Raw genomic sequence first — 56535 nt, 5'->3', positions numbered from 1 at the left:
TGCGTCCGGGTCAGGCGCGGGCACGGGCGCGTGCGGCCTTGAGACGGTCGTTGGCGTCCAGGATCACCTTGCGGAGGCGGATGTGCTCCGGGGTGATCTCCACGCACTCGTCCTCGCGGGCGAACTCCAGGGACTCCTCCAGGGTGAGGAGGGTCGGCGGGGTCAGGCCCTCGAAGGAGTCGGCGGTGGCCGAGCGCATGTTGGTGAGCTTCTTCTCCTTGGTGATGTTCACGTCCATGTCCTCTGCACGCGAGTTCTCCCCCACGATCATGCCCTCGTACACCTCGGAGCCGGGCTTGATGAAGAAGGTGCCCCGCTCCTGCAGGTTGATCATGGCGAACGGCGTGGCCGAGCCGGCGCGGTCCGCCACCAGGGAGCCGTTGGTGCGGTACTCGATCTCCCCCGCCCACGGCTCGTAGCCGGCCGCATAGGAGGAGGCGATGCCCGCGCCGCGGGTCTCGGTGAGGAAGCGGGTGCGGAAGCCGATCAGGCCACGGGCCGGCACCAGGAACTCCATGCGGATCCAGCCGGTGCCGTTGTTGGACATCTCCTGCATGCGGCCCTTGCGGGCGGCCATCAGCTGGGTGACGGCGCCCATGAACTCCTCGGGGATGTCGATGGTCATGTGCTCCATCGGCTCGTGGACCTTGCCGTCCACGGTCCGGGTGACCACCTGCGGCTTGCCCACGGTCAGCTCGAAGCCCTCACGGCGCATCTGCTCCACCAGGATGGCCAGGGCGAGCTCGCCGCGGCCCTGGACCTCCCAGGCGTCCGGTCGCTCGGTCGGCAGGACCTTCAGGGACACGTTGCCGATGAGCTCCTTGTCCAGGCGGTCCTTCACCTGGCGTGCGGTGACCTTGGCCCCCTTGACGCGGCCGGCCAGCGGGGAGGTGTTGATGCCGACGGTCATGGAGATCGCCGGGTCGTCCACGGTGATCAGCGGCAGCGGCTTCGGGTTCTCCACGTCCGTGAGGGTCTCGCCGATCATGATGTCCTCGATGCCGGCGACGGCCACGATCTCCCCCGGACCGGCCTGCTCGGCGGGCACACGCTCCAGGCCCTTGGTGGCCAGCAGCTCGGTGATCTTCACGGTCTTGGTGGTGCCGTCCTGCCGGGCCCACGCCACCTGCTGGCCCTTCTTCAGGGTGCCGTTGAAGATGCGCAGCAGCGCCAGACGGCCGAGGAACGGGGAGGCGTCAAGGTTGGTGACGTGCGCCTGCAGGACCTCGCCGTCGTCGTAGGTCGGGGCCGGGACGCGTTCCATGATGACGTTGAACAGCGGCTCGAGGTCCTCAGACTCCGGCAGGGAGCCGTCGGCCGGCTGCTCGAGGGAGGCACGGCCGGCCTTGCCGGAGGCGTAGACCACCGGCACGTCCAGCACGGCGTCCAGGTCCAGATCCTCGACCTCCTCGGCCAGGTCCGAGGCCAGGCCCAGCAACAGGTCCATGGAGTCGGAGACCACGCCATCGATGCGGGCGTCCGGGCGGTCGGTCTTGTTCACCACCAGCACCACGGGGAGCTTGGCGGCCAGGGCCTTGCGGAGGACGAAGCGGGTCTGCGGCAGCGGGCCCTCGGAGGCGTCCACCAGCAGCACGACGCCGTCCACCATGGACAGGCCGCGCTCCACCTCGCCGCCGAAGTCGGCGTGGCCCGGGGTGTCGATGACGTTGATGGTCACGGTCTGGCCCTCCGGTGCTGACGGACCGGAGTAGAACACGGTGGTGTTCTTGGCCAGGATCGTGATGCCCTTCTCCTTCTCCAGGTCACCGGAGTCCATGACGCGCTCCTGGACCTCGCCGTGCGTGGAGAAGGCGCCAGTCTGGCGCAGCATCGCGTCCACCATCGTGGTCTTGCCGTGGTCCACGTGGGCCACGATGGCCACATTGCGCAGGTCGGTGCGGGCGGTCGGATTCGAGGTCATGAAGGTCCTGTCCGGGAGGGTGGAGGAATGCTCGGGGAACACGCCGACGGCGGCCCTGCGTGCGATTGTACGCGCGTGGGGCCGCCGTCGTGGTCGGGCGGTGCGGAACGTCACCGCTCGGTGAGACCCCCGCAGAGACGGCGACGACGGCCGGGCGGGTGCCCGACCGTCGTCGCCTGCCGCTGTGGTGCGGCCCGCTGTGGTGCGGCGTCAGGGGATCCGATGTGGATCAGTAGGCGTGTTCGCCGAAGGAGGCGAGCAGCTCGCGGCGCGCCTGGCGGCGCTCGGCCTGCTCGTCCGGGTCCGGCACCGGGGCCGCGGCCAGCAGACGCTGGGTGTACTCGGCCTGCGGGTTGTGCAGCACGTCGTCCGTGAGGCCCTTCTCGACCTCGCGGCCGTCCTTGAGCACGAGCACCTTGTGCGCCAGCATGTCGACGACCGCGAGGTCGTGCGAGACGAACAGGCAGGCGAACTCGTAGCGGGACTGCAGATCGGCGAACATGTCCAGCACGGCGGCCTGGACGGACACGTCGAGGGCCGAGGTCGGCTCGTCCGCGATGAGGACGTCCGGGTCCAGGGTCAGCGCGCGGGCGATCGAGATGCGCTGGCGCTGACCGCCGGAGAGCTCATGCGGGTACCGGTTCACCACGGAGCGCGGCAGCTTCACGGCGTCGAGCAGCTCGTAGGCCCGCTCGAGGCGTGCCTTCCTGTCCCCCACGCCGTGGACCACCATCGGCTCGGTGATGACGTCGCCGATCGGGAAGCGGGGATCCAGCGAGGCCGCCGGATCCTGGAACACCACGCCGATGCGCTTGCGCAGGGCACGCTGCTCCTTGACCGGCATGGAGGCCAGTTCCTGGCCGTAGATCTTCAGCGAGCCCGAGGCCACCGGCAGCAGGCCGAGGACCGAGCGGGCGATGGTGGACTTGCCGGAGCCCGACTCGCCCACCAGGCCCATGATCTCGCCCGGCGCCACGGAGAAGGACACGTCATGGACCACGCGGTTCTTCTTGCCGCGGTGGTCGTACTCCAGGCACAGGCCCTCCGCCTCGATCGCGTACTTCGCCTTGGTCTGGGTCGCGGTCACGGTCTCCGGCTCGGCCACCTCGAAGGAGGTGCCCAGGCGCGGGACGGCGGAGAGCAGGCGCTGGGTGTAGGGGTGCTGCGGGTGCTGCATCACCTGGTGCACCGGACCGGACTCCACCAGCTCGCCGTGCAGCATCACGCAGACGCGGTCGGCCATGTCCGCCACCACGCCCATGTTGTGCGTGATCAGCAGGATGCCGGTGTTCATCTTGTTCTTCAGCGACCGCAGCAGCTCGAGGATCTCGGCCTGCACGGTCACGTCGAGCGCCGTGGTCGGCTCGTCCGCGATGATCGCCTTCGGCGAGCAGCTGATGGCCATCGCGATGACGATGCGCTGGCGCTGGCCGCCGGAGAACTGGTGCGGGTACTGCTTCAGGCGGTTGTGGGCGTCCGGGATGCCCACCATGGTCAGCAGCTCGACGGCCATCTTGTCCGCCTCGGTGCCGTAGGCCAGGCCGTGCAGCTGGATGGACTCGGTCAGCTGGTCGCCGACCGTGAGCACCGGGTTCAGCGCGGTCATCGGCTCCTGGAACACCATGGCGATGTCCTTGCCGCGGACGCTGCGCAGCTTGGCGGGGCTCATCCTGAGCACCTCCTCGCCGGCGAGCTTCACCGAGCCGGTGATGTCCGCGTTGCCCGGCAGCAGGCCCATGGCGGTGGAGCTGGTCACGGACTTGCCGGAGCCGGACTCGCCCACCAGGGCGACGACCTCGCCGGGCTTCACGTCGAACGTGACGCCCTTGACGGCGTGGACCTGGCCGAACTCGGTGTCGAACTTGACGTCGACGTCCGTGAAGGACAGGACCGGCTGGCCGCCGAGGTCGTCGTGGCGCTTCACGATGCCCATGGCCGTGGTGGTCGGGCCGGCGACGGGGCCGCCCCCGCCCTGCGGGGCGTCGGCAGCGGTCGAGCCGGTCGGGGTGCCCTGGGCGGATGCGCCCTGCGCCGCCGCGGCGGCGTCGTTCTTCTTCTTTCCGAACATGGAATGCACTTCCTTCTCAGCTCGTGTCACTGACCACGCGGGGTGCCGGGATGGCCGCGGTCGGTGTTCTTGTCCACACGGGCGATCGGCCCCTCGGCGGACGCGGGGGCGTCGTTGGGGCCCTCACCGGCGGTCGTCGTGGCCGTGGGCTTGACGTCCGTGGCCACAGCACCGCCGGAGGCGGTGGCGGCAGCGGCCGGCGTGGTGGAGGCGGTGGCCTCGTCCAGGGCCTTCTTGCGGCCGGAGAAGCCAAGGAAGCCCTTCTTCTTGCGGGCACCGCCGCCCTGACGCGGGTCGAAGGCGTCACGGAGGCCGTCGCCGAGGAAGTTCACGGACAGGGCGATCGCCAGGATCAGCATGCCGGGCCACCAGAACAGCCAGGGGCGCGTGGTGAACGCGTTCTGGTACTGGGAGATCAGCAGGCCGAGCGAGGACTCCGGCGGCTGGACGCCGAAGCCCAGGAAGGACAGGGAGGTCTCCAGGAGCACCGCGCCGGCGATCGCGAAGGTCGCGTTCACCACGATCACGCCGATGGTGTTCGGCAGCAGGTGCTTGAAGATGACGCGGCCGGGCTTGGCGCCCATGGCCACGGCGGCGGAGACGAACTCCTTCTCCCGCAGCGAGAGGACCTCACCGCGGACCAGGCGGGCCAGGGAGGTCCAGGACACCAGGCCCAGGACGATGGCCAGCGGGATGATGCCGCCCGGCAGATTGTTGGACATCTTGCCGAGCACGGCGGCCAGCACGAGCAGCGGGATCACGATGATCAGGTCCGTCAGGCGCATCAGCAGCGAGTCCACCCAGCCGCGGAAGTAGCCGGAGAGGGCGCCGACCAGCGCACCGATGGCGGTGGACACCAGGCCCACGATCACGGCGATGATCAGCGACTGCTGGGTGCCGCGCATCACGAGGGCGAACCAGTCCTTGCCGGACGAGTCCTGGCCGAACGGGTGCTCGCCCCAGCGCAGGCCCTCCCCGCCCAGGAACTCCGGCACGACCGACAGGGTCGGCTTGCCGCCGTTGATCACGTTGCCGGCGGCCAGGTAGGACTTGTCCCACCAGCCCGGGATCGGGCCGAAGCCGATCGAGGTGAAGGCGAACACGGTGATCACGATCAGCACGACGGTGGAGATCATCGCCGCGCGGTGCTTGAAGAAGCGCTTCCGGACCAGCTGGCCCTGAGAGAAGGACTTCCCCGTCTTCTGACGGAGCTTGGCGTCCTCGGCCTCGGCGAGGTCGAACGCCTTCTGCGCCTCTGTGGGCGCGGTGGTGTTGTTCTGCGTCATCGCGATCACACTCGAATCCGGGGGTCGAGGATGGCGTACAGGACGTCCGCCACGAGGTTCATGAGCACGGCGGCGGTGCCGGTGACCAGGAAGAAGGCCATGACCGGGGCCGGGTCCACCTGGTCCAGGCCGGTGGCGAACAGCTCACCCATGCCCTTCCAGCCGAACACGCGCTCGGTGATCACGGCGCCGCCGATCAGGCCCGCGAAGTCGAAGGCCATGATGGTGGTGATCGGGATCAGCGAGTTGCGGAAGGCGTGCTTCAGGATCACCTGGCGCTCACCCAGGCCCTTGGCCCGGGCGGTGCGGATGTAGTCCTGACGCGAGACCTCCAGCATGGAGGAGCGGGTGTAGCGGGAGTAGGTGGCCACGGAGATGATGGTCAGCAGCACGGTCGGCAGCAGCAGCTGGGTGCCCTTGTCCATGAACTCCACCCAGAAGTGGGCGTCCATGCCGGGGGTCTCGGAGCCGATGGTGGCGACCGGACGCGGCTTGGCACGCAGCAGAGCGGGCCAGTAGTTCGTCATGTGCTCCATGACGATGAACACGCCCATGACCACGGCGGTGATCGCGGAGGCGGTTGCGGCGGTGCCCTTGGAGAAGCCGCCCATGAGGCGGCCGATCAGGATGCCGACCAGGACGGCGATGATGCCCAGGCCCAGCAGGAGCAGCCAGGACGGGTTGTTCATCAGCAGGCCGTAGGTGGCGTAGTAGCTGACCATGCCCACGGCGACGGTCACCAGCGCGGAGTAGAGCACCTTGCGGTTCTTCAGGCCGGCGATCAGGGCGGTCAACGCGACGGCGGCGGCGAGGCCGATGGCCAGCTGGACCAGCGGGCCCATGACCGGGCGGCGCCAGAAGTCCAGGGCGTGCAGGGTCGGGAAGATCACCAGGATGAAGCCGGCGACCACCGCGAAGGTGAGAAGACGGCGCTTGGCGTTCCCTGCCATCGCGGCCTGCACGACCAGACCGGCCAGGAGCGCCCCGATGATGATGTATGTCCAGTTCAGCGTGGGGTCGGCGATCCAGTTGTTGTAGCCGATGGCCATGTACTCCTTCAGGAGCACGGCGGCCCAGAAGACCGGCAGGGAGAAGAACAGGAAGATCAGCAGCGTCACGGCGTAGTCGAGGCCGGAGTACTGGCGGATCGCCGTGATGATGCCGACCGCGATGCCGATGATGATCGCGAGCACGGTGGCGAGGACCACGAGGCGGAGGGTGGACGAGGCCGCATTGGCCAGCAGATCGTTGACCTGCTGACCGCCGCGGTTGGTGCCGAGGTCGCAGGCGCCCCTGAGGCAGCCGGCGACGCCGCGCAGCCAGATGAAGTAGCGCGAGTACCAGGGCTCGTCCAGGTTCATGTAGTTGATGCGCGCCTGCATCAGCTGCTCGCGGTTCTCGCTCTGCGACTCGCGCAGGTCCTTGAGGGGGTCGCCCGAGTTCACGACGAGGACGAAGAGGAGGATCGATGCGCCGAACAGCACGAGGAACGAGCTGCCGAGGCGCTTGAGGATGAATTTCAGCACAACAGGGGGTGACCTTCCGTGCTCAGCGATGGGTGGGGAGGCCCGCGTTCAGCGGGTTCACGGGGAAGGGCCCGACCGCGGGGCGGTCGGGCCCTTCACACCGTGAGTGTCAAGGTGTCACAGCACACTACACGGTGAGAGCCGTGACACCTGCAATCAGGGGGTCCTCACTGGACGCGGACCCACTGCTCGACGTTCCACAGGGCACCGGACTGGGTCGCGGTGTCGCGGACGTTGGCGAGGTCAGCGGCCTGGCCGAGGATGCCCGGGTGGGCGAACAGCGGGATGGCCTGGTAGTCCTCCCACAGGAGCTTCTCGATCTCCTTGACCTGCTCCAGCTGCACCTTCTCGTCCAGCGAGCCGGCCAGCTTGTCCCAGGCGGCGTCGACGTCCGGGTTGGAGTACTGCATGTCGTTCTGGGCACCGGTCGAGTGGTAGATGTTGCGACCGGAGGCCTTCTGGCCGGAGCCGGCCCAGGCGAACAGGGCGACGTCGAAGTCGCCGGCCGGCAGCACCTCGGTGAAGAAGTTCGCGTTGCCGGCGTCGACGATCTCGAAGCCCGCCTCGTCACAGGAGGACTTGATCATGGAGACGATCTCGGTGCGGCGCGGGTTCGGCGAGTTGTAGCCGATGCGGACCTTCGGCTTGGACTCGCCGGACTTCGCGACCAGCTCCTTGGCCTTGTCGATGTTCGGCTCGTCCATCTCCTTCGGGTAGGCGGCCTCGACGACCTCGTCGTAGTTCTCCTGGAACGGGAACACCTCGCGGAGGTTCATGACCTCGGCGTCCTCGTTGATCGGCTTGATGAGGTTGTCCACGATCTGCTGACGGGGCACGCAGAGGGCGAACGCCTCGCGCAGCTCGGCGGAGTCGGCGAAGACCGAGCCCTCGCCGCGGTTGAAGTCGAGGTGCTCCCAGGTGAGCTGGTCGCCGGTCTGCACGACGACCTGGTCGCCCAGGCCCTCGAGCTGCTGCAGGGTGTCCACGGTGGCCTGCGGCTCGATGACGTCGAGCTCCTTGTTCTGGAGCGCCTGCACGTGGGTGTCGGCCGCGGCGAAGCGGATGACGAGCTCCTTGGTGGCCGGCTTCTCGCCCCAGTAGTCCTCGTTGACCTCGAGGGTGATGAACTGGCCGGCGGTCCAGCCGCCCTGCTTCAGCTTGTAGGGGCCCATGGACGGGATGAGGTCCTCGTCCTCCGGCAGCTCGCCCGGCTTGAAGTCCCAGCCGTCGTTCCAGAACTCGGCGGCCGGCTTCAGGGCCTTGGCGTCCTTCTCCTCGATGGCCTTGGCCAGGTCCTCGGTGGACATGCCGGCCTCGCGGGCCACAACGTGGGCCGGGAGCGCGGTGGAGACCATGATCTCCCAGTCGGCGTACGGCTCGTTGTAGGTGACGGTGAACTCCTTGCCGGCAGGGTCGCCCTCCGGCATGTCGTCCACGTAGTCGCCCATGGAGGAGGAGACGGAGTCGAAGAGCTGACCGTCGTCCTCGTTCTTGATGTTGCCGTTGTCCGCGGCCCACTGGAGCTGGAAGTCCAGGGCGGTGACGTCGGTGCCGTCGGACCACTTCGCGTCGTCCGCGATGGTGTACTTCACCTGCAGCGGCTCGTCGGAGACCTTCTCGTAGGTGCCGAAGGTCTCGTCGCGGATGATCTCGCCGTCGGTGCCGAAGTAGAAGAAGCCGGAGAACAGGCGGTCCACCACGGCGGAGTTGTAGGTGCTGTAGGTGTTCGACTGCACACCGTTGTAGGAGGAGAACTCGTCCTCGCCCACGGAGTACGCCACGGAGCCGTCCTTGGGCTCGACCTCGCCCAGGTCGGCCTTGCCGGAGTCGCTCGGCTCGACGGTGTACTTCTCACCGTTCTCGCCGGTGAAGACCTCCTGGCCGCCGCCGTTCTCGCCGGAGCCGTTGCCGTCGCCGTTCTCGTCGGCCGGGCCGGCCGGGGCGCAGGCGGAGAGGAACAGAGCGGAACCTGCGGCGAGAGCCGCAGCCGCAGAGAGCTTGGTGTACTTCATGGAAGTCACTCCAATCATCAAAGGTGCAAAGTGCATCTCAGTGGGGTGAGATCCTCCGGGCTGACCCCGGCTGATCTCGGTGGACGAATCACTGCGAGAGCGAACCCCCTCAGGTTCCACTCCGTGAGATGGACCACACATTAGCCCGCCGAGGGGTACTTGCAAAAGCGTGACGTGGGAAACATCCCGCACCGAGGGTGATCGTTACCTTTTCGTAACCTCGATGTCACACGTGCGCCGCCGACGGTGCGCGAAGGCCGGTTCAGGCGGCGTCGCGCAGCAGCGTTCGCACGGCCCATGCCCCGGACATGCCGTGGACACCGGCACCCGGGGCCGCCGCCGAGGACGCCAGGTACAGGCCCGGGACTCCGCTGCCCCGGACGGCGGCGCGGAGCCGGTGCGGCGAGAGAAGCCGAGGCCGGGCCAGAAGCTGGGTGCCGTCCAACGCACCACCGGCGATGTCCCCGCCGACCAGGTTGGGGTTCCAGGCCTGAAGAGCGGACGGCCCCGTCTCCACCGCTCGCAGGATCCGGTCGCGGAACCCCGGGGCATGCTCCTCGATCACCGCCTCGACGACGGGCCGCACCGCTGCCTCCCAGCCGTGCGGGACGTGGGCGTAGGCCCACACCACCGTGCTCCCCGCCGCCGGGGCGGCCGCCCGCGACGGGTCTGCGCCCTGCTGCTGGCACAGCATCACGAAGGGCCGCTCGGGCATCCGCCCGGCGGCCACGGCGGCCTCCGCCGCGGTGAGCTGCTCCGGCGTGCCGCCCAGGTGCACGGTGCCGGCCCCGCCGACGCGCGGGTCCCGCCACGGGATCGGGCCGTCCAGGAGGAAGTCGACCTTCGCCGACGCCGGGCCGTGCCGCCACCGGCGCAGCCGCCGCAGAGGCCGCGCCTCCATGCCGGTGCCGCCCAACGCGGCGACGGCCGCAGGCATCAGGTCGAGGATGGCGGCGTCCACGTCTGCCACCTCGGCCAGGTGGGTGATGCGCCGGCCGGTGTGCAGCCGGCCGCCGTGCGCGGCCAGCACGCTCAGCAGCGCGTCCACCACCGACTGGGACCCGCCCCGGGCGACGGGCCAGCCGGTGGTCATGCCGAGCCCGCCGAAGAGCGTGCCCATCGCCGCCGTGAGCGGCCGGGTGGGAGGAAGGATCGTGTGCGCCGCCGAGCCGAGGAACAGGGCACGGGCCCGGTCGCCGCGGAAGGCGGCTCGGGCGGCCGCCGCGGCCGGCCAGGGCGAGCGGAGCCCGAGGCGGGCCATCGTCAGCGGATGGGGCCACCGGCGCACCAGCGGACCCAGGACGTCCGCCGCCGCCGCGGCGGGCGCGTCGAGGACGGGACGATGCCATGCCAACCAGGCGCGGCCGTCGTCGTGAAGGCCCGAGGCGGTGGCCTCCGGCTCCCGATGGAGGAGGACGGCGTCCTGCCCGGGCAGCGGGTGCGCCATCGGCACCTCGGGGTGGACCCACTGAAGTCCGTGGGCGGTCAGGTCCAGCTCGGCGAAGGCGGGGCTGACGACCCCCAGCGGGTGGCCGGCGGCGCCGAGGTCCACGACCGTCCCCTCCCCGAGCACGGGTGCGGAGGCGCACGCTCCGCCCGGACGGTCGGCCGCCTCGTACACGTCGACCTCCCAGCCGGCACGGGCCAGCAGGGCAGCGGCGGTCAGGCCGTTCGGACCGGACCCGACGACGGCGACGCGCCCGGGCTCGACGCCCTCCGGGAGCGGGAAGCCGGAGACGGGACGCATCGACTGCTCGTGGCTCACCGGCCGGTGCGGATCATCGGGCGGTCGGGCCCGGGTCCTGGGCGAGGTCCTGCGGCACGGTCGCCTCGTCCACGTGCGCACCGGAGCGGTAGATGCCGCGGGCGAGCACGTTCGAGGCGAGCGAGGAGACGATCACCAGGGAGATCGCGGTCAGCAGGAACAGCACCAGGGACCACAGCGCGAAGCCGTCCCGGGCGGTGAGGCACAGGAAGACGCCGAAGCAGATCAGCGGCAGGCCCATGCCGGTCGCGGGGCTGAAGACGTTCATCATCTGCAGGCCGTCCCGGGCGCGCAGCATGGACACGGCAGACAGCAGCACCAGGACGGCGCCGCCCACCATGCAGAGGATGCCGAACAGGGCGAGGACGATCATGGGTCAGCGCTCCCCTCGGGTCAGGATGCGACTCAGGGCGACCGTCGCGAGGATGCCGAGGAACGCCGCCAGCAGGGCCACGTCCTGGACGACCGCCGAGTGGAAGACCAGGCCCGCCGCGGCGAGCATGCCGATCGACGCGAAGTACACGAGGTCGCCCACCACGGCCCGCTCGGCATTGGTCTCGGAGCGCAGGATGCGCAGGATGCCGAGGCCGAACGCGACGGCCAGCACGGCGATCGTGGCGACGACGCCCACGGTGATCACGGTGTCGACGCTCATGAGGCCTCCTCCCAACGCGGTCCGCGCAGCATGCGCAGCAGCCGGTCCTCCATCTCACGCAGGCCGGCGACGACCTCCTCGCGGTCCTGGTCGAAGACGCAGTGGACGAACAGGGTCACCGGCTCGGTGTCGGTGCCGTGCGCGGTGCCCACCACGAGCGTGCCCGGGGTGATGGTGATGGAGCTGGCCATCCACGTCACCTCGAGGTCGCGCTCGCAGCGCAGGTCGTACCGGATGATCGACGGCGTGGCGAAGGGGCCGGCAGTCACGGCCTTGCGCGCCACCTGGAACGAACCGGCGATGACCTCCTTCACCAGCCACAGCACATAGGAGACGGCGTGGCCCAGATGGAAGCGCCACCGCCGTCCGCCCTGCGGCGGGCGGGTCTGACGGATGTCGGTCACGGGAGCACCGCCTTCACGTAGTCGGTCGGATCGAACAGCCCGGCCACGCCCTGCTCGACGAACGGCATCACCAGGCCAGCGGCCACGAAGAGCGCCACGGACAGGCCGATCATGAGCAGGCCGGGGGCCATCAGGCGGGGGGCCACGCGCACGTCGGCCGGCAGGACCGTGTCCGGGCCGCGGCCGCCGGTGACGACGTCCGGGCGCATGTGGGTCAGCTCGTCGCCGCCGAAGGCCCCGGTCCAGAGGCGCTGCAGGGCCATCAGGGTGGCCACGGAGGCGAGCAGGATGCCCGCCATCATGACCCAGCCCCACGCGGCCTGGCCATGCTGCCCGGCCTCGGCGGTCGCGGAGATCAGGCCCCACTTGCCCCAGAGGCCGGACGTCGGCGGCAGGCCTGCCAGGGACAGCAGGCCCAGGGCCATCCCGACGGCGATCACGGGCTCGCGCCTGACGAGGCCGCCGAGGCGGTCGATGCGCGACTGGCCGTAGGTGAGCTCGACCGAGCCGGTGAGGGTGAGCAGGCCGGACATCGTGACCACGTGGTGCACCAGGTAGAACACGCCGGCGCCCACGGCGGCCGGGAAGGCCAGGACCACCCCGATGAGGATGTGGCCCACACCGGCGGTCATCTGGAACGCCATGACCCCGCGGACGCGGTTCTCACCGAGCGAGCCCACGGCGCCCACCAGCATGGTGGCGACGACCAGCACGCCGAGCACCCAGGTGAGGGGGTGGGTGGCGAGGTCGTACGGTCGGTGCTGCGGGGCGAAGACGACGTAGACGATGCGCAGCACCGCGTAGACGGCGACCTTCGTGTATAGGCCGGCGAACAGGGCCATCATCCCGGCCGAGGTGCCCGGGTAGGCGCGCGGCAGCCAGCCGTAGGCGGGCACCACGCCGGCCTTGACCAGCAGGGCGACCAGCACGACGGACACGCCCAGGGCCACGCGCGGGTCCTGCGCCGCGGCGCCCTGGAGCACCGCGAGGTTCACCGCACCGGCCGAGGCGTAGACCAGGCCCACGCCGGAGACGAGGACGGCCGAGGTGACCAGGTTGACGATCACGAACATGCGGCCGATGCCGAGGCGACGCCACGAGCCGGTGACGGCGAGCAGCGCGTAGGACGGCAGCAGCATCACCTCGACGAACACGAAAAGGTTGAACAGGTCGCCCGTGAGCAGGGCGCCGTTCACGCCGGCGAACGTCATGAGCGTCAGGGCAGGCACGAAGCGGTAGCGGTACTCCCGCGTGAGGATCAGGAACCAGGCGGCCACCGCGGTGGACAGCGAGGTCACGACGATCATCAGCGCGGACAGGGTGTCCGAGACGAACGGGATGGCCACGCCGGGGACGAAGGCGCCCACGCTGACGGCCATCGGCGGATGGGACCCGTGGTGGACCAGCAGGGCGATCGCGGCGGCCATGGACACCAGCGGGACGGCCACGGACAGCACCGCGTCCAGGGCACGGCTGCGCACCACCACGGACAGGCCCGAGGTGAGCAGCGGCACCGCCACGAACAGCGGCAGGAGTTCGGCGACGGCCATCAGTGGTCCTCTCCGGTCTCGGGCGGCACGGTCTGGTCGTCGTCACGGCCGATGACGGCCAGGGCCAGCATCAGGATGGACGAGGCCATGGAGATCACGATCGCCGTGAGCACGAACGCCTGGGGCAGCGCGTCGGCCACCTGGCCGATGTCCGCCCCGTCGGTCAGGGGCTCCTGGCGCCAGGCGGGTACGCCCGTGGTCAGCAGGAGCAGGTTCACGCCGTGGGAGATGAGCGTCAGGCCGAAGATGGCGCGCACCATCTCCCGCTGCAGCACCATCCACGCGCCGGTGCCGATCAGCAGGCCCACGGTCAGGGCGAGGATCATCATGCGTCATGCCCCCATTCCGGCGGTCGGGTGCCCGAGGAGATGTACTGCGAACGCGGGCTCACCACGTGCATCGAGGAGGTGGTCGGCGGGATCTCGTCCGGACGTTCGCCGTGGACGGTGTCCATGGGCCCGGACAGCTCGCCCTCGACGGCCTCGTCCAAACGCTCGCGCATGGTCTCCGCGCCCGTGGTCGACTGCCGGGCGACGCCGAGCACGTTCACGGCCACGAGGATCAGGCCGATCACCGCGAGGTACACGCCGGCGTCGAAGACCATGGCGGTGGACAGGTGCTGGCCGAGGATCTCGGCGCCCTGCGGCTGCATGTAGGTGCCGGTCGCCGCCATGTTCCACAGGCCGGTGGCGGTGGCCAGCATGACGCCGCCGCCGATGAAGTACAGCGGCATGCGCGGCGGGCCGATCTGGCGGTCCTTCGAGGTGGACAGGTACATCAGGCCGACCACGGCCGAGCCGACGAGCGCGGCGTTGAAGCCGCCGCCCGGCTCGTTGTGTCCACGCCAGAACAGCAGGGCCGAGACGCCGAGCATGATCACCAGGATCACCCGCAGCATCAGCTGCAGCTGAGCGGTGTTGGCCCAGGGGTTCAGGATCGCCCGGCGCGCGGTGTCGGAGCCGAGGACGGGCTCGCCGGAGTCGAAGGTGCTCGCCTCCACCGCGGACATCGTCCGCGTGGCCGGGTCCAGCTTCGCCGAGCGGAGGGTGGACAGGATGGCGACGATGGCCACACCCGCCATGCCGAGCACGGTGAGCTCGCCCAGGGTGTCGAGGGCACGGAACTCCACGAGGATCACGTTCACCACATTGAGGCCGTGGGAGAGCGGGTAGGTCTCCTCGAGCAGGTAGGTGCCCACCTCGGAGCGCTCGCGGCGGCCGTTGAGGGCCCACACCGCGGCGAACGCGGCCAGGCCGGTCGCCAGGCCGACGAGCACCGGCACGAGCTGGCGGGTGGGGCGGCGGCGGGAGGCCGCGGAGGAGCCCCAGGTCTTCGGCAGGCGCTGGAGCACCAGCATGATCACGATGATCGTGAGCGACTCGACGAGCAGCTGGGTCAGCGCGACGTCCGGGGCGCCGAGCGAGAGGATCTGCACGGTGATGAGGATGCCCACCGCCGAGAGGGACACGGTGGCTCCCAGGCGGGTGTGGCTGCGCACCACGGCGAACAGGGCGACGGCCAGCAGCACGAGCAGGACCGCGTCGATCGAGCGGTTGATGCCCTCGACGACCGGCGGGATGTGGCCGCCGGCGATGAGGCCGGCGACGCCGCCGAGCAGAACGGCGGACAGGAAGACGAGGATGGCCGCGACGTGCGGCCCCGCATGGTCGTGGGCGGTGCGGGCCATGAGCCAGGCCCCGGCGCGCTCCAGGCCGGCACGGGCGCCCTCCACCACGCCGGCGCCGGAGGCGGGCAGGCGCAGGCCCTCGAGGGCGGGCCAGAGGGTGCGGCGCATCGCGAGGGTGCCCAGACCCAGGGCCAGGACGATCACGGTGGTGACGAGCTCGGCGTTCACGCCGTGCCACAGGGACAGGTGCGGGTCCTGGACCTCGGCGGCCCCTTCGGCGGCGGTGCCGACGGCTCCGACCAGGGTGTTGATCGGGGCCAGGAAGAAGACCAGCACGGCGGTGGCGATCAGCGGGACGGCGGTGGAGCCGACCAGCAGGGCGGACGGGGCGTGCGGATGCAGCGGCTCGGGGGCCTGCTCGCGCGGCTCGTCGAAGAACACGCCGACCACGATCTTGGCGCAGTAGGCCACGGTGAGGACGGAGGCCAGGGCGGCCAGCACCAGGGCGACCGGGCCCGCCCAGGCGGGGGCCGCTCCCCCGGCGCCGCCCTCGCCGTACTCGAGCATGGCGGTGAGGACCTTCTCCTTGGACACGAAGCCGAGCAGCGGCGGGACGCCGGCCATGGCGGCGGCGCCGATCACGGTGAGCACCAGGGCGAAGGGGGCCTGGCCGCGCAGGGCCGGCATGTGCCGCAGGTCGCGGGTGCCGCCGGCGTGGTCGATCACGCCGACGGACATGAACAGGCCGGACTTGAACACGGCGTGCGCCAGCGTGTGCAGCGCGGCGGCGGCCAGGCCGACGGCGGTGCCGGTGCCGATCGCGGCGACGATGAGGCCGAGCTGGCTGACGGTCGAATAGGCCATCAGCTTCTTCAGGTCGGTCTGCTGCACGGCACGCAGTCCGCCGACGAGCGCGGTGGCCAGGCCGGCGGCCACCAGCAGGAAGGACCAGGCCGGGACGGCGTGGAAGAGGGGGGAGAAGCGCAGCAGCAGGAAGATGCCTGCCTTCACCACGGCCGCGGCGTGCAGGTAGGCGGAGACCGGGGTGGCGGCGGCCATGGCGTCCGGCAGCCAGGAGTGGAACGGGAACTGCGCGGACTTGGTCATCGCGGAGACGGCGAGCAGCACGGCCACCAGGGACGTCAGGCCCGGGCTGCCGGCCCAGACGTCCGCGGCGAGGATCTCGGAGACGCGCGTGGTGCCGGCGGCCACGGAGGCGATCGCCAGGCCGGCCAGCAGGCTGACCCCGCCGACGAAGGTGATCAGCAGGGTGCGCATGGACGGCGCCTCGGCCGCACGTCCGGAGCGGGCGATCAGCAGGAACGAGGCCAGCGAGGTCAGCTCCCAGCACAGGAACAGCACGACCGCGTCGTCGGTGGTCACCAGGCCCACCATGGCGAGGGTGAACATCGCCATGCCGAGGTAGAAGCCGAGGTGGCGTCCGGGGCCGAGGTAGGCCACCGCGTAGACGAGCACGATCGCACCGATCACGAGCGCGAGCAGCGTGAACAGGGCGCCGATGGGGTCCGTGCGCAGGGAAAGCTCCACTCCCCAGGCGGGGATCCACGGCATCGACCACGTGTACGCGGCGCCGGTCCCGGTGAGGGAGCCGAACGCCGGTGCGAAGACGACGGCGGCCACGGCGTAGACCGCGGCCAGGAACCACCCGGTGGCGCGGGGCGTCAGCCGTGCCACGACCGGGGTGAGCAGAAGGCCTCCCGCAAGCACGCAGAGCGTGAGGAGTGCGGGCATGGCTCCCAGCCTAGCCAAAGGCGACTGTGGCCCCCAAGACACGTCGGGTAGGGTGCCCTCGTGCGCGCGCGAAGGATGAAGCTGTCGCCAGGGCCCCACACAGCCACATAGCTGTGATGACAGTCACACATCCTCGGCTCCCCACCGCTCGCCGACGACCGCCGCCGCCGACCGCAGAAGGAGCCTGCCGTGCCACCGTCCGACCCCGTCCTGACGGCCCTCGGTCTCACCGTCTTCGCCGGCGTCGCCACCGTCCTGGGCGGCGTCCTTGCGGTCATGGGGCGCACACCCGGACCACGCGGACTGGCGCTCGGGCTCGGCCTGGCCGGCGGCGTCATGGTCTCCGTCTCCTTCATGGAGATCATCCCCGAGGCGACCGACGGCCTCGTGCCGGACTTCGGCACCTGGGCCGGCACCGTCATGCTGGTCGGATTCCTGGCCGGTGTGGGGTCGTTCCTTGCGATCGACCGGTTCCTGCCGGACCGGATCGACCTCGACGAGCGTGAGGACGGCGCCCCGGTCACCCGCCGCGACCGCCGCATGATGCGCCTGGGCCTGGTCACGGCGGTCGGCATCGGCCTGCACAACCTGCCGGAGGGTTTCGCCACCTTCGCCGCAACCCTGTCCGATCCCAAGGTGGGCCTGGCCCTGGCCGTCGCGATGGCCATCCACAACGTCCCGGAGGGCCTCGCCGTGGCCGTGCCCGTCCGCCAGGCGACCGGGTCGCGCCGCAAGGCCCTGGGCTGGGCGGCCCTGACCGGCATCGCCGAGCCGGTCGGCGCCCTGGTCGGATACCTGCTGCTCGCCCCGATCCTCACCGAGGCGCTGCTGTCCATGCTCTTCGCGGCGGTCGCCGGGATCATGGTGGTCATCAGCGTGGACAAGCTGCTGCCGGCCGCCCGCGAGGCCGGCGGCGCCCGGGTCGCGTTGGCGGGCATGCTCATCGGCATGGTCGCGATGATGGTCTCGCTGGACATGCTCCCCTGACCCGCGGCTCCGCGCGGCTCCTGCCCGACGACGGCGCCTCCCCCGAGCCGGCCGCCGTCACAGGGCCGCCGGGCAGGTCGCGCCCGACGATGGCCGGTCACCGCGGCAGAGCGGGCGTCAGTTGACGACGGCCTCCTGGAGGACGGTCTCCTCTTCGCGGACCTGCCCGTTGGCGGTGATCCACTTGACGGTGATGCGCTCGCCCACGTTGCGGTCGTTCACCATGCGGGACAGGCGCGAGGCGCTGGTGCCGACCGAGTGGCCGTCCACCGCCACGATCACATCGCCGGGACGCAGGCCGATCTCGTCCGCGGAGGAGCCTTCGTCCACGTCCACGACCACGACGCCGTCCTCGCCGGGTCTGATCATGATGCCCAGCGCGCCGTCGGCGCCGATGGAGACGGTGTCCGTCTCCTCGCCGGAGAGCACCTGCTGCACCACGCCCAGGGCCACGTCCAGGGGGATGCCGAAGCCGTCGACCTCGCTGGAGGTGGTCCCGGAGCTGGCGGCGACGGACACGGCGACCACCTGGCCGTCCGCGTCCACCATGGGGCCGCCGGAGTACCCGGGGACGACGTCCGCGTCCGTCTGGATCAGGCCGGTGAGCCGGGAGTAGTCCTCGCTCCCCTCGGGTGCGGCGTAGATGGAGCGGTCAAGGCCGAGGACCTCGCCGCGGACGCTGGTCAGGTAGCCCTGCCCGCGGGCGTTGCCGACGGCGGCCACCGCGTCCCCCGGCGTCGGGTCCCCGGCGGCGAGGCTGGCCGTCTCGAGTCCCTCGGCATCCTCCATCTGGAGGACGGCGATGTCGTTCTCGGCGTCACGGCCGAGCACGGTGGCGGTGTACTTCCGGCCCGTGTCCGAGACGGTGACGCGCACGCGGGAGGAGTCCTCCACGACGTGGTAGTTGGTCACGGCCAGTCCGTCCTCCGAGAGGACGATGCCGGTGCCGGTGCCCATCGCCCCGGACAGCTGGGTGTCCACGAGCAGGACGCCCGGTGCCTCCATGACGGTCTGGCCGCGGTCCAGGTCGCGGCCGCGGTGCGGCGGGGCTTCCCAGTCCACCACGACGCCCTCGTGCACCTCGGTGAGGGCCTGCACCCACTCCTCCGGGTCGCGGTCCTCGTAGGGAAGGCTGCGCTGCTCGGTGCCGCGCGGGGCGCCCTGGGACTGGTGCTGCTGTTGCTGCCGCTGCTCGGCCTCGATCCGGTCCGTGAGCTCGCTGACGGCGAAGCCCGCGCCGCCGCCGGCCAGGATCAGCGCGCCCACCACACCGGCGGCCGTGATGAGCATCCGGCCGCAGGACTTCTTCCGCCTCGGCGGCCTGCCGGGCGGATACCCGCCCATGGCGTACTGGGGGCCGCCGTACGGGCCGCCACTATAGGGACCGCCGTACGGGCTGCCACCAGAGGGGCCGCCGTACGCGCCGCCCTGCGGCGGTGCGCCGTAGGGGCCGCCACCAGAGGGACCGCCGTACGGGCCGCCTTGCGGCTGCGCACCGTACGGGCTGCCCTGCGGCTGCGCACCGAAGGAGCCGCCGCCGAAGCGGCCGTCGCCCTGCCAGGGCGAGCTGCCGTCGTCGTGCCTGCGATAGGCGTCCAGCGGCCCCTCGGGCCGTCCAGGGTCCCCGTCCGCGCGCGCAGACGACCCGTAACCCAGGTAGGCGTACGGGTCCTGCGGGGCTCGGCCGCGGCGGGACTCAGGACGACGGCGGGGCATGGGTCAGGCCTGCGCGGCGGCCAGGGCGGCCTCGTAGTCCGGCTCCTGGGCGATCTCCGGGACGAGCTCGGTGTGCTTCACGGTGCCGTCCGGGCCGATCACCACCACGGAACGGGCGAGCAGGCCGGCGAGGGGGCCGTCCTGCATGCGCACACCGTAGACGTCGCCGAAGTCGGAGCGGAAGGTCGAGCCCGGCAGCACGTTCTCGATGCCCTCGGCACCGCAGAAGCGGGCCGCGGCGAACGGCAGGTCCGCCGAGACGGCCAGGACCACGGTGTCCTCCAGTCCCGCGGCGTGCTGGTTGAAGGTGCGCACCGAGGTCGCGCAGACACCCGTGTCGACCGACGGGAAGATGTTCAGCACCACGGTCTTTCCGGCCAGGTCGGCCAGCCTGATCGCGGCGAGGTCCTGGCCCACGAGCTCGAAGGCGGGGGCGGACGCGCCCACGGCCGGCAGCTCGCCGACGGTGGTGACGGGGGTGGAGCGGAAGGTGATGTCAGCCATGGGTCCACCCTAGAATGTGGACGTGGCAGGGAACACCTCATCGCAGTCCGGCTCCCCCGAGGGCGAACAGGACCGCGCCCGCATCCGGAGCACCGTCACGGACACCGCCCTCGTCTTCGAAGGCGGCGGAATGCGGGCCTCCCTCACCTCGGCCGTCGTGTCCGGGCTGATCGAGGAGGGGATCTTCTGCGACTTCGTGTCCGGCATCTCCGCCGGCTCGTCCAACACGGCGAACTACCTGTCCCGGGACGCCCGCCGGGCACGGGCCTGCTTCGTGGACTTCGCGGATGACCCGCGCTTCGGTTCGTGGCGCACCTGGATCCGCGGCCAGGGGCTGTTCGCGGCCGAGTACATCTACCAGCACGCCGGCCGCCCCGGGCAGGCCCTCCCCTACGACTTCGGCACGTTCCGGGCGAACCCGGCCCGGTTCGCGATCGGCGGTTTCGACGCCGAGACCGGGCAGACCGTCTGGTGGGGCCGCGAGGACGTGCACACCCTGGACGACCTCATGGTCCGTGTCCGTGCATCCTCGACCATGCCGGTGCTCATGCCGCCGGTGAAGCTCGCCGGCTCCACCTGGGTGGACGGCGCGCTCGGCGTGGACGGGGGCATCCCGCTCACCCCCGGCGCGCAGGCCGGGTACGAGAAGCAGCTGGTCATCCTGACCCGCGAACGGTCCTATGTGAAGCGGCCCGAGCGGTTCCCCGGCTTCTACCGCACCTACTTCCGCCGCTACCCGGCCGTGGCCGAGGGGCTGACGACCCGCTGGAAGCGGTACAACGAGACCCGCGAGCGACTGTTCGAGATGGAGCGTGCGGGCACGGCCTACGTCTTCGCACCGGAGCACATGCCGGTGCAGAACGGCGAGCGCAACGTGGCCAAGCTGGCCGCCGCCCACGAGCTCGGCCGGCAGCAGTTCGCCAAGGAGCTGCCCGCCATCAAGGAGTTCCTCGGCCTGGACGGCTGAGTCCCGGCGCCGGTGACCTCAGACGCGGTCGATCGGGCCGGTGAGGACGTCCACGCCGGAGGCCGGGTGGGCGGTGGAGGTGCCCGCCGGCGGCTCGGAGGCGGAGTCCGGCAGGCCGAAGACGGAGTCGAAGCAGTACGCATAGACCGCGGTGTAGAGGAAGAAGAACACCAGCAGGCCGCCCTCGATCACGATCGCCTCCCCCAGGCTCACCTGCAGGATGAACGCGACGGTGGGCACAAGCATGCAGACCAGGCCCAACTGGAAGAGGACGGCGTGCGCCACCCGCACCCTCAGCGGTCGGCCGGTGGTCCCGGAGCGGCGCTCCCACGCCTCGAAGATCGTGTTGAACGCCAGGTTCCACAGCAGCGCGATGGTCGAGTTGGCGATCGCCAGCACCAGGGACGAGTTCGCCTCCTTGCCCACCAGGGTGAGCAGGACGGTCACGAACAGCACCGCCAGCACCTCGAACACCACGGCGTAGACGACGCGGCGGGTGCCTGGGCTGCGGAACACCCGCCGCCGCGCCCATGCAGGGCGGCCGCCGGGCCCCAGCGGCACGTCGTCGCGGGCCGCCGCACGGCAGGAGGGAGCGGAGTTCGGGTCGGTCACTGTGCTTCTCTCGAACAGGGGACGGGTCGCGGCGCGCAGGCCGACCCGCCATCCTAGCCTGCCGGGGACCGGGACGCAGCGGGCGACCCGGCTCAGGTGAGCCTCACCAGGCTTTCGGCCGCCGGCCGGCGGGTCTACTGTGGGCGTCATGAAGCTCACCGACGACCTGCTGAAGAAGTTCAACGACCAGATCACCCTCGAGCTCGAGGCGTCCATCGTGTACCGCCAGCTGGCGATCGCCGCGGACAACCTGGACCTCACCGGCATGGCCACCTGGCTGCGCCGCCAGGCGGACGAGGAGATCGTCCACGCCAACAAGTTCATCGACCACGTGACCGACCGCGACGCCTACGCGGAGATCGGCACCATCAATGCCCCGCAGGTGTCCCACGACGCCACCGCCCTGGACATCTTCGAGGCCGCCCTGGCCCACGAGCAGAAGGTCTCCGAGGCCATCCGCGAGCTCTACCGCGCCACCGACGCGGCCGGCGACCTCAACGCCCGCCCGCTGCTGAACTGGTTCGTGGACGAGCAGATCGAGGAGGAGGCCACCGTGTCCGAGATCATCGGCCAGCTCCGCCTGGTCGGCGAGGACGGCTCGGGCCTGCTGCGCATCGACCAGCGCCTCGGCGCCCGCCCGGTGGAGACCACCGAGGCCGAGTGACCCACCGTCGGCGGCCGGGCGACGAGCACCCCGGCCGACCACGCGGCGGCCGTCCGGGACCCTCCCGGGCGGCCGCTATGCTTTTCCCGGCGCGGCACCGGGCCCGCCCTGCGTCCCATCAGGAGGAACCATGAGCGGACTCGTCGCACTGCTGGACGACGTCGCAGCGCTCGCGCGCCTGGCCGCTGCCAGTGCGGACGACGTGGCCGCGGGCGTCGCCAGGGCCAGCACCAAGGCGGCGGGCGTGGTGATCGACGACGCCGCCGTGACCCCCCAATATGTGACCGGCGTGGACCCGAAGCGCGAGCTGCCCATGATCTGGAAGATCACCAAGGGCTCTCTGCGCAACAAGCTGCTCATCATCCTCCCCGCCCTGCTCCTGCTGTCCTGGCTGGCTCCGTGGATCCTGCCGTGGCTGCTGCTGGCCGGCGGCACCTTCCTGGCCTACGAGGGTGCCCACAAGGTCTGGAACAAGATCACCGGCCACCACTCGGCAGACAAGGAGCCCGCGGTCGAGCAGGGCGCCGACGCGGAGGACAAGGTGGTCCGGGGCGCCGTCACCACCGACTTCATCCTGTCCTGCGAGATCATGGTGATCTCCATGAACGAGGTGGCGGACCAGGAGATCTGGATGAAGGCGATCATCCTCTTCGTGGTCGCGATCGCCATCACCTTGGGCGTCTACGGCACCGTGGCACTGATCGTGAAGATGGACGACATCGGCCTGCACATGCTCCGCGACGGCCACACGGACGGCGGCCGCCGCTTCGGCGCCACCCTGGTGAAGGGCATGCCGCATGTGCTGCGCGTGATCACCGTGGTCGGCACCGTGGCGATGCTCTGGGTGGGCGGTCACATCGTGCTCGTCGAGCTCGACCTCTTGGGCCTGCACGCCCCCTACGAGCTCCTGCACCACCTCACCGAGCCGGTGGCGGAGGCCGCCGGCGCGTTCGTCGGCTGGGTCGCCGAGACCCTCGGCTCCGCGATCGTCGGGCTCCTCTGGGGCACCGTGGTCCTGGGCGTCGTGACGGCGGCCGGCAAGGTGTTCGGCACGAAGGACCAGGAGAACCAGACCGCCCACTGACACCGCCGGCCCGCCTCCCGGCAGGCCCACGACGACGGGCCCCCCACCTTCCGTGCACTCCTCGGCGGAGGTGAGGGGACCGTCGTCGTCCCGTCTCCTGGGACGGATGCCGTGTGGGGGACGGATGCCGTGTGCGAGCCGGTCCGCTTCGGCTCAGTCCTGGGTGAGGAAGTGCCGGACCGCGTCCACGAACGGGCCGGGCTGGTCCGCGTGGACCCAGTGCCCGGCCTCGCGGATGGTGACGCGCACGGCGCGCGGGAACAGCTCCTTCATGCGGGGCACGTCCGAGTCGAGGATGTAGTCCGAGTCGGCGCCGCCGATCCACAGGACCGGGCCGTCGTAGGTGCGGTCCGGGTCCGCCTCGACCATCGGCTCCGGGAAGGAGCCGATCACCTCCAGGTCTCGCAGCAGCATCTCCACGTTCGGCTGCCAGGCGAAGTGGCCGTGGTCCCGGCGCAGGTTCTGCAGCAGGAAGCCGCGGATGCGCTCGTCCGGGACCTTCTGCGCCATGGCCGCGTCCGCGTCCGAGCGGGTGCGGAAGGAGGCCAGGTCCATCTCCAGCATGGTGCCGAGCAGGTGGACGAACTCGTCCGTGGCAGCCGCCGCGGTGCGCGGGGAGATGTCCACCACCACGAGGCGATCCACGAGCTCCGGGTGGCGCAGGGCCAGCGCCATGACGACCTTTCCGCCCATCGAGTGGCCCACCAGGTGCACGGGCCCGTCGGCGGCCAGACCGGAGCGCAGGTGGTCGGCGAGCCGGTCGGCGATCCTGCGGTAGTCCACGCCGTCCGTCCACGGGGACTGGCCGTGGTCCGGCATGTCGATCATCTCGACCGTGAACTGGTCGGACAACGCCTGGGCGATGCCGTTGAAATTGCGGCCCCGGCCCATCAGGCCGTGGACGAAGGCGACGCGGCGGGGGCCGTCCCCCACCACGGTGGAGGCCAGCGGGGCGTCGGGGGCATCGGTGCGGGAGGTGTCTGCGGAGGTCACGGGGACAGGGTAGCGGCCGTGCTCGTCGGGACGGCACCGAAGACGTCTTATGGTCCTACTGACACATATGGCCTCGAATTCATATGGTCTGCGCGACATTATGGAGCCGACCGCGTCCTCGCACGCCCGCCGACCCAGGAAGACCACCACCCCATGACCGCCGACCGCGCCGCCGAGGCGGCCCTGATCCGGGCCGCCGTGTCCACGGCGGTGCTCAGCCTGCGCACGGACCGCTCCGGGCGCACCGCCCTGCACGTGGCCCTCGTCCCCCGCACCCGCGCCCCCTTCCTGGACCGCTGGGCCGTGCCGGGCCGCTGGCTCGAGGCCGACGCCGACGTGGACGAGACCGCCGAGGCCGTGGCGGCGGAGACCGTGGGCGTCTCCCCCGCCCATCTGGAACAGCTGGCCGTGTTCGGCGCCGTGGACCGCTCCCCCACCGGACGCGTCCTCACGCTCGCCCACTGGGCCCTGACCTCCGGAACGGACCGCGAGGGCTGGAACGTCCGCTGGTTCGACGTGGACCGCGTACCGGCCCTGGCCTTCGACCACGCGCAGATCGTGGCCGCCGCCCGCACCGCACTGGCCCGCCGCCTGGACGACCCCGCCGTGGCAGGCGCCCTTATGCCGACCGAGTTCACGCTCGGCGAGCTGCGCGCGGCGCACGAGGCCGTCACCGGCGAGCGGCTGGACGCCGCGAACTTTCGCCGCACCGCCCTGGGCGACCCGTCCGTGCAGGACACCGGCACCGTGCGCACCGGAACCCCCTACCGTCCGCCGCGGCTCTACCGCTTCGCCGCGCCCGAGGCGACGCGCGCGCTGAGGCGCCCGCCCACATCGACGACCCCCACCGCCGCCCCCGACGCGGCCCCGCGCCCTGACGAGAGGACCGACCGATGACCGCCGTGACCCCCAACACCGGACAGGCCGCCCCCGCGGCCCCCGCCGCTCCGACGACGCCGTCGGTGCCCGTGCAGCTGACCCTGCTGCCCTCCCGGCCTGCCGGAACCGCCTCCTGCACCGAGGACCTGCTGCTGCCGCCGTGGGAGGCCGGAGGAGGCTACGGCCCCGGCTCCTCCATGCAGGACCGTGCCCCGTCCGACATGCCCCGCCAGGGGGAGATCCCGGCCGAGTACCGCACCGCCTCCGACGACGAGCTGCAGGAGCGCATCGCCGCCGCCAAGGCCGAGCTCGCAGACCGCGTGGTCCTGCTGGGGCACTTCTACCAGCGCGACGAGGTGGTCCGGCACGCCGACTACGTGGGCGACTCCTTCCAGCTCGCCCGCGCCGCCACCGCCCACCCGGACGCCGAGGCCATCGTGTTCTGCGGCGTGCACTTCATGGCCGAGACCGCGGACATCCTCTCCGGGGACGGGCAGGCCGTGATCCTGCCCCATCTGGGCGCCGGCTGCTCCATGGCGGACATGGCGGACGTGGACTCCGTCACCGACTGCTGGGCCCAGCTCGAGGAGCTCTACGGCACCGAGCCGGATCAGCAGGGGCGCCAGCCGGTGCTGCCGGTGACCTATATGAACTCCTCCGCCGCGCTGAAGGCGTTCGTGGGCGCCCGCGGCGGCATCGTCTGCACCTCCTCGAACGCCGCCCAGGTGCTCGAGTGGGCGTTCGAGCGCGGGCAGCGGGTGCTGTTCTTCCCGGACCAGCACCTCGGCCGCAACACCGCCAAGGCCATGGGCATCGGCCTCGAGCAGATGCCGGTGTGGGACCCGCGGCAGACGCTCGGAGGCAGCACCGCCGAGCAGCTGCAGGACGCGAAGGTCATCCTCTGGCACGGCTTCTGCTCGGTGCACCGCCGCTTCACCGTGGCGCAGATCGAGAAGGCCCGCGCCGAGCACCCGGACGTGCAGGTGATCGTCCACCCGGAATGCCCCATGGAGGTCGTGGACGCCGCGGATGCCTCCGGCTCCACGGACGCGATCGTCAAGGCGATCCAGGCGGCGCCGGCCGGCTCGACCTTCGCGGTCGGCACCGAGATCAACCTGGTGCAGCGTCTGGCCGCGCAGCACCCGGAGCACACGATCTTCTGCCTGGACCCGGTGATCTGCCCCTGCTCCACCATGTACCGCATCCACCCCGGCTACCTCGCCTGGGTGCTCGAGGAGCTCGTTGCCTCACGCGTGGTCAACCGCATCGAGGTCCCCTCCGCAGTGCAGGCCCACTCGCGGACCGCCCTGGAGCGCATGCTCGCGGTCGTCCCGCCGGCGACTCCCGCGGGGGCCGGTCCCCGGAACGGGTCCGCCCCCGCCGGCACCGAGCCCTCCACCACGGGAGCCGCCCAGTGACCGCCGCCCTGCGCCGCGAGGTGCTGGCCCGTGCCCTGGCCGAGGACGCCCCCTGGGGCGACGTCACCGGCGAGGCCTTCGTGCCCGAGGACGCCGTCATGGACGTCCGTGTGGTGGCCCGGGAGGCCGGCGTGTTCTCCGGCGCCGCGGTGCTGGCCGAGGTCTTCATGCTCGTGGACCCGGCCGTGTCCGTGACGCTGAATGCCTGCGACGGCGGCCGCTTCGCCGCCGGGCAGGTGCTGGCCGAGGTCTCCGGCCCCGCCCGCGCGGTGCTGCGCGGCGAGCGCATCGCCCTGAACCTGCTGCAGCGCATGTGCGGGATCGCCACCGCCACGGCGCGGTACGTGGACGCCGTCCGTGCCGCCGGGGCGCACACCCGCATCGCGGACACGCGCAAGACCGCCCCGGGCCTGCGCGTCCTGGACCGCCAGGCGGTGCGGGACGGCGGCGGGCACAACCACCGCATGTCCCTGTCGGATGCCGTGATGGTCAAGGACAACCACTGGGCCGCCATGGGCATCGCGGAGGGCGCTTCGGACGAAGAGGTCACCGCCGTCCTGCGCGCCGGCATGGACCGCCTGCCGCACACCGTCCACGTGGAGGTCGAGGTGGACCGGTTCGAACAGATCGCCCCCGTGCTCGCCGCGGGCGCGGATACGATCATGCTGGACAACTTCAGCCTCGCGGACCTGCGGGCCGGGGTCGCCCTCGTCGACGGCCGGGCCGTGGTGGAGGCCTCCGGCGGGATCACCCTGGAGACCGTCGGCCCGGTGGCCGCCACCGGCGTGGACGTGGTCTCCGTGGGCGCCCTGACGCACTCGGTGCGGGCCCTGGACATCGGCTTCGACGCCGCCGTCTCCCCCGGAACGCCGCAGCGCCGCGCCACCGGCGGCCCGGAGGACGCCGCAGGCTGAGGACTTGTCCGCACCCGCATCATCACCGACGCGCGGCAACGGTGCCGCACACCTGGGAGGGGAACCGACGTGATCCTGCTCGACCATGCCGCCACCGCCCCCGTCCGCCGCGAGGCGGTGGAGGCCATGTGGCCCTATCTCACCGGCGACTTCGGCAACCCCTCGTCCGTGCACGAGCTCGGCCGTCGCGCCGGACTCGGCCTGGAGCAGGCCCGCGGCCAGGTGGCCGAGGTCCTCGGTGCCCGTCCTTCCGAGGTGGTCTTCACCTCCGGCGGCACCGAGGCGGACGTCCTCGCCCTGCAGGGGATCATCCTGCCGAAGCTGCTGCGCGCCCGCCGCCAGGGCACCCTGGACGCCCCGCTGCGCCTGGTCACCACCGCGATCGAGCACGGCGCCGTCCGCCAGACCGCCGCCTCCCTGAAGCGGATCCACGGCATCGAGGTGGACCTGCTCCCCGTGGACTCCACCGGCCGGGTGGACCCGGAGGACCTGCGCCGGATCCTGCGCCCGGAGACCGCCCTGGTGTCCGTCCACCTGGGCAACAACGAGATCGGCACCGTCCAGCCCATCGCCGAGCTCGCCGCCGTGGCACACGAGGCCGGCGTGCCGATCCACACGGACGCCGTGCAGGCGGCCGGCCAGCTGGACCTGGACGTCGCGGCCCTGGGAGTGGACGCCCTGTCCGTGTCCGGCCACAAGGTCGGCTCCCCCAAGGGCGTCGGCGCCCTCTGGATCCGACCGCGCCTGCCGCTGGAGCCGGTGCTCACCGGCGGCGGCCAGGAGTCCGGCCGCCGTTCCGGCACCCAGAACGTGGCCGGCGCGGTGGCCATGGGCACCGCCATGGCCCTGGCCGAGGCCGAGCGCACCGCACCGGGCGAGGTCGGCGCCGCCGCCCGTGCCGCCCGTCGGGACCGGTTCATCGCCCGCGTCCTGGAGGGCGTGGACGGCGTCCGCCTCTCCGGCCACCCGGAGCATCGCCTGCCGCAGCACGCCTCGTTCCTCATCGACGGGGTCACCGGCGAGGCCGTGCTCGTGGAGCTCGAGGCCCGCGGGGTGCTGTGCTCCGTGGCCTCCGCCTGCTCCGCGGGCCTGGCCGGCCCGTCCCCCGTCCTCGCCGCGCTCGGCTTGGACTCCGAGGCCGCCCAGTCCTCCCTGCGCTGCACCTTCGGCCCGCACACCACCGAGGCCGAGCTCGAGGAGGCCGCCGCCGCGGTGGTCGCCGGCATCCAGGCGGTCCGCCGCCTCGGCTGAGCGATGCGGCCGCCTGCACGACGACGGCCGCGCACCTGCCCAGGTGAGCGGCCGTCGTCGTGGGGCCGGGCCCGTCAGGGACGGATGTCGATCAGGTCCACGCAGGGATCGCCGATCATGCCGAGCCCCCGCAGCACGTGGAGGACTGCCATGACCGCGCAGGCGGCGACCATCGCCCACAGCGCCCAGCGCGGGGCCGTCCAGTTCGGGTTCTCCCGCATCCCATGGACCAGCCCCACCAGGCCGAGCACCGCGGTGGCGGCCGCCCAGAGCCACGCGGAGAAGTCCGTGTGGCGGCACACGGTGACCACGTCGTTGACGGAGCGCGTGGTCGTCGCGCTCACGGTGATCACGAAGCCGAGCAGGCCGACGCCGACGCCCAGAACAAGCGGGATCGGCAGGCCGAACCAGGCCTTCGCGTCCGGGCGGTGGCGGGCGGCGGCGCGGCGGCCCTCGTCGGTGCTGGTGTCGAAGTAGTCGGGAACGGACATGTGGCTTCCCCCTCCGGGATCAGTGGTCTGCGGTGCTGCGGCTCAGCCCCGCGAGGCTTCTACCGGCTCGCCGTCCGCGCCCAGGTCGAAGCGGGAGCTGCGGCCGAAGTACAGGTAGCCGGCCAGGATCGCCGCGATCAGCAGGACGCCCATGATGGCGAGCAACGGGTAGGGGCCGCCCTGGATGAGGAACGGGATCGCCAGCGCGGTCACCAGGCCGCCGCCGAAGAACGGTTCGAACACGAGCTGCTTGTAGCCGAAGCCCTGGTAGGCCGGGGTCTCCTTCTTCGGGTCCGCCATCCGCAGCAGCAGCAGACCGGTGGCGGTCACGCCCTGGGACTGGCCGTAGTCCGCGATGCCGCGCTCGAACCAGTAGGTGCGGATGAACTTCGGGGCGAAGACGAACAGCACCACAAGGTTCCAGACGATTCCGAGGGCCGCCAGGATGGCGAACGGTGCCAGGTTGTCCGCCACGGCCTGCAGGGACAGGGTCGCCAGGGCCGCGATGATCAGCAGGTCCAGGCTGACACCCTGGATGCGCTCCATCATGCCGCGGTTCACCAGGCCGTGGAGGGTCTCCGAACGGTCCAGGACCATCTGGACGAGCACGCCGCCGAGCATGGCCAGCGGGAACAGCGGCACGTGCCCGAAGATCTCGATGGTGTCGATCCAGAGCATCTCTTCCACCCACTGGAAGGCGGCCAGGCCGAGCCAGCCGATGAGCACCGCCAGGCCGACGACGCCGAGGTGGATGGTGAAGGACTCGACCGCGGAGTCGCGGAAGGTCAGGCGGCCGGCGGCCGGGCGGTCCTCGTCGCGGACGGCGGCGTAGTAGCCGATCCTCTCGTCCAGGGACAGCTCCTGGCCGGCGTCCAGGGAGGTGGAGACACCCTTGCGGGCGGCCCAGTTCACGGCTGCGACGCCGAAGAGGATGCCGGACACCAGGCCGACGGTGGCCATCGAGAGGGCGAGGTCGTAGCCCTCGTCGAAGCCCAGGGACTCGAACTGGCTCTGCAGGCCAGCCGCGGTGCCGTGGCCGCCTTCGAAGCCGATCTCCAGCAGCGCCGCGAACTCCGGCCCGACGTTGAACAGCGGGCCGAGGATCAGCAGGACGGCGAGGATGCCCACCACGTACTGGCCGGACGCGAAGGTGATGCCGAGCGACAGCTGCGGGCCGAGCAGGCGGACCGCGGACTTCGGCGATGGGATGCGCGAGCCCAGGAACATCGTGGCGAACACCACGGAGATCAGGATGCCCGGCAGCGTGGACCAGACCTCGATCACGGTCTCTCCGAAGAGACCGCCGGCCTCCAAGGACTCGACGCCCAGCGCGCCGGCGATGCGGCCGAGCACCTCGGGACCGAGCAGCAGCGCGAGCAGGCCGGCGATCAGCGCGACCGGCAGGAACAGCCGCTGGGTGAACCGGAGCTTCGCGCGCAGGTACATGCCGACCGCCGCCAGCATGCCGAGCATCAGCAGCGACATGCCGATGACGCCCGGGGTCATCTCGAGTTCCATGGGCACCCCTTGACTCATGGCCGGGTTCCTCATGCGGGACCGACGCCCCGGACCCGGCACACGGAGTGTCGCTCAGGTCACGCTACCAGGAAGCTCTCAGCCGAGAGACATCAGCCGCATGGGCACCGGCGCATGGCGTCCACGGCAGGCCAGGCCGCCCCGCAGGCGATGTGTTGAACAAAATATGGTGTTCCGGGTCACAGGTGAGTAGGGTGGCCGCCATGTCTGTTCTGCACCGCATCGGGCTGCTGCCCCGGGTCCTCATCGCCATCGTGCTCGGCGTGCTCGTCGGCCTCGTCGCACCGCACTGGCTCGTCGTCGTCTTCGCGACCTTCAACGGGGTCTTCTCCGCGTTCCTCGGCTTCATCGTCCCCGTCCTGATCCTGGCCCTCGTCGCCCCGGCCATCGGCGACCTCGGCCGCGGTGCCGGGAAGTGGCTCGCCCTCACCGGCGGCATCGCCTACGGCTCGACCCTGTTCGGCGGTGGGATGGCCCTGGCCGTCTGCCTGCTGGTGTTCCCGCTGATCCTCACCCCGGGATCCTTCACGGACATGGCCAACCCGGAGGACGCCCTCACCGGACCGGCGTTCGAGATCGCCATGACCCCGCCGTTCGACGTCATGGCGGCCCTGCTGCTGGCCTTCGTCCTGGGCGTCGGCATGACCCTGCTGCCCAAGGGCACCCTGCACGCCGGTTTCGTGGAGCTGCGCGCGATCATCGAGAAGCTCGTGGCCGCGGTGATCGTGCCGCTGCTGCCGATCTACATCTTCGGCGTGTTCCTGAACATGACCGTGGCCGGCGAGGTGTTCCAGGTGATCTCCACCTTCCTCGGCGTGATCCTGCTGGTGTTCGGCCTGACCGTCGTCCTGCTGCTCATCCAGTTCCTGGTTGCCGGGGCGGTGGCCGGGAAGAACCCGTTCAAGGCCCTGGCCACCATGCTCCCGGCCTACGCCACCGCGTTGGGCACCTCCTCCTCCGCCGCCACCATCCCGGTGACCCTGCGCCAGTCCATCAAGACCGGCGTGCGCCGCCCGATCGCCTCGTTCGTGATCCCGCTCTGCGCCACCATCCACCTGGCCGGCTCGACCGTGAAGATCGTCTCCTTCTCCCTGGCGGTGATCATCCTGTCCGGCGGCTCCGTGGACGTCCCGCTGATGATCGGCTTCATCTTCATGCTCGGCGTGACGATGGTGGCCGCCCCCGGCGTGCCCGGCGGCGCGATCGTGGCAGCCTCCGGCCTGCTGTCCTCCATGCTGGGCTTCACCGAGCCCCAGGTGGCGCTGATGGTGGCCACCTACATCGCCATCGACTCCTTCGGCACCGCCACCAACGTCACCGGCGACGGCGCGATCGCCCTGATCGTCGACCGCATCGCCGGAGACCGCCTCACCGGCGACTCCGAGGACGAGGTCGAGGACCTGGAGCGCCGCGGGGACGAGGAGGCCGAGGCGCGTGCGGCGGCCGACCCCGCCACGCACAACACGTCCCCCGCCTCGGGCCCCGACGACGGCCGCCCGGCCCCCGGAGACCGCCCCGGCTCCGCCTGAGCGGCCTCATCGGCCTGTGGCCGACCCGCCCCCGACGCACGGCGGCCCCCTCTTTCCCGGGAGGGGGCCGTCGTCGTGCAGGGGCCGGTCAGCCGCGCAGGTCCTGCTCCGCCTGGGCGCGCACCGCGCGCCGCTGCCCCGGGGAGCGCACGACGACGTCGCTCATCTCCTCGAGGGTCTTCCCCTTGGTCTCGGGGACGAAGGCCGCCACGAAGGCCAGGGACAGCGCCGCCATCACGGCGTAGAGGCCGTAGGCGAGGGTCAGGCCGATGTCCGCCAGCCACGGGAACGTGGTGGAGACGGCGAAGTTCGCTGCCCACTGTGCGGCGGCGGCCACGGCGAGCGCGCCGGCGCGGATGCGGTTCGGGAACATCTCGCCCAGCAGCACCCAGACCAGCGGCCCCCAGGTGGCGCCGAAGAACACCACGAAGGCGTTGGCGGCCACCAGCGCCACGGTGGCCCACGGCTCCGGAAGGGAGACGGACTCGGCACCGTCCGACTGGGCGAAGGAGAAGGCCAGCGCCATCAGACCGAGGCTGACCGTCATGCCGGCCGAACCTGCGAGCAGCATGGGGCGGCGGCCGACGCGGTCCACGAGGGCGATCGCGACGAAGGTGACGGCGATGTTCGTGACCGAGGTGATCACGGAGACCGTGAGGGCGTCCGACTCCCCGAAGCCCACCGACCGCCACAGGGTGGTGGAGTAGTAGAAGATCACGTTGATGCCCACGGCCTGCTGGAAGACCGAGAGCAGGATGCCGATCCACACGATCGGCTGCAGCCCCGCCAGCGGGCCGCGCAGGTCCGCCAGGGACTCGCGGCGCTCCGAGTCCAGTGAACGCCGGATGTCCTCGATCATCAGGTTCACGCGGTCCACGCCGGTGAACTCGTGCAGGACCTCGGCCGCCTCGTCCGTGCGCCCGCGGGCGACCAGATAACGCGGGGACTCCGGCAGCCTCAGGGCGAACACGCCGTACAGGATGGCCGGGACGGCCTCGGCCATGAACATCCAACGCCAGGAGGCGATGCCGAACCAGAACGGCTGCGCCGCCCCTCCGGCCATCGTCGCGAACAGTGCGTCGGACAGAAGCGCCGCGAAGATGCCGAGGACGATCGCCAGCTGCTGGAGCGAGCCGAGGCGGCCGCGCACATGGGCCGGGCTGACCTCCGCGATGTACGCCGGAGCGATCACGGACGCGGCGCCCACGCCCAGGCCGCCGACCACGCGCCAGATGATCAGGTCCACCACGCCGAACGCCAGGCCCGAGCGCGGCGGCGACCGAGATGCCGACCACCTTGGCGTTGAGACGAGACGTCGCGGCGCCGCCGGACCTGGTCGCTGTCATGGTGGGTCCTCTCAGGGTTGCGCCCGGCGGCCCGCTGCGCGCCGGTGCATCGGCACAGTGTGCTCTGCGCGTCCGCGGGCGTGCAAGCCGCCCGATTCCCCTCCCCCGCCCGGCTCCAGGGCAGAATGAGGCTCATGCTCGTCGTCCTGGGTCCCGCTCCCGCCTCCGCCGGCACACCCGGCACCTGGTGGGCCCTGGACGTGGACGGCAGGGACGCCGCTCCCCTGGACTCCTGCCCCGCCGGGGCCGTGGCCGGGCTCGTGGACGCTCTGCCCGGCCGCCTCCGTCTGCCTGCGGACCACATCCGCTGGGTGTTGGCGTCGGTCGGTGCCGAGTACGGCACCTGGCTCGACGCCGGACTGCGTGTGCGCCGTGCCTGGGACCTCTCCCTTTCCCAGCGGATCCTCAGGACCGCGGCCACGGCCGGCGGAGCGCAGGTCTCCTACGCCCCGGTGGTCGAGATTCCCGTGCACGTCCCAGCGGACCCCCTCGCCGCGCCCCCACGCCGTGGACCGGAGCAGGACGCGTTCTTCGACCTGACCGCGGATGCCTCGCCGGGGGTGCCGGACGCCCCGACGCTCGCTGCCGAGGCCCGCGGCCAGCGGGAGGCGATCGGCGGCTCGGCCCGCCCTGACCGGCTGTGGATGCTGGTCACCGCGGAGTCCCAGGGCGCGCTGATCGCCGAGGAGATGCACACAGCGGGCCTGCCCTGGGACGCGGAAGTGCACGACGCGCTGCTCACTGACATCCTCGGTCCCCGCCCGGCCGAGGGTGAGCGTCCCGCCCGACTGCAGGAGCTGGCCGAGCAGGTGGCGGAGGACCTCGGGGCCCCAGGCCTGAATCCGGACTCCCCACCGTCTCTGCTGCGGGCGCTGCAGAACGCCGGCGTCACCGTGGACTCCACACGTCAGTCGGACCTGAAGCAGTGGATCGATTCCGGCGGCACCCTCAGGCAAGAGCGCGCACGGATGCTCGAGGCCCTGGTGGAGTACAAGGCCCGCTCCCGACTGCACACCGCCAACGGCTGGCACTGGCTGGACAGCTGGGTGAAGGAGGGACGCTTCCATCCCCGCTACCTGGTGGGCGGAGTGGTCACCGGACGGTGGGCCGCCCACGGCGGCGGCGCCATGCAGGTGCCCGCCGTGGTGCGGGACGCCGTCCGCGCAGACCCCGGCCACGTGCTCACCGTGGCCGACGCCTCCCAGGTGGAGCCGCGCATCCTCGCCGCCATGTCCGCAGACCCGGCCCTCGCCGGGGCCGGCACCACCGAGGACCTCTACCGTGAGGTGGCCGAGCAGGGGCGGACCCGGGGAACCGCCCTGGACGACCGCTCTCGTGCGAAGATCGCCCTGCTCGGTGCCATGTACGGCTCCACCACCGGCGACTCTGCCGCCCTGCTCCCCCATCTGCGCCGGCTCTACCCGCAGGCGATCGGCCTGCTCGAGCGCGCCGCCGCCATGGGAGAGTCCGGCAACCAGGTGTGCACATGGCTCGGCCGGTGGTCCCCTCAGCCGGAGCAGCGTTGGCTGGACGCGGTGGCGGACAGACAGACCCGGGCCGCTGAGTCACGGGCACGCTCCCTGCGCCGCGCGGCCGGGCGTTTCACCCGCAACTTCGTGGTGCAGGGCACCGCGGCGGAGTGGGCCCTGTGCTGGATGGGCGAGCTTCGCCGGCGGCTACACAACGAGGCACCGGGCACGCAGCTGGTGTTCTTCGTCCACGATGAAGTGGTGCTGCACGGCCCGACGCACGAGGCGGACAGCGCCGGGAGACTGGCGACTGAGGCGGCAGAGGCCGCAGGCCGGCTGCTCTTCCCGGACGCACCGGTCACCTTTCCGCTGACCGTCGCGCAGGTGCGCTCCTACGCCGACGCCACGTAGCCCCGGGACGGGAGCACGGCAGACGAGATCGCCCCGGGACCATGGTCCCGGGGCGATCTCGTGTCAGGGCCAGTAAGGCCTGGCGGGGAGTCCGATCAGGAGTCCGAGTCGGAGTCGGAATCCGAGTCGGAGTCGGAGCCGGAGCCGAAGTCAGAGTCCGAGTCGAAGTCGGAACCGGAGCCCGAATCGAAGTCAGAGCCCGAGCCGGAGCCGTTCTGAGCGCCGAACACGTTCTCGAAGTCCTCCTCGGTCAGCTCCACGGCGTCCTTCGGGACCTCGAGGCTGTCGGCCTTGTCCGAGAGCTCCACGGAGATCGGCAGTTCGGCCTCCTTCATCTCCTCGAAGGTCTTGACCTCGTCCTCCTCGGCGTCGGCCGGAGGCTCGATGACGTCGAGGATGTCCATGACGTCCATCTCCACGGCCGTGACCTTGCCGTCCTTGACCGTGAAGGTCACCGGGAACGTGTTGTCGTTCAGGGAATCGAGGACCTCGTCCACGTCTGCGGAGGAGTCAGTGGACGGGGAGGACGACTCGGCGGAGTCGAACTCGGAGGTGGAGGCCAAGGCGGACTCCAGCATCTCCGGGTTGTCCTCGAACATCTCCTTGAGCTTGACGTTCATCACATAGGTCTCGTCGCCGTCCTTCTCGACGTCGGCGTAGTCCAGTGCGAAGTCGGCGGACTTCTGGTCCCCGGCCTCGTCCTCGATGCGCTTGGTCTCCTCAGAGACGGCCTTGTCGAACTCGGAGCCGAGGGCCTTGTCCAGGCCCAGCCAGGAGCCCTTGACGAAGTCGACGATCCACTCCTGCTCCTTCGGGACGTCGCTGAACGACTGCTCGAGCTGCTCGGCCTGCTGCTTGCCGTCCGAGCCCATGGAACGCAGGATCTCCAGGACGTCGGCACGCAGGAAGTACTCGGACTCGCCGACCTCCATCATCTCCACGGAGCGTCCGTTGCCCAGATCGGCCACGAAGGACCAGTCGAGGCCGGTGAGGTCCTTCATGTCCGCCAGCGGGGCGTCCGTGGTGGAGCGGGCCTGGAACTCCACGGACACCTCGCGGACCATGTCCATGGCGTCCTCGAGGGACTTGCGGTCCTGCTCGGTCATGTTCTCGTCGGACTCGGAGAGAAGATCCACGATCTTCTGCATCTGCTCCTCGGACGCGTCCACGCGCATGGTGGCCTTCTGCTCCGTCCAGGTCTCCTGGTCCTCGAGGGCCTCGCGGAGCTCCTCCTCGGCGCCCGACGCGTCGTCGTCCCGGTCGTCGTCCTTCTCGTCGTCGTCGTCCTCGTCCTCGTCGGAGTCCTTGTCGGAGTCCTTGTCGTCCTTCTCGTCGGAGTCCTTCTGGTCCTCGTCGGAGTCCTTCTGGTCCTCGTCGGAGTCCTTCTGGTCGTCGTCCTTCTCGTCGACCGTCTCCTCGACCTGCGCGTCCTTGCTCGCGTCGCCATTGTCGCCGGGGGTGTCCCCTCCGTCGCTGCAGGCAGCCGTGAACATGAGTGCGGCCACGCCGAGCGCGGCCCAGGCCTTGGCTCCGTGGCGGCGCTCAACCTTGTCCTGGAGCTCGGTCTTCTCGGTGAACGTCATCTGTTCGGTCCTTCCCCTCGTGCGGGCCGTCTTGTGAGCTGAGGGACCACGCTGTGTGCGGGCCCACCTTGCCTTACCTTAGCCAGGACAAGGTCACATCAGTCCAGTCCTGCCGCCCGCACAGCGGATCGTGACCGGGCCGTGGCATTGGCGCGGACCGGTCGCAGGACCGGCTTAACCCCGAACACCAGACTGAGAGAAGCGTCCGCGTCCGCGGACGACGGCACCCCGCAGGTGCCTGCACGTCACCGACCGCCGAAGCGCTCCCAGGCCTCGCCCACCACGGCGACCCAGTCGCCCATGTCCGCATCGCGCATCGGCATCAGGCGGACCACCTGAGGCCGCCGCCGGCCGATGACCATCAGCCGCGGACGGAGCGAGGGATCGAAGACCTGGCGACAGCCGTCGTCGAGCGTCTGCATCCAGGCGATCCCCTCCTGGGTGAGCGGCAGGCACCAGCCGAGCTCCTGTCCGTCCGAGTAGGCCGAGCGGACCAGGCGCCTCTCCGGCGGACCGACGTACTCCCACGGGAGCGGGCCCACGCCGGCCACTGTGATGCCCTGCGGATCCAGCCGCCACACATGCCAGGGCGCGGTGCGGGCATGGCGGCGCAGCAGCAAGGCCACGGCCAGCAGGAGCACGCCGACGCCGATCATGACCGCACCCGTGGCGGGCAGCGTCGGCTCGTTCCGGCCCAGGACCATCATGAGGATCCCGCCGACGACCCCGATCGGCCACAGGAAGAGCAGCACGGTCGCCACGATGTTCGCCACCGGCCGCCGGGCCGTGGCCTCCACCGCTTCCCGGCCGAGCAGGTCGGCTCTCAGGTCGTTCAGGTCTCGGATCTGCATGGCACCTTCCTCTGCAGCGGTCGGTGTGCGGGTGGGCCCGCGGTTCAGGCCCTCAGCGGTCGCTGACGTTGGCGGACAGGGCCCCGGTCATCACGGCGGCGTGCATGGCCCGCACGGCACGGGAGACGCCGGCGACCGCAGGACCGGCACTCTCACGCAGCTCGGAGGCGCGGGCCTTGAGCTCACGGTTGGTCAGGCCGGTGTCCTGCTTGTCGAAGACGGCCGTGGGGATCTCGAGGGCGCTGATGAGCCCGAGCATCGCGTGCTGCTGCAGTGTCGGCTCGGCGCCGCGCAGCACCTCGATGAGTCCCTCGCGCAGCTCCGCCTCCATGGAGCCGTCCGCCTCCGGGTAGCGGCGGGGCTTCAGGCCCAGCCAGCCGCCCTCCTCGACCTCCACGACGCCGCGTTCGGCAAGGTAGTCGCCCACGGCGTGCTCGAGTGTACGGCCGATGGTGGTCAGCGCGATCGAGACGCGCTTGCCGTCATGGCCGAGGAACCGGGTCAGGCCCTCGTCCAGCAGCGGGTCACCGGTGGGCGTCGGGTCCTTGACCTGGATGAGGTGCCCCTCGTCCGCCACGTCCACACGGCCGGCCGCGGCGAGGTCCGCGAGCAACGCGCCCGCCAGCCCGTAGCCGGTGTACTGGCCCAGGGCCTCGGGGCGTCCGTCCTCCTGCAGCAGGAGCAGGAACAGTCCGGTGGTGACGGTGGGGTGCGGCGCGCTCATGGCATCAGGGTAGCGCCGCGGCGGGCGAGGTACTGCTCCTCCGGCCAGCTGCTGACACCGGTGATGCGCATGCGGGTGACCGTGCCGTCCTCGTCCACATCGAAGGGGATCTGCTCGCCGGAGGCGCCGAAGCCGTCCTTGTCCTGCACCCGCAGCGTGGTGGCGTCCAGAGCGCGCAGCTCCTGCACGGCGGTCAGCGGCGTGGAGACGGTCGGGTCGAGCATGAGCAGCCGGCCGCCGCCGTACACCACGTCCGTCTCGCCCCAGAGGCAGCAGTAGCGGCCGGTGAGGCGCTTCAGGTCCTCCTCGGTGACGCCCTCGGGCAGCTTCTGCCAGGTGGCGGGGGCGGTGGTGAGCAGGTCGATCAGCTCGACCAGGCCGACGGCCAACGACTCGGCCGGGCCGTCCACGGCGTTGGTCAGCACGCAGACGGTGAGGCCGCCGTCCGGGTCCACGAGGGTGCGGGTGATCTGGCCGGGGAAGCCCCCGGAGTGGCCGACGGTCTTCCGCTCGCCGACCGTGGTCCCGATCATGCCGAGGCCATAGGTCCCCGTCTCACCGCCGCGTGGGACGGTGGATTCGGGCCGCTGCATCAGGCGCAGGCTGCGGTCGGTGAGCAGGCCGCCGCTGCCGACGGTGAGCGAGGCGAAGAAACGGCTGAGCTCCTCCGCGGTGGACACGAAGCCCGTGGCGGCGGCCAGCGCGCCGGTGGTCGGGTTGCCGACCGTCACCCGGGAGCGGTTGCGGCCGTGCGGGCGACAGTGGCCGGTGACCAGGCGCGGGGCACCCTCCTTCTGGGCCTCCGCGAGCTCCGGGCTGGTCTTCTCCAGGCCGAGCGGCGCGAGCACCGCCGAGGTCATGTGGGTGACGTAGTCGGCGCCGGTGAGGCGCTCGATGATCGCCCCGAGGACGCCGTAGCCGATGTTGGAGTACTTGAAGTGCTCCTGCGGCTGGTAGGTGGCGCCGTGCTCGGCCACGGTCGCGCGCAGGGCCTCGGCGTCCGGGAACGGCTTGTCCAGCTGCCAGAAGTCGGCGTCCACACCGTCGCGGATGGCGCCGGCCGTGTGGCTGAGCAGCTCGCGGACGGTGGCGCCGGCCAGCGGGGTGTCGGCGTAGTCGTCCAGCAGGTCCGCCACGGTGTCGTCCAGACGGAGGCGGCCGGCCTCCACGAGCTGCATCACGGCGACGGCGGTGAAGGTCTTCGAGTGGCTGGCCACACGGAACAGGTGGTCGGTGGTGAGCACCTCGCCGGTGGCCTGATCGGCCTCGCCGTAGGCCTCGGAGAGCACCAGCTCGTCGCCGAGGCGGACGGCCACCTGGGCGCCGGGCACCTGCTGCACCTCCACCTGGGTGGCGAGCCAGCGGCTCAGGTACGGGACCAGCTCCTTCAGCTGGTCGAGGCTCGGGCTGGTGGCGGGTGCGGCGGCGGTGTCCTGGGTCATGCCCTCACCCTAGGCGCAGAGGACCCGTCGGCACTCGCTGAGACGACCGGCCTTCCTCAGGGTGGCGCTCGTCGAGCCGGCAGGGGCGACGACGCTCGGGTCCGGCGAGGGCTTGAGCGTCTCCGAGAGGACGTTCGTGTCCAGCAGGATCATCCGATGTCCGCCCACCGTGCGTCATCGGTCCGCTCGGGGACGACGAGTCCGTCCAGTCCATCGTCGGCCTGCCCCCTCTCCATCACCTCGAGGGCGACGTTCCGTGGCGCCACGGCAGCGGTGAGGATCGCACGGGCCTCGGCTTCCATGGACCTGCCGTTCGCCGCGGCCCGACTGACCAGTGCCTGCTTGACCTGTTCGTCCAGGCCCCTGACGAGGATCTGTGCCATGCCGATCGCCTCCTGATTGCTATCGCTGATGCTAGCGAGCAGCGGGCGATGAATTCTTGGCAGATGCGTCCTTCTCATGCCCTCGAGCATCGCCGCCCACCGAAGCCCCGCGCCGCCGCCCGCCCGGACCTGTGGACAACTCCCCGGCGGCCTCGGCATTCGGGTCACGATGGATGGAGGCGAGGACGGGCCTCGCCGGAGGGAGGAAAGACCATGACCATCACCGCAGGCGAGTCCCGATACGGCATGCCGTGGGCGCGCGAGGACTATGAGCGGCTGGCGGACGTGCTGCCGGAGACCGAGGACGCCTTCGAGATCGGCGTCAGGATCGGCAGACCTCCCACTGCGCTGGCCGAGCGCTGCCGTGCCATGCTCCCCGCGCGGGAACGGCACATTCCGGGATGCATGGTCCTGAACCGGCTCCACCGGCTGATGCAGGAGGAGGACTTCGACTGGGAGTCCGCCATGCGCGAGCCCGAGATCAAGGCACCGGTGACCGTGGTCGAGGAGCACCACACCGGGTGGAAAGGCTTGGAGACGGCGGACAAGGTGGCGGCACTCGATGCGCTCATCGCCCATCGCGAGCATCTTGCGCCGGATGAGTGGAAGCGCGTCCGGGAGGCCCTGGACGAACCCGGTATCGACGAGGCGCTCGCACGCCGCCGCATCGACCGCCTGGTCCGCCAGGGGTGGGCTCGGAACGACGCGCACTACTCCACGATGTTCCGCCTCCAGTACGAGGCCTTCGACGGCGACGACGACCGCGTCGCCTTCATCCTGAACGCCCACGAGCCTGCCCCGGAACCCAACCCGTGGTTTGGGTCCGACGACGGAGACTGGCGGTACTGAGACACCCTCCGGCTAGGCTCGCCCCATGCGCATCACCGTCCACGGCCATCACCGCATCAGCCGCTCCCCCGAGCTCGGCAGGCTCCGCCTGCGTGTGGAGGCATCCGGCCCGGACAGGGCCGCGGTGCTGGAGACGGTGCGGCAGGAGGCCTCCCGTCTGTCCGGTGAGCTGCTGGAGCTGAAGGCCGGCGGCCTGCTGGACGAGTACGTTGTCCAGGCGCCGGGCACCCATGTGGAGCGCGACCACGACGAGCACGGTCGCCCCACCGTCCTGCGGCACGTGGTGTCCGTGGCGGTCACCGCCGTCTTCACGGACGCCTCCGTCCTCGGCGAGCGCGCCTCCGAGTGGGCGCTCCGCCTTCCCCTCGAGATCGGCTGGGTGGACTGGCAGCTGACGGAGGCCACCCATCGAGAGCTCGAGGAGTCCGCGCTGACCGAGGCCGTCGCCGACGCCCGACGCCGCGCGCAGGTCATGGCCGCCGCGGCCGGGGCCAGGGAGGTCCGGGTGCTCGAGGTCGCCGATCCGGGGCTGCTCTCCGGCGGCGAGGCCGCGCAGGACTCCGGTGTCCGCTTCGCCCGCGCCTACGGGGCCAACGGCGGCGAGGGCATCGCCTTGGTCCCGGAGGACGTCACGGTCGAGGCCGCCGTCCAGGTCCGCTTCGAGGCCTGACCGTCCTGCTCAGTCCTCGCTTCCGGGTGGCCGCCCGTGGGCGGTCAGCTCAGCGGGCCCTCCCCACTGCTGCATCACGACGACGGCCAGCCCGGACGTCTTCATCGTCACCGGCTCTCCGGTCAGGTGGGCGACGAGCTCGTCGCAGGCCGGGCTGTGGCCGACCAGGACCACGGTGTTCGCGTCCCGGGCCTCCGGGGCGGAGGCCAGGCCGCGGACGATCTCCAGCAGGTCGGCGCCGTCGAAGGTGTAGGCCCGTTCCTCGACGCGTTCGGGGACGGTGTCCGGGAGCTCGGCGGCGGCCAGGCGCCAGGTCTCGGCGGCGCGGACGGCCGGGGAGACGACGGCGAGGTCGATCGGCGGGATGTTCGCGGCCAGCCAGCGTCCGGCCTCGGCGGCCTGACGGCGGCCGCGCTTCTTCAGGGGCCGGTGCCGGTCGTCCACGGGGACGGACCAGTCCGACTTGCCGTGGCGCATGACGATCAGGGTGCGGTGGCTCATGGCCCCATTGTGTCTGCACGGGATACTGGAGGGCATGAAGGATCTGCGCGTCGCCCCGTGCCCCGGTGCGCCGCGCGGACTCATGATCCCGGCTGCAGAGCTGACCGAGCGGTTCGCGCGGGCCGCCGGCCCCGGCGGTCAGGGCGTGAACGCCACGGACTCACGCGTGCAGCTCAGCCTGGACCTCACAGAGTGCTCCGTGTTCACCGACGCCCAGCGCGAGCGGGTCCTGCAGCGCCTGGCCGCCAGGCTGACCGCTGGCGTCCTGACGATCGACGCCGCCGAGCACCGGGCTCAGCGCCGCAACCGCGTGGCCGCCCGCGAGCGGCTGGCGGCCCTGCTCGAGGAGGCGCTGACGCCTCAGAAGCACCGGCGGGCCACCAAGCCCACGCGCGGCTCCCAGCGCCGCCGGCTCGAGGGCAAGAGGCGCCGTTCCGAGATCAAGCAGGCCCGGCGCCGGCCCCGGATGGACTGACTCAGGCCAGCTCGATCCCCGCGGCGAGCGCTCCTTCCGCCTGCAGCTCGCGCAGCCGCGCCAGGACCCGGTCACGCAGGGTCCACGGGCTGATGGTGTTCACGTTGACCTTGGTGGCGCCCTCGAAGCCGGCGAGGGTGGAGACGCGCCACTTCAGGCAGATGCGCCACGGGATGTGGGCGTCCACACCGGCCGGACGGGTGTGCCACTCCTCGTTGCAGGGCACGTCCGCGCCGGTCGCGGCATGGGCCGCGTGCAGCAGGTCGGACACCGCGCCGAGCTCCTCGGCGGAGTGCTCCCACGGCTCCGAGGCCTCGGCGGTGGACCAGACCTCGAGCGTCGGGTAGCGGTGCCCGAAGCCGGCGAACAGGACCGCGTGCGCGTTCTGCGCCGCCACGAGGCCGCGCTTCCGCGCATATCCCACGGCCCAGTCCTCGAACACGTCGGGGTTCTTCGCCACCGCGGCGAGGACGGCCTCGTTCTGCGCCCCGCGCTCGTCGATGGCCACGAGCTGCTTGTGCAGATGGTCGAAGGAGGCGCCGGCCGGCTTGAGCCAGTTCTGGAACACGGACACGTACCGCACGCCCGGGTCCATGGCGTAGAGGTCCTTCGCGGCCTCGGCGGTGAACCGGATGAACTCGCGGTGCTCCTCCGGCGTCAGGGTTCCGGACGACGCCAGCTCGTGGTCCGTCTCGGCCCCGTCCACGAAGTGGCGCCGGGCGATGACCACGTCATGTCCGCCGCCGAAGAACCCGGAGGCCGCCTCGATCCGCTCGTCCTCGGTCATGCCGGAGACCTCGTCGCCGGTCTTGCCGGAGGCGCGCAGCTTGTTCTCGATCACCGCGAGCACGTGGGCCCGCCCCTGCGCAGTCGCCAGGTAGGCGTCCCGGCGGGCGCGCACGGCGTCGGACAGCTCGTAGCCGTGGTTGAGGTGCCAGTAGTCGTAGCTGAGGATCTCGAAGAGGTTCGGCACACGCCGGAACTCGGCCACGGTGGCGTCGAGCTCCTCGGCTGGCACGGCCAGCAGCGTGCGGTGCGTGCCGTCGTCGTCCCTCACGGAGCGGGACTTCTCCGGCGGGGTCTGGCTGACGTTCTCGGGGCAGAAGGCACAGTGGCGGCCGTGCATCGACGGGTCCAGCGGGACGGCGGCGGGGCGGGCCATGCCGAGCGGGCGGTCGCCGCGGCCGGGGACGGTCCACACCTCGGTGCCGGTGAACGGGTTGCGCTGCTTGACGGTGCCGTCGGCGAGCTGGACGAGGAAGTCGGGGGCATCGGCGGCCACGGCCATGGCGGCTCCTTCGAGAGGACGGCGGGGACTACGCCACAACCTAGCGGCTGCCGCAGGCCGGCACGTGCAGGCGAAGAACGGGCACCACAGCCGGCGGCTGCGCCCTGGACAGCCGTGCTCCTTGCAGGGCGACGGCTGACACCGGCTCCCTGCCCCGGGGGTACCCTGGACGGTGGCCCGTCTCACTCGCTCACCCCATGGAGGCCCCATGTCATCCCGCATCCACCACCCCGGTCTGCGTGCCAAGGTGATGTCCGCCGACGAGGCCGCGGCCTTCATCGAGCCGGGCAGCACGGTGGGCATGTCCGGCTTCACCGGATCGGGCTACCCGAAGGCCGTGCCGACCGCACTGGCCGAACGCATCAAGGCCGCCCACGCCCGCGGCGAGGACTTCCAGATCAACCTGCACACCGGCGCCTCCACCTCCACCGAGATGGACGGCGCGCTGGCCGAGGCGGACGGCGTCGCCCTGCGCACCCCGTTCCAGTCGGACCCGACCATGCGGGCGAAGATCAACTCCGGTGACATCGAGTACATCGACACCCACCTGTCCCACCTGGCGCAGACGGTGTGGAACGGCTTCTACGGCCCCATGCGCACCGCCGTGATCGAGGTGTCCGCGATCCGCGAGGACGGCACCCTGGTCCCCTCCTCCTCGGTGGGCAACAACAAGTCCTGGCTGGACCTGGCGGACCAGGTGATCCTCGAGGTGAACTCCTGGCAGTCCGAGGACCTGGAGGGGCTGCACGACGTCTACTACGGCACCGCCCTGCCGCCGCAGCGCAAGCCGATCATGATCATGGACCCGGCCGACCGCATCGGCCAGCCATACTTCGAGTGCGACCCGGACAAGGTCGTGGCCGTGGTGGAGACCCACGCCCCGGACCGCAACTCCCCGTTCAAGCCGGCCGACGCCGATTCGATCGCGATCGCCCGGCACCTCGTCGACTTCTTCGAGCACGAGGTGGCCCACGGCCGCTACGACGAGCACCTGCTCCCGCTGCAGTCCGGCGTGGGCAACATCGCCAACGCCGTGATGGCGGAGCTGGTGAAGTCCCGGTTCAAGGGTCTGACCGCCTTCACCGAGGTGGTCCAGGACGGCATGCTCGACGCCCTGGACTCCGGCACCCTGCGGCTGGCCTCGGCGACCGCGTTCTCCCTGTCCACGGACAAGGCGGAGGAGTTCAACGCCAACGCCGGCAGGTACCGGGACAAGCTGATCCTGCGCACCCAGGAGATCTCCAACCACCCGGAGCTCGTGCGCCGACTCGGCATCCTCGCCATGAACGGCATGCTCGAGGCCGACCTCTACGGCAACGTCAACTCCACCCACCTGATGGGCACGACGATGATGAACGGCCTCGGCGGCTCCGGAGACTTCGCCCGCAACGCCTTCACCTCCTTCTTCCTCACCCCGTCCACCGCGAAGGGCGGCGCCATCTCCTGCATCGTGCCGATGGTCTCCCATGTGGACCACACCGAACACGACGTGCACGTGGTGGTCACCGAGCAGGGACTGGCAGACCTGCGCGGCCTCTCCCCGAAGCAGCGCGCCCGCACGATCATCGACACGTGCGCGCACCCGGACTACAAGGAGCAGCTGCAGGACTACTTCGACCGCGCGATGCGTGACTCGGGCGGCCTGCACACCCCGCACCTGATGGACGAGGCCCTGGCCTGGCACCAGCGCTACATCGAGACCGGGACGATGCGTCAGGGCTGATGGCCAGACGGCCCGGGAGCCTCCGAGGCTCTCGAGGGACGCCTCCCGAACGCCCGGGGCCGAGCGCCCTACTATGGTTCCACCTCGACCCTGTGGCCGAGGTCTCACCGCACGTCGAACCTCAAGAGGAGTCCCCATGACCTCGCTCAACGGCGGGTCCACCACCGCCGACGCGTCAGATCGGAATGCCGCTTCCCGGGGCCTGCTCAACAGGTTCCTCAACGTGATCGAATGGAGCGGCAACAAGCTTCCGGACCCGATCATCATCTTCGCGGGCCTCTGCGCCCTGACCCTAGCGGCGTCCGCCGTGGCCGGTCTGGCCGGGTGGAGCGCGGTCCACCCCGGCACGGGCGAGACCCTGGAAGCGACCAATCTGCTCAGCACGGAGGGCATGCGCATCGTCATCGGCGATGCGGCCGCGACCTTCGGCGCCTTCGCCCCGTTGGGACAGGTGCTCATCATCATGCTCGGCATCGGCGTGGCCGAGCGCTCGGGATGGTTCGAGACCGGCCTGACCCAGGCCATGACCACTGCCCCGAAGATCCTGATCATCCCCGCGATCGCGGTCATCGGCCTGCTGGGCAACATCGCCGGCGACGCCGCCCCGATCGTCCTGCCCCCGCTGGCCGCCCTGATCTTCCTCAAGCTGGGCTGGCACCCGATCGCCGGCATCGCCCTGGCCTATGCGGCCGCCACCGGCGGCTTCGCGGCGAACCTGATGATCGGCATGTCCGACGCGCTGGTCCAGGGCTTCACCCAGGAGGCCGCGGTCCTCATCGACCCGGACATCACGACGACCGTGCCGATGAACTGGTGGTTCATCGCCGTGTCCGTCGGCGTCCTGCTTCCGGTGCTGTGGATCGTCACCACCAAGGTCACCATCCCCCGTCTGGGCGCCTACCAGGCGGCCGAGGACCTGGACGCGGAGGACGTGGAGATCGACGACGTCCAGCGCCGGGCCAACCGCTGGGCCCTGGTGGCGCTGGCCCTGTTCGCCGCGCTCGTGGTGGCCGCCTGCATCCCCCAGGGCTCGTTCCTGCGCAACGCGGAGACCGGCTCCCTGACCACCGACGCGCCCCTGATGAACGGGATCGGGCTGATCCTTGCCCTGGCGTTCTTCATCCCGGGGCTGGTCTACGGGATCCGGGCGAAGACGATCACCGGGTCCTCGGACGTCGCCCGCATGATGGTGGAGTCCATGGCCACGATGGCCAGTTTCGTCGTCGTCGTCTTCTTCGCCTCCCAGCTGCTGTCCTATGTGAGCGCCTCCAACATGGGCGCCATCCTCGCCATCCGGGGCGCCGAGCTGCTGGAGGGTCAGGACGGCGTCGTGCTGATCATCGGGATCCTCGCGATCTCCGCGTTCGTGAACCTGTTCGTCGGTTCGGCCTCCGCCAAGTGGGCGATCCTGGCGCCGATCTTCGTCCCGATGATGATGCTCCTGGGCTACCACCCGGCGTTCACCCAGATGGTGTACCGCATCGGCGACGCCATCACGAACCCCATCACGCCGATGTTCCCGTACTTCGCACTCGTGCTGACCTACGCCCAGCGCTATGACAAGAAGCTGGGCATCGGCACGTTCATCTCCACGCTCGTGCCCTACTCGCTCGCGATGGGCCTGGCGTGGGCCGCCATGATGATCGTCTGGTTCCTGCTGGGCTGGCCGATGGGGCCGGACGGCCCCATCCGCCTGCCCGCCGAGTGACGAACCACAGACAGGTCGGCGCCGAGCCAGGCGCCGGCCTCGTCCCGCCCCGTTCGAAAGGAGCACCCATGTCCGCCGACATCGAGGCCTACCAGGACCAGCTCGTCGCCTGGCGCCGTCATCTGCACCAGCATCCGGAGGCCTCGTTCGAGGAACACGAGACCGTCCGGTACATCCGCGCCGAGCTCGAACCGCGTCTGCCGGGCGCCACGTTCGAGAACCTCACCGAGACGAGCCTGCTGGTGACGCTGGACACCGGCCGCCCCGGCCCCACGCTGGGCCTGCGCGCGGACATCGACGGACTGGCCATGACCGAAGACCGGCCCGACCTCGACTTCGCCTCGACGACGCCGGGCCGCATGCACGGCTGCGGTCATGACGGGCACACGGCCACGATCATGTCCGCCCTGGTCTGGGCGCACGATCACCTGGACGAGCTGACCGGCACCGTGCTCGGCATCTTCCAGCATGCGGAGGAGACCCCGCCCGGCGGGGCCAAGGAGATGGTGGAGACGGGCCGGTTCGCGGACGTCGACTACTTCTTCGGCTTCCACTACTGGAGCACCCTGCCCACGGGCACGGTGGACATCAAGCCCGGCCCGGCCTCGGCGAACTCGGACCTGTTCGAGGTCCACCTGCGGGGCGAGGGCGCCCACGCGTCCACCCCGGAGGACGCCGTGGACGTGGTCACCGCCGCCAGCTCCCTGATCCAGCAGTTCCTGCTCATCCCGTCCCGCCGGGTGGCCGGGCTGGACCCGTGTGTGGTGTCCACGACCTGGATGGACGCCGGCCGCCAGTCGGCGCTGAACGTGTACCCGCCTGAGGCGCACATCGGTGGAGTGGTCCGTACGCATGACGACGGCGTGCGGGACACGGTGGAGGCGGCGATGCGGGACATGGTCCGCGGCCTGGAGGCGGCCAACCCGGGACTCAGCTGCGAGCTGGACTATCTGCGCGGCTACGACATGGTGTGGAACGACCCGGACCGCACCGCTGTGGTCCATGAGCTCTGCGAGGACCTGTTCCCGGGCTCGGTGATCGCCGACCCGCCGATGCTCGGCGGCGAGGACTTCGCGGCCTTCTCCCGGACCGCGCCGGCGACGTACGTGTTCGTGGGGGCCGGCAACGCCGCCAAGGGCTTCGACGCGGGTCACCACAACCCGCGGTTCGGTCTGGACGAGGACGCGTTCCCGATCGCCCTGCGGCTGGTCGTGGAGGTGCTGCGGAACGGGCCGCGCCTGGCGGCGGGATGACGGTCTGACCCCGCGCACGCTCGGAGGCGCAGGCCTCCAGCCTGTCAAGGACGGTTCACGGCTCTGCAAGCCAGCCGTCACGACGGCGTCAGATCACTGGCGGAAGGTGGCGTTCGTGGTCGACCCCGAGCAGCGGGGTCGACCACGAACAGCAGGGTCGACCCCGAGCAGAAGGGACCCGTCATGTCCTCCTCCACCACCGAAGCCCCGGAGCTGAAACGCAACGGGTTCCTGGGGCCCGACACCAACTGGCACCTCGCCTTCGGCATCCTCGCCATCGGGGCGCTCGCCCTGTGCATCTCCTGGGCGCTCGACTACACCGACACCACCCACACGGTGCTGCTGATCACCACGATCGTCGTGGGCATGTTCATGGCCTTCAACATCGGTGGAAACGATGTGGCGAACTCGTTCGGCACCTCCGTGGGCGCCGGCACGCTGACCCTGAAGCAGGCGCTGCTGGTGGCCGCGGTCTTCGAGGTCAGCGGCGCCGTGATCGCCGGCGGTGAGGTCACCGAGACCGTCCGCAGCGGCATCGTGGACCTCGACAGCGTGTCGCTGCCGCCGATGGACTTCGTGTTCATCATGCTCGCGGCCCTGATCGGCGCCGCTCTCTGGCTGCTCATCGCCACCCAGATGGGGTGGCCGGTGTCCACGACGCACTCCATCGTCGGCGGCATCGTCGGCGCAGCGGTGACCCTGGGCCTGCAGACCGGCGTCGGCGGTTTCGAGATGGTGCAGTGGGGCGAGATCGGCAAGATCGCGCTGTCCTGGGTCCTCTCCCCCGCGCTGGGCGGACTGGTGGCCTGGGTCCTGTACCGGGCGATCAAGAAGCACATCCTCGTCTACAACGAGGAGGCCGACGCCAAGATGCGCGAGCTGCGGCTGGAGCGCATCGAGCTGCGGAAGAAGCACAAGACGGCGTTCGAGCGTCTCTCCGAGGTGCAGCAGATCGCCTACACCAACGCCATGGCCCGCGACGCCGCCACCAAGTCCTCCGGTCACGAGTACGAGCCGGACGAGCTGGAGTCGGACTACTACCGTGAGCTGGACGCGATCGAGTCCAAGGAGGACGAGGTCAACTCGCAGCACGCGCTGCAGGTTTGGGTGCCGCTGCTGGCGGCCGGCGGTTCGATCGTGATCACGTCGATGCTGCTGTTCAAGGGCCTGAAGAGTCTGGATCTGAACATCGACAACGTCGGCAACATCCTCATCATGCTCATGGTCGGTGCCGCCGTGTGGATGGCCGTCTTCATCTTCGCCAAGACCCTGAAGAAGCAGTCCCTGTCCCGGTCGACCTTCCTGCTGTTCAGCTGGATGCAGGTGTTCACGGCGTCCGCGTTCGCGTTCAGCCACGGCTCGAACGACATCGCCAACGCGGTGGGCCCGTTCGCGGCGATCGTGGACGTGCTGCGCACCGAGGAGATCAACGCCGAGGCCGCCGTGCCCGGCGCCCTGATGCTGGCCTGTGGCATCGGCCTGGTCTGCGGTCTGTGGTTCATCGGCCGCAACGTGATCAAGACCGTCGGCACCGGGCTGACCGAGATGCACCCGGCGTCCGGCTTCACCGCCGAGCTCGCCGCGGCCGGCGTCGTCATGGCCGCGTCCATGCTGGCCCTGCCGGTCTCCTCCACCCACATCCTGATCGGTGCGGTGCTCGGTGTGGGCATCGTGAACCGTGCCGCGAACTGGGATCTGATGAAGCCGATCGCGCTGGCCTGGGTCATCACTCTCCCGGCCGCTGCGATCATCGGCGCCATCGGTGTGACGGTGCTGCGCGCCGTGTTCGGAGGCTGACCGAGGGTTTAGCGTTGTGTGCGTCATAGCAGCCTGATGCGAGAGCGTCACTGAACACGGAGGCACCTGCCCATGACCACCCCTCATCCCCGGCAGCCGGACAACATGAGCGGCCGCGCCAACCTCCAGCGCGGACTCGAGACGGTGGGCGGCCACTTGAGCCTGGTCAGCGACCGCCTGGTCTTCACCCCGCACACGCTGAACGTCCAGTCCGAGCCGGTGCAGATCCCGCTCGACCAGGTCCGCGGCACCCGCCCCGTGTGGACGAAGTTCCTGGGGGTTCTTCCGCTGGCCCCGAACTCCCTGGCCGTGGAGCTGGCGGACGGGACCGAGCACGCTTTCGTGCTCTCGGGGCGCCAGGAGTGGAAGGCCGCGATCGACGACGCGGTGGCGGCCCAGCGCCGGCGCCCTGGGCCGAGGCGACCCCAACAGCCCGAGGAGACCGACACGACCTGGAACTCGCATCCGCGCCCGGCGGCCTCGCCGGCCGACGACCAGCGGTCCCCGTCCGCCGAACGATGGGAGGTCGACTTGGACTGGCTGTGGGGCACCCCGCCGGGCAACGACGGATCTGCCGCGACCCTGCGCCTCGATGTCATCGGGCCCGGTGCGGCCCAGGCGGCGGCGCGGTGGATGGAGTCGCTGGACGCGGACGAGGACGGCGTGCGCGGTGAGGGCGGCTGGCGAGCCGACCCCGGCGGCGTCGCAGGCGGCGAGGACCACGCTGTGATCCTGCTGACCTCGGCGGGTGAGGACGTGGCCGATGGCCTGGAGGACGCCGCGGACACCGCGTACGAGGCGCTGTCCGCGGTGCCGGGTCTGCGTCTGCACTGGACGCCGCAGCCCCGGCGCTGACCAGCCGCTGACCCGGCGGCGCCGGTGGCAGTTCCCGCGGCGAGCTCCGGCGCATCCGGCTGGTCCCGTTTCGACGTCGTCCTCCGACTGTCCGAACGAGGTGGCCAGAGCCGCCCGTCAGTAGGCTGAGGACATGGCGACGGTACTTCTCGTGCGGCACGGCCGCACCACGGCCAATGCGACCGGAATCCTGGCCGGCAGGACCGGCGGCGTCGACCTGGACGAGCACGGCCGGGAGCAGGCGGCCCGCACCGCGGAGCGGATCGCCGCGGTGCCCGTGGCCGCGGTGGTGGCCAGCCCCCTGCAGCGGTGCGCGCAGACCGCGCGGGCCGTCGTCGAGCGCCAGCCGGCCACGGTGGTGTCCACGGTCGAGGCAGACCTCACCGAGTGCGACTACGGCCAGTGGCAGGGACGCGCGCTCAGCGACCTGGCCACCGAGCCCCTGTGGGCGACGGTGCAGACCCAGCCGTCCGCCGTCGTCTTCCCCGGCGGGGAGTCCATGGCGGGCATGCAGGCCCGGGCGGCGGCGGCGATCCGGAAGCACGACGCCGCCGTCCAGGCCGAGCACGGGGCCGGGGCGGTGTGGGTGGCCGTCAGCCACGGGGACGTCATCAAGTCGATCCTGGCCGACGCGCTCGGCATGCACCTGGATCTGTTCCAGCGGATCGAGGTGGGGCCCGCCTCCGTGTCCGCGGTGAGCTACGGTCCGGCCCGCCCGCGGGTCTGGGCGATGAACACCGACGCCGGGGACCTCGCCTGGCTCTCGAGACTCGCCCCGGCCGACGACGCGCCGGTGGGCGGCGGCGCAGGTGCCGGTGGCGCCGCCGTCGACAAGGCGTCCGGGACGACCCCTAGGATCGAGGCATGACCGACCTGCCTGCCCCCGCCCACGAGTTCGACTGGCCGGACCGGTGCGTCATCGGGACGATCGGCCAGCCGGGAGCGCGGACGTTCTACCTGCAGGTGCGCACCGGGCCCCGGCTGGTGAGCCTGGCCCTGGAGAAGCAGCAGTCGGCGCTGATGGCGGAGATGATCGACGAGCTCCTCGACGAGCTCATGGCCCAGGAAGACAACCCGCACAGCGTCCCGGCCAGCACGCCCGCCGAGCTCGTGGACAACGATCCGCTGGAGTCGGTGCAGGAGTGGTTCCGGGTGGGCGCCATCGGCCTGGGCTGGGACCCGAGCACCGCGCAGGTGATCGTGGACGTGCATCCGCTGACCGACGACGCCGCCGAGCAGATGCTTCAGCCGGAGTCCGAGGCGGTGCGGGTGCGGATGCCGGTCGGCGCCGCGCGGGCGTTCGCTCGGCGCACCCGTCAGGTCGTGGACGCCGGACGTCCGTTCTGCTCGGACTGTGGCCAGCCCATCGACCCCGACGGTCACGACTGCTCCCCGCCCGAGCTGCGATGACCGCCGCGGAGCCGGGCGGCGCTGACCTCGACGGCGGCGAGCTGGTGTCCGGGCAGCTGAGGCTCACCGGCAGGATCACGACGGCGTCCAACGCCACGTTCCTCGGAGCCATCGGGAACACCCCGGTGGTCTACAAGCCGGTGGCCGGCGAGGCCCCGCTGTGGGACTTCCCCGCCGGCACCCTGGCCCGCCGCGAGGTGGCCGCACACCTGGTGTCCGAGGCGCTGGAGTGGGAGATCGCGCCGCGCACCTGGCTGCGCGACGGCCCCTTCGGCGAGGGCATGGTGCAGCTCTGGCAAGAGCAGGATCCTGGGCAGGACGCCGTGGACCTGTTCCCGGCGGACCAGGTGCCGGCGGCGGGCTGGCGGACCGTGCTGGAGGGCGAGGACGAGGACGGGAACCGGCTGGTCCTGGCCCATGAAGACACGCCGGCGCTGCGCCACATGGCGGTGTTCGACGTGATCGTCAACAACGCCGACCGCAAGGGCGCGCACATCCTCACCATGCCCGGCGGACACCGCCACGGCGTGGACCATGGGCTCACGTTCCATGTGGAGGACAAGCTGCGCACGGTGCTGTGGGGCTGGCTCGGCGAGGAGCTGACCGAGGACGAGCACGACGGCGTCGGCCGGGTCCTCGACGGACTCGACGGTGAACTGGGGCGGGGGCTGTCGGAGCTGCTGGGTGCTGAGGAGATCGCCGCGCTCACCCACCGCTGTGCCCAGCTTCTCGACGACGGACGGTTTCCTCCCCCGAGCGGGCGCACTCCCGCGGTGCCCTGGCCACTGTTCTGAGCACCGACGGGATGCCGCGGCCGGCTCTGGCCTGAACGGCGCCGACGGACGTCCCTGCGGCACGTCTGCTCTTCGCAGCAGGAGTCCTGGCCCGGTCTTCGACGCTGGTGAAGACGCTGGTGAAGAGGAGCCCTCACTGCTCGCCCAGCTCCTCCCGGAGGATCCGCGCACCGGCCACGAGCGCCGCCGTCTTGTCCCGTGCCACCGAGCGAGCCAGCGGCGCCATGCCGCAGTTGGTGCTCGCGATCAGCTTGTCCGCGTCCACGAACTCGAGGGTCTCCCGGAGGGTCGCGGCAACCTCCTCGGGCGTCTCGATCTCGTCGCTCGCCACGTCGATCGCGCCGACCATCACCTTCTTGCCGCGCAGCAGGCCGATGAGCTCCGCCGGCACCCGGGAGTGGTGCCGCTCCAGGGCGATCGTGTCGATCGTGGACTCGCGCAGCAGCGGGAACGACGTCTCGTACTGGCGCCACTCCTGACCGAGCGTGGCCTTCCAGTCGTTGTTCGCCTTGATCCCGTAGCCGTAACAGATGTGCACGGCCGTCTCACACGTCAGGCCCTCGGCCGCACGCTCGAGCGTCGCCACGCCCCAGTCGCGGACGTCGTCGAAGAACACGTTGAACGCGGGCTCATCGAACTGCACGACGTCGACGCCCACCGCCGCCAGCTCCCGCGCCTCCTCGTTGAGGATGCGCGCGAACTCCCACGCGAGCTTCTCGCGGCTGCCGTAGTGGCGGTCGGCGAGGGTGTCGATCATGGTCATCGGCCCGGGCAGGGTCCACCTGATGGGCCGGTCCGTCCGCGCGCGCAGGGCCTTCGCGTCGTCCACGAACACCGGCGCCGGCCGGCCCACCTCCCCGACGACGGTCGGCACGCTCGCGTCGTACCGGTCGCGGATCCGCACCGTCTCGTGCCGGTCGAAGTCCACGCCGCCGAGGTGCTCGATGAACGTGGTGACGAAGTGCTGGCGGGTCTGCTCGCCGTCGCAGACGATGTCGATGCCCGCGCGCTCCTGGTCGGCCACGGCGAGGGCGAGCGCGTCGAGCTTGCCCTCGCGCAGCCGCTCCCCCTCGAGCTTCCAGGGCGACCAGAGCGTCTCCTCCTCGGCGAGCCAGCCGGGCTTGGGCAGGCTTCCGACGAGGGTGGTGGGGATCAGGGTGGTCATCGGCTCTCCTCGGTGTCTCGTGCGGCGTGGGCGGCGGCCCAGCGCTCCAGCAGGTCGCGGTGCGGGCCCATGAAGTGCTCCTGCGTGTACTCCCCCTGCTCCCGGCCGAGGCGGGCCCGCTCCTCGCGGTCGTAGACGATCCGGGTCTGCGAGAAGTCGCCGTGGTCCAGGCGCGGCCGGTAGACCTCGCCGGCCCCGGCGTTCGCGTTGTAGATCTCCGGCCGGTAGATCCGCTGGAAGGTCTCCATGGTGGCGATCAGCCCGGCCAGGGAGAGGTTCGCGTGGTCGTTGAGCAGGTCGCCCCGCGAGTAGAACGCCAGCGGCGCAACGGCCCCGCGCGGCAGGAAGCACCGGATCCCCAGGCCCATCCGGCCGAAGTAGCGGTCCGTGCGGGAGTGCGCGTCCTGGCGGTACTCGACCCCGAGCACCGGGTGCTCGTTCGTCAGGCGCCGGTAGGTGCGGCTCGTGGACACGCTGATGCAGATCACGGGCTGCTGCGGGAACCGCTCCCGGTATGCCTGCGAGTCGAGCAGGTGCCGGAACAGCCGCCCGTGCAGGTCGCCGAAGCCGTCGGGCTCCTCGGTCCCCGGCGACGTCGCCGCGTGCGCGGGCAGCACCACGGAGAAGTCGTGGTCGCGGACGTAGGAGGAGAAGTTGTTGCCCACACTGCGGCCGAGCACGGCGCCCGTCGCGCGCTCGACCACCCGCACGTCGAGCATCTCCATGAGCGGGAAGCCGACGTCCGCGCCGTCGTCGGCGGTGAAGTGCACGTCGATCGAGACGATCTCGATCCGTGCCGTGTAGCGGTCCCGCTCCGGGTTGTCCCAGGGGGCGAGGTCGTTGAGGCGCCCGTTGATCATGGCCAGGGCGGCGCGCAGGTTCTCCCGCCGGTCCGCGCCGCGGGCGAGGTTCGCGAAGTTCGTGGTGGCGCGCGTGCTGGCGGCGGGCGTGTAGTCCTCGTCGAACGGCGTGGTGTGGATGCTGAACGTCAGGTCGTCCACGCGGGTGGGGACGGTGCTCGGAACAAGGGTGGCGTGGCTCATCGGGTCCTCTCCGGGGTGCGGGCACCGGTGGTGCGGTGGTGGGCGGGGGCGGGACGGGGCACCGCGGACGACGACGGCGCCCCGCGGCCGGCGGCGACGCGTGCGGCGCACTCGAGGCCGGTCTCGAGGTCCGCCTGCAGGTCGGCCACGTCCTCGATGCCGACGGAGAGCCGGACCAGGTCCGTGGGGACGGCCAGGTGCGTGCCCCGCACGGAGGCGTGGGTCATCTCGGAGCAGTAGCAGAGCAGCGATTCGACCCCGCCGAGGCTGACCGAGAGCGCGAACAGCTCGGTGGCCTCGGCGAATGCGCGGGCCGCGGCCTCTCCCCCGGCCAGCCGGACGGAGACGATGCCGCCGAAGCCGTCCATCTGCCGCGCGGCGAGCTCGTGGCCCGGGTGGTCGGGCAGCCCGGGGTAGAAGACCTGGGCGACCTCGGGGCGGCCCTGCAGCCAGCCCGCGAGCGCGGCGGCGTTGGCGCCGTGCCGGTCCATGCGCAGGCCGAGCGTCTTGAGGCCGCGGGCGGCGAGGTGGGAGTCCTGCGGGCCGGCGACCGCACCGGCGGCGAACTGCTGGTAGGCCACCGCCTCGGCCAGCGCCCGACCGCGGAACTCGCGGTCGGCCACCACCACGGCGCCGCCGAGCACGTCCGAGTGCCCGCCGATGTACTTGGTGGTGGAGTGCACC

The 56535-nt window shown here is 71.1% G+C and carries 50 protein-coding genes and 1 pseudogene (1 of these 51 running past the window's edge); 21 read left to right on the top strand and 30 right to left on the bottom strand.

All coding sequences use genetic code 11. From position 1 onward, the window contains the following. The 13 genes from HMPREF2863_RS02655 to HMPREF2863_RS02595 form a co-directional block, all read right to left on the bottom strand. Position 1, bottom strand: partial view of a hypothetical protein gene (locus HMPREF2863_RS02655; protein WP_141756344.1) — a 1-nt sliver only. Its footprint begins 470 nt before the window's first position; only 1 of the gene's 471 nt is visible here; the start codon is cut by the window's left edge — 1 of its three bases falls inside, at position 1; its stop codon lies off the left edge, out of view. A 9-nt stretch (positions 2-10) separates the two neighbouring features. Further along, positions 11-1921 (bottom strand): translational GTPase TypA, encoded by a 1911-nt coding sequence (gene typA, locus HMPREF2863_RS02650; protein ID WP_067189000.1) that lies wholly within the window; start codon positions 1919-1921, stop codon positions 11-13. A 229-nt stretch (positions 1922-2150) separates the two neighbouring features. Further along, complete coding sequence (locus HMPREF2863_RS02645) at positions 2151-3854, bottom strand: ABC transporter ATP-binding protein (protein WP_070637806.1); 1704 nt, start codon at positions 3852-3854, stop codon at positions 2151-2153. 161 nt (positions 3855-4015) lie between these two features. After that, positions 4016-5275: an ABC transporter permease gene (locus tag HMPREF2863_RS02640; protein WP_082739553.1), complete on the bottom strand. Its 1260-nt coding sequence runs from the start codon at positions 5273-5275 to the stop codon at positions 4016-4018. A 5-nt stretch (positions 5276-5280) separates the two neighbouring features. Continuing rightward, positions 5281-6801 (bottom strand): ABC transporter permease, encoded by a 1521-nt coding sequence (locus HMPREF2863_RS02635; protein ID WP_070637697.1) that lies wholly within the window; start codon positions 6799-6801, stop codon positions 5281-5283. Positions 6802-6968: 167 nt separating this feature from the next. Continuing rightward, entirely contained in the window at positions 6969-8813 is a 1845-nt protein-coding gene (locus HMPREF2863_RS02630; protein ID WP_070637695.1) for an ABC transporter family substrate-binding protein, read from the bottom strand. 262 nt (positions 8814-9075) lie between these two features. After that, positions 9076-10578 carry a phytoene desaturase family protein gene (locus HMPREF2863_RS02625; protein ID WP_371327611.1) on the bottom strand — a complete coding sequence of 501 codons (1503 nt, stop codon included), beginning with the start codon at positions 10576-10578 and terminating at the stop codon, positions 9076-9078. A gap of 13 nt (positions 10579-10591) precedes the next feature. Next, positions 10592-10951 (bottom strand): cation:proton antiporter, encoded by a 360-nt coding sequence (locus HMPREF2863_RS02620; protein ID WP_067189321.1) that lies wholly within the window; start codon positions 10949-10951, stop codon positions 10592-10594. Positions 10952-10954: 3 nt separating this feature from the next. Continuing rightward, positions 10955-11233 carry a monovalent cation/H+ antiporter complex subunit F gene (locus HMPREF2863_RS02615; protein WP_082739608.1) on the bottom strand — a complete coding sequence of 93 codons (279 nt, stop codon included), beginning with the start codon at positions 11231-11233 and terminating at the stop codon, positions 10955-10957. Then, entirely contained in the window at positions 11230-11637 is a 408-nt protein-coding gene (locus HMPREF2863_RS02610; protein WP_245232081.1) for a Na+/H+ antiporter subunit E, read from the bottom strand. The genes HMPREF2863_RS02615 and HMPREF2863_RS02610 overlap by 4 nt, the downstream gene beginning before the upstream one ends. Next, entirely contained in the window at positions 11634-13187 is a 1554-nt protein-coding gene (locus HMPREF2863_RS02605; protein ID WP_070637693.1) for a proton-conducting transporter transmembrane domain-containing protein, read from the bottom strand. Before HMPREF2863_RS02605 ends, HMPREF2863_RS02610 begins: the two co-directional genes overlap by 4 nt. Next, on the bottom strand, positions 13187-13513 hold the full coding sequence (locus HMPREF2863_RS02600) for a sodium:proton antiporter (protein WP_070637691.1): 327 nt from the start codon (positions 13511-13513) through the stop codon (positions 13187-13189). Before HMPREF2863_RS02600 ends, HMPREF2863_RS02605 begins: the two co-directional genes overlap by 1 nt. Next, entirely contained in the window at positions 13513-16566 is a 3054-nt protein-coding gene (locus HMPREF2863_RS02595) for a DUF4040 family protein (RefSeq protein ID WP_070637689.1), read from the bottom strand. Before HMPREF2863_RS02595 ends, HMPREF2863_RS02600 begins: the two co-directional genes overlap by 1 nt. A 189-nt stretch (positions 16567-16755) precedes the next feature. Here HMPREF2863_RS02595 and zupT point away from each other — a divergent pair, with 189 nt between their 5' ends. Beyond that, complete coding sequence (zupT, locus tag HMPREF2863_RS02590; protein WP_070637687.1) at positions 16756-17553, top strand: zinc transporter ZupT; 798 nt, start codon at positions 16756-16758, stop codon at positions 17551-17553. Between the two features lie 117 nt (positions 17554-17670). On the opposite strand, the gene HMPREF2863_RS02585 is transcribed toward zupT, so the two are convergent. Continuing rightward, entirely contained in the window at positions 17671-19269 is a 1599-nt protein-coding gene (locus tag HMPREF2863_RS02585; protein ID WP_246828804.1) for a S1C family serine protease, read from the bottom strand. A 3-nt stretch (positions 19270-19272) separates the two neighbouring features. After that, positions 19273-19773 (bottom strand): thiol peroxidase, encoded by a 501-nt coding sequence (gene tpx / locus HMPREF2863_RS02580; RefSeq protein WP_067189334.1) that lies wholly within the window; start codon positions 19771-19773, stop codon positions 19273-19275. Positions 19774-19855: 82 nt separating this feature from the next. Here tpx and HMPREF2863_RS02575 point away from each other — a divergent pair, with 82 nt between their 5' ends. Further along, on the top strand, positions 19856-20740 hold the full coding sequence (locus HMPREF2863_RS02575; RefSeq protein WP_371327613.1) for a patatin-like phospholipase family protein: 885 nt from the start codon (positions 19856-19858) through the stop codon (positions 20738-20740). A gap of 18 nt (positions 20741-20758) precedes the next feature. Here the strand turns inward: HMPREF2863_RS02575 and HMPREF2863_RS02570 are convergent, their stop codons facing one another. Further along, complete coding sequence (locus HMPREF2863_RS02570; RefSeq protein WP_245829709.1) at positions 20759-21352, bottom strand: PACE efflux transporter; 594 nt, start codon at positions 21350-21352, stop codon at positions 20759-20761. 148 nt (positions 21353-21500) lie between these two features. Between HMPREF2863_RS02570 and HMPREF2863_RS02565 the strand changes: the two genes are divergently transcribed. Then, the gene (locus tag HMPREF2863_RS02565; protein WP_070637798.1) at positions 21501-22016 is read left to right on the top strand and encodes a ferritin; all 516 of its coding nucleotides are present in this window, start codon (positions 21501-21503) and stop codon (positions 22014-22016) included. Between the two features lie 130 nt (positions 22017-22146). Then, the gene (locus HMPREF2863_RS02560; RefSeq protein WP_070637683.1) at positions 22147-23100 is read left to right on the top strand and encodes a DUF808 domain-containing protein; all 954 of its coding nucleotides are present in this window, start codon (positions 22147-22149) and stop codon (positions 23098-23100) included. Between the two features lie 153 nt (positions 23101-23253). Here HMPREF2863_RS02560 and HMPREF2863_RS02555 read toward each other — a convergent pair whose 3' ends face one another. After that, positions 23254-24093, bottom strand: a complete 840-nt coding sequence (locus HMPREF2863_RS02555) for an alpha/beta fold hydrolase (RefSeq protein WP_070637681.1) — start codon at positions 24091-24093, stop codon at positions 23254-23256. A 153-nt stretch (positions 24094-24246) separates the two neighbouring features. Here HMPREF2863_RS02555 and HMPREF2863_RS02550 point away from each other — a divergent pair, with 153 nt between their 5' ends. From HMPREF2863_RS02550 to HMPREF2863_RS02535, 4 genes are all read left to right on the top strand, one after another. Continuing rightward, entirely contained in the window at positions 24247-24990 is a 744-nt protein-coding gene (locus HMPREF2863_RS02550) for an NUDIX hydrolase (RefSeq protein WP_070637679.1), read from the top strand. Further along, the gene (gene nadA, locus HMPREF2863_RS02545; RefSeq protein ID WP_070637677.1) at positions 24987-26390 is read left to right on the top strand and encodes a quinolinate synthase NadA; all 1404 of its coding nucleotides are present in this window, start codon (positions 24987-24989) and stop codon (positions 26388-26390) included. Before HMPREF2863_RS02550 ends, nadA begins: the two co-directional genes overlap by 4 nt. Next, complete coding sequence (gene nadC / locus HMPREF2863_RS02540; RefSeq protein ID WP_070637675.1) at positions 26387-27304, top strand: carboxylating nicotinate-nucleotide diphosphorylase; 918 nt, start codon at positions 26387-26389, stop codon at positions 27302-27304. Before nadA ends, nadC begins: the two co-directional genes overlap by 4 nt. A gap of 69 nt (positions 27305-27373) precedes the next feature. Further along, positions 27374-28555, top strand: a complete 1182-nt coding sequence (locus HMPREF2863_RS02535) for a cysteine desulfurase family protein (protein ID WP_070637673.1) — start codon at positions 27374-27376, stop codon at positions 28553-28555. 74 nt (positions 28556-28629) lie between these two features. Here the strand turns inward: HMPREF2863_RS02535 and HMPREF2863_RS02530 are convergent, their stop codons facing one another. Then, positions 28630-29046: a hypothetical protein gene (locus tag HMPREF2863_RS02530; RefSeq protein WP_070637671.1), complete on the bottom strand. Its 417-nt coding sequence runs from the start codon at positions 29044-29046 to the stop codon at positions 28630-28632. 42 nt (positions 29047-29088) lie between these two features. After that, entirely contained in the window at positions 29089-30564 is a 1476-nt protein-coding gene (locus tag HMPREF2863_RS02525; protein ID WP_227718839.1) for a sodium/glutamate symporter, read from the bottom strand. Positions 30565-30785: 221 nt separating this feature from the next. On the opposite strand from HMPREF2863_RS02525, the gene HMPREF2863_RS02520 reads away from it, so the two are divergent. Next, on the top strand, positions 30786-32111 hold the full coding sequence (locus HMPREF2863_RS02520) for a dicarboxylate/amino acid:cation symporter (protein ID WP_083315180.1): 1326 nt from the start codon (positions 30786-30788) through the stop codon (positions 32109-32111). An 88-nt stretch (positions 32112-32199) separates the two neighbouring features. Here the strand turns inward: HMPREF2863_RS02520 and HMPREF2863_RS02515 are convergent. Then, positions 32200-33457: pseudogene (locus HMPREF2863_RS02515) on the bottom strand (sugar porter family MFS transporter). A 134-nt stretch (positions 33458-33591) separates the two neighbouring features. On the opposite strand from HMPREF2863_RS02515, the gene HMPREF2863_RS02510 reads away from it, so the two are divergent. Then, positions 33592-35337 (top strand): bifunctional 3'-5' exonuclease/DNA polymerase, encoded by a 1746-nt coding sequence (locus HMPREF2863_RS02510; protein ID WP_070637668.1) that lies wholly within the window; start codon positions 33592-33594, stop codon positions 35335-35337. Positions 35338-35432: 95 nt separating this feature from the next. Here the strand turns inward: HMPREF2863_RS02510 and HMPREF2863_RS02505 are convergent, their stop codons facing one another. The 5 genes from HMPREF2863_RS02505 to HMPREF2863_RS02485 form a co-directional block, all read right to left on the bottom strand. Next, the gene (locus HMPREF2863_RS02505; RefSeq protein WP_070637667.1) at positions 35433-36920 is read right to left on the bottom strand and encodes a hypothetical protein; all 1488 of its coding nucleotides are present in this window, start codon (positions 36918-36920) and stop codon (positions 35433-35435) included. A gap of 245 nt (positions 36921-37165) precedes the next feature. Further along, complete coding sequence (locus HMPREF2863_RS02500) at positions 37166-37771, bottom strand: hypothetical protein (protein ID WP_067189356.1); 606 nt, start codon at positions 37769-37771, stop codon at positions 37166-37168. Between the two features lie 52 nt (positions 37772-37823). Further along, complete coding sequence (locus HMPREF2863_RS02495; protein WP_070637665.1) at positions 37824-38495, bottom strand: GOLPH3/VPS74 family protein; 672 nt, start codon at positions 38493-38495, stop codon at positions 37824-37826. Further along, positions 38492-39937, bottom strand: coding sequence for a serine hydrolase domain-containing protein (locus HMPREF2863_RS02490; RefSeq protein WP_070637662.1), 1446 nt, complete (start codon positions 39935-39937; stop codon positions 38492-38494). The genes HMPREF2863_RS02495 and HMPREF2863_RS02490 overlap by 4 nt, the downstream gene beginning before the upstream one ends. Before the next feature lie 149 nt (positions 39938-40086). Beyond that, positions 40087-40320: a FitA-like ribbon-helix-helix domain-containing protein gene (locus tag HMPREF2863_RS02485; RefSeq protein WP_070637660.1), complete on the bottom strand. Its 234-nt coding sequence runs from the start codon at positions 40318-40320 to the stop codon at positions 40087-40089. 213 nt (positions 40321-40533) lie between these two features. On the opposite strand from HMPREF2863_RS02485, the gene HMPREF2863_RS12005 reads away from it, so the two are divergent. Continuing rightward, on the top strand, positions 40534-41169 hold the full coding sequence (locus HMPREF2863_RS12005; protein WP_067189364.1) for a hypothetical protein: 636 nt from the start codon (positions 40534-40536) through the stop codon (positions 41167-41169). A 25-nt stretch (positions 41170-41194) separates the two neighbouring features. Further along, entirely contained in the window at positions 41195-41839 is a 645-nt protein-coding gene (locus HMPREF2863_RS02475; protein WP_070637658.1) for an SIMPL domain-containing protein, read from the top strand. Between the two features lie 9 nt (positions 41840-41848). On the opposite strand, the gene HMPREF2863_RS02470 is transcribed toward HMPREF2863_RS02475, so the two are convergent. After that, a complete protein-coding gene (locus HMPREF2863_RS02470) occupies positions 41849-42340 on the bottom strand; it encodes a SixA phosphatase family protein (RefSeq protein WP_070637656.1) in 492 nt (163 codons plus the stop codon). A gap of 34 nt (positions 42341-42374) precedes the next feature. Here HMPREF2863_RS02470 and arfB point away from each other — a divergent pair, with 34 nt between their 5' ends. Then, positions 42375-42815 carry an alternative ribosome rescue aminoacyl-tRNA hydrolase ArfB gene (arfB, locus tag HMPREF2863_RS02465; RefSeq protein ID WP_070637654.1) on the top strand — a complete coding sequence of 147 codons (441 nt, stop codon included), beginning with the start codon at positions 42375-42377 and terminating at the stop codon, positions 42813-42815. 1 nt (position 42816) lies between these two features. Here arfB and HMPREF2863_RS02460 read toward each other — a convergent pair whose 3' ends face one another. Beyond that, positions 42817-44103, bottom strand: a complete 1287-nt coding sequence (locus tag HMPREF2863_RS02460; protein WP_070637652.1) for a DUF4921 family protein — start codon at positions 44101-44103, stop codon at positions 42817-42819. 208 nt (positions 44104-44311) lie between these two features. Here HMPREF2863_RS02460 and HMPREF2863_RS02455 point away from each other — a divergent pair, with 208 nt between their 5' ends. The 8 genes from HMPREF2863_RS02455 (at position 44312) to HMPREF2863_RS02420 (ending at position 53643) form a co-directional block, all read left to right on the top strand. Then, a complete protein-coding gene (locus HMPREF2863_RS02455) occupies positions 44312-45826 on the top strand; it encodes an acetyl-CoA hydrolase/transferase family protein (protein ID WP_070637650.1) in 1515 nt (504 codons plus the stop codon). 136 nt (positions 45827-45962) lie between these two features. Next, positions 45963-47534 carry an AbgT family transporter gene (locus tag HMPREF2863_RS02450; protein ID WP_082739618.1) on the top strand — a complete coding sequence of 524 codons (1572 nt, stop codon included), beginning with the start codon at positions 45963-45965 and terminating at the stop codon, positions 47532-47534. A 68-nt stretch (positions 47535-47602) separates the two neighbouring features. Then, complete coding sequence (locus HMPREF2863_RS02445) at positions 47603-48787, top strand: M20 metallopeptidase family protein (protein WP_067189373.1); 1185 nt, start codon at positions 47603-47605, stop codon at positions 48785-48787. A 183-nt stretch (positions 48788-48970) separates the two neighbouring features. After that, positions 48971-50584: an inorganic phosphate transporter gene (locus tag HMPREF2863_RS02440; protein ID WP_070637648.1), complete on the top strand. Its 1614-nt coding sequence runs from the start codon at positions 48971-48973 to the stop codon at positions 50582-50584. A gap of 72 nt (positions 50585-50656) precedes the next feature. Next, a complete protein-coding gene (locus HMPREF2863_RS12125; protein ID WP_209279932.1) occupies positions 50657-51439 on the top strand; it encodes a hypothetical protein in 783 nt (260 codons plus the stop codon). A 133-nt stretch (positions 51440-51572) separates the two neighbouring features. After that, positions 51573-52307 (top strand): MSMEG_4193 family putative phosphomutase, encoded by a 735-nt coding sequence (locus HMPREF2863_RS02430; RefSeq protein WP_210386714.1) that lies wholly within the window; start codon positions 51573-51575, stop codon positions 52305-52307. Beyond that, a complete protein-coding gene (locus HMPREF2863_RS02425; RefSeq protein ID WP_067189379.1) occupies positions 52304-52849 on the top strand; it encodes a DUF3090 domain-containing protein in 546 nt (181 codons plus the stop codon). The genes HMPREF2863_RS02430 and HMPREF2863_RS02425 overlap by 4 nt, the downstream gene beginning before the upstream one ends. Beyond that, positions 52846-53643 (top strand): SCO1664 family protein, encoded by a 798-nt coding sequence (locus HMPREF2863_RS02420; RefSeq protein WP_067189381.1) that lies wholly within the window; start codon positions 52846-52848, stop codon positions 53641-53643. Before HMPREF2863_RS02425 ends, HMPREF2863_RS02420 begins: the two co-directional genes overlap by 4 nt. Positions 53644-53776: 133 nt before the next feature. Here the strand turns inward: HMPREF2863_RS02420 and HMPREF2863_RS02415 are convergent, their stop codons facing one another. The 3 genes from HMPREF2863_RS02415 to HMPREF2863_RS02405 all read right to left on the bottom strand — a co-directional run. Next, a complete protein-coding gene (locus tag HMPREF2863_RS02415) occupies positions 53777-54808 on the bottom strand; it encodes a methionine synthase (RefSeq protein WP_070637645.1) in 1032 nt (343 codons plus the stop codon). After that, positions 54805-55851: a putative oxygenase MesX gene (locus HMPREF2863_RS02410; protein ID WP_070637644.1), complete on the bottom strand. Its 1047-nt coding sequence runs from the start codon at positions 55849-55851 to the stop codon at positions 54805-54807. Before HMPREF2863_RS02410 ends, HMPREF2863_RS02415 begins: the two co-directional genes overlap by 4 nt. Further along, a partial coding sequence (locus HMPREF2863_RS02405; protein ID WP_210386713.1) for a PLP-dependent transferase occupies positions 55848-56535 on the bottom strand: 688 nt, incomplete at its 5' end. The genes HMPREF2863_RS02410 and HMPREF2863_RS02405, both read right to left, overlap by 4 nt.

The organism is Micrococcus sp. HMSC067E09, assembly GCF_001812555.1.
Taxonomy (GTDB): domain Bacteria; phylum Actinomycetota; class Actinomycetes; order Actinomycetales; family Micrococcaceae; genus Micrococcus; species Micrococcus lylae.
The sequence above is the reverse complement of the archived record's forward strand: the minus strand, read 5'-3'. Positions and strand labels throughout refer to the sequence as shown.

Bases quoted from the DNA above. Each gene is read 5' to 3' on its own strand.
- typA (WP_067189000.1), bottom strand. From the start codon at position 1,921: ATGACCTCGAATCCGACCGCCCGCACCGACCTGCGCAATGTGGCCATC.
- HMPREF2863_RS02645 (WP_070637806.1), bottom strand. From the start codon at position 3,854: ATGGGCATCGTGAAGCGCCACGACGACCTCGGCGGCCAGCCGGTCCTG.
- HMPREF2863_RS02640 (WP_082739553.1), bottom strand. From the start codon at position 5,275: ATGACGCAGAACAACACCACCGCGCCCACAGAGGCGCAGAAGGCGTTC.
- HMPREF2863_RS02630 (WP_070637695.1), bottom strand. From the start codon at position 8,813: ATGAAGTACACCAAGCTCTCTGCGGCTGCGGCTCTCGCCGCAGGTTCC.
- HMPREF2863_RS02620 (WP_067189321.1), bottom strand. From the start codon at position 10,951: ATGATCGTCCTCGCCCTGTTCGGCATCCTCTGCATGGTGGGCGGCGCC.
- HMPREF2863_RS02615 (WP_082739608.1), bottom strand. From the start codon at position 11,233: ATGAGCGTCGACACCGTGATCACCGTGGGCGTCGTCGCCACGATCGCC.
- HMPREF2863_RS02605 (WP_070637693.1), bottom strand. From the start codon at position 13,187: ATGGCCGTCGCCGAACTCCTGCCGCTGTTCGTGGCGGTGCCGCTGCTC.
- HMPREF2863_RS02600 (WP_070637691.1), bottom strand. From the start codon at position 13,513: ATGATCCTCGCCCTGACCGTGGGCCTGCTGATCGGCACCGGCGCGTGG.
- HMPREF2863_RS02595 (WP_070637689.1), bottom strand. From the start codon at position 16,566: ATGCCCGCACTCCTCACGCTCTGCGTGCTTGCGGGAGGCCTTCTGCTC.
- HMPREF2863_RS02585 (WP_246828804.1), bottom strand. From the start codon at position 19,269: ATGCCCCGCCGTCGTCCTGAGTCCCGCCGCGGCCGAGCCCCGCAGGAC.
- tpx (WP_067189334.1), bottom strand. From the start codon at position 19,773: ATGGCTGACATCACCTTCCGCTCCACCCCCGTCACCACCGTCGGCGAG.
- HMPREF2863_RS02565 (WP_070637798.1), top strand. From the start codon at position 21,501: ATGAAGCTCACCGACGACCTGCTGAAGAAGTTCAACGACCAGATCACC.
- HMPREF2863_RS02560 (WP_070637683.1), top strand. From the start codon at position 22,147: ATGAGCGGACTCGTCGCACTGCTGGACGACGTCGCAGCGCTCGCGCGC.
- HMPREF2863_RS02550 (WP_070637679.1), top strand. From the start codon at position 24,247: ATGACCGCCGACCGCGCCGCCGAGGCGGCCCTGATCCGGGCCGCCGTG.
- nadA (WP_070637677.1), top strand. From the start codon at position 24,987: ATGACCGCCGTGACCCCCAACACCGGACAGGCCGCCCCCGCGGCCCCC.
- HMPREF2863_RS02530 (WP_070637671.1), bottom strand. From the start codon at position 29,046: ATGTCCGTTCCCGACTACTTCGACACCAGCACCGACGAGGGCCGCCGC.
- HMPREF2863_RS02525 (WP_227718839.1), bottom strand. From the start codon at position 30,564: ATGGAACTCGAGATGACCCCGGGCGTCATCGGCATGTCGCTGCTGATG.
- HMPREF2863_RS02520 (WP_083315180.1), top strand. From the start codon at position 30,786: ATGTCTGTTCTGCACCGCATCGGGCTGCTGCCCCGGGTCCTCATCGCC.
- HMPREF2863_RS02510 (WP_070637668.1), top strand. From the start codon at position 33,592: ATGCTCGTCGTCCTGGGTCCCGCTCCCGCCTCCGCCGGCACACCCGGC.
- HMPREF2863_RS02505 (WP_070637667.1), bottom strand. From the start codon at position 36,920: ATGACGTTCACCGAGAAGACCGAGCTCCAGGACAAGGTTGAGCGCCGC.
- HMPREF2863_RS02500 (WP_067189356.1), bottom strand. From the start codon at position 37,771: ATGCAGATCCGAGACCTGAACGACCTGAGAGCCGACCTGCTCGGCCGG.
- HMPREF2863_RS02495 (WP_070637665.1), bottom strand. From the start codon at position 38,495: ATGAGCGCGCCGCACCCCACCGTCACCACCGGACTGTTCCTGCTCCTG.
- HMPREF2863_RS02490 (WP_070637662.1), bottom strand. From the start codon at position 39,937: ATGACCCAGGACACCGCCGCCGCACCCGCCACCAGCCCGAGCCTCGAC.
- HMPREF2863_RS02485 (WP_070637660.1), bottom strand. From the start codon at position 40,320: ATGGCACAGATCCTCGTCAGGGGCCTGGACGAACAGGTCAAGCAGGCA.
- HMPREF2863_RS12005 (WP_067189364.1), top strand. From the start codon at position 40,534: ATGACCATCACCGCAGGCGAGTCCCGATACGGCATGCCGTGGGCGCGC.
- HMPREF2863_RS02475 (WP_070637658.1), top strand. From the start codon at position 41,195: ATGCGCATCACCGTCCACGGCCATCACCGCATCAGCCGCTCCCCCGAG.
- HMPREF2863_RS02470 (WP_070637656.1), bottom strand. From the start codon at position 42,340: ATGAGCCACCGCACCCTGATCGTCATGCGCCACGGCAAGTCGGACTGG.
- arfB (WP_070637654.1), top strand. From the start codon at position 42,375: ATGAAGGATCTGCGCGTCGCCCCGTGCCCCGGTGCGCCGCGCGGACTC.
- HMPREF2863_RS02460 (WP_070637652.1), bottom strand. From the start codon at position 44,103: ATGGCCGTGGCCGCCGATGCCCCCGACTTCCTCGTCCAGCTCGCCGAC.
- HMPREF2863_RS02455 (WP_070637650.1), top strand. From the start codon at position 44,312: ATGTCATCCCGCATCCACCACCCCGGTCTGCGTGCCAAGGTGATGTCC.
- HMPREF2863_RS02450 (WP_082739618.1), top strand. From the start codon at position 45,963: ATGACCTCGCTCAACGGCGGGTCCACCACCGCCGACGCGTCAGATCGG.
- HMPREF2863_RS02445 (WP_067189373.1), top strand. From the start codon at position 47,603: ATGTCCGCCGACATCGAGGCCTACCAGGACCAGCTCGTCGCCTGGCGC.
- HMPREF2863_RS02440 (WP_070637648.1), top strand. From the start codon at position 48,971: ATGTCCTCCTCCACCACCGAAGCCCCGGAGCTGAAACGCAACGGGTTC.
- HMPREF2863_RS12125 (WP_209279932.1), top strand. From the start codon at position 50,657: ATGACCACCCCTCATCCCCGGCAGCCGGACAACATGAGCGGCCGCGCC.
- HMPREF2863_RS02430 (WP_210386714.1), top strand. From the start codon at position 51,573: ATGGCGACGGTACTTCTCGTGCGGCACGGCCGCACCACGGCCAATGCG.
- HMPREF2863_RS02425 (WP_067189379.1), top strand. From the start codon at position 52,304: ATGACCGACCTGCCTGCCCCCGCCCACGAGTTCGACTGGCCGGACCGG.
- HMPREF2863_RS02420 (WP_067189381.1), top strand. From the start codon at position 52,846: ATGACCGCCGCGGAGCCGGGCGGCGCTGACCTCGACGGCGGCGAGCTG.
- HMPREF2863_RS02415 (WP_070637645.1), bottom strand. From the start codon at position 54,808: ATGACCACCCTGATCCCCACCACCCTCGTCGGAAGCCTGCCCAAGCCC.
- HMPREF2863_RS02410 (WP_070637644.1), bottom strand. From the start codon at position 55,851: ATGAGCCACGCCACCCTTGTTCCGAGCACCGTCCCCACCCGCGTGGAC.